The organism is Streptomyces sp. 4F14 (assembly GCF_048159485.1).
GTDB lineage: Bacteria > Actinomycetota > Actinomycetes > Streptomycetales > Streptomycetaceae > Streptomyces.
Genome location: NZ_JBLRVY010000007.1, coordinates 339,737 through 396,254, shown reverse-complemented (window position 1 = coordinate 396,254; position 56,518 = coordinate 339,737). Strand labels below are relative to the sequence as shown.

The 56,518-nt window shown below is 70.1% G+C and carries 55 protein-coding genes and 1 pseudogene (2 of these 56 cut by a window edge); 36 read left to right on the top strand and 20 right to left on the bottom strand.

The window, feature by feature from the left end; all coding sequences use genetic code 11:
• The 8 genes in view from ACLZOT_RS15230 to ACLZOT_RS15195 are tightly spaced (at most 31 nt apart) and all read right to left on the bottom strand, a layout consistent with a single transcriptional unit that may run on beyond the window.
• Positions 1-55: the beginning of a hypothetical protein gene (locus tag ACLZOT_RS15230; protein ID WP_416969398.1), read on the bottom strand. Its footprint begins 467 nt before the window's first position; the window shows 55 of its 522 coding nt (coding positions 1-55); its start codon is at positions 53-55; its stop codon lies beyond the left edge, outside the window.
• Between the two features lie 19 nt (positions 56-74).
• Positions 75-641, bottom strand: coding sequence for a hypothetical protein (locus ACLZOT_RS15225; RefSeq protein WP_416969397.1), 567 nt, complete (start codon positions 639-641; stop codon positions 75-77).
• Positions 634-2,451, bottom strand: a complete 1,818-nt coding sequence (locus ACLZOT_RS15220) for a type IV secretory system conjugative DNA transfer family protein (RefSeq protein ID WP_416969396.1) — start codon at positions 2,449-2,451, stop codon at positions 634-636. The genes ACLZOT_RS15225 and ACLZOT_RS15220 overlap by 8 nt, the downstream gene beginning before the upstream one ends.
• Positions 2,448-3,815, bottom strand: coding sequence for an ATP/GTP-binding protein (locus ACLZOT_RS15215; protein WP_416969395.1), 1,368 nt, complete (start codon positions 3,813-3,815; stop codon positions 2,448-2,450). The genes ACLZOT_RS15220 and ACLZOT_RS15215 overlap by 4 nt, the downstream gene beginning before the upstream one ends.
• Positions 3,815-5,317, bottom strand: coding sequence for an SCO6880 family protein (locus ACLZOT_RS15210; protein WP_416969394.1), 1,503 nt, complete (start codon positions 5,315-5,317; stop codon positions 3,815-3,817). Before ACLZOT_RS15210 ends, ACLZOT_RS15215 begins: the two co-directional genes overlap by 1 nt.
• 31 nt (positions 5,318-5,348) lie before the next feature.
• Positions 5,349-6,881: a hypothetical protein gene (locus ACLZOT_RS15205; RefSeq protein WP_416969393.1), complete on the bottom strand. Its 1,533-nt coding sequence runs from the start codon at positions 6,879-6,881 to the stop codon at positions 5,349-5,351.
• Positions 6,871-7,671 (bottom strand): hypothetical protein, encoded by an 801-nt coding sequence (locus ACLZOT_RS15200; RefSeq protein WP_416969392.1) that lies wholly within the window; start codon positions 7,669-7,671, stop codon positions 6,871-6,873. The genes ACLZOT_RS15205 and ACLZOT_RS15200 overlap by 11 nt, the downstream gene beginning before the upstream one ends.
• Complete coding sequence (locus ACLZOT_RS15195) at positions 7,671-7,877, bottom strand: hypothetical protein (protein WP_416969391.1); 207 nt, start codon at positions 7,875-7,877, stop codon at positions 7,671-7,673. The genes ACLZOT_RS15200 and ACLZOT_RS15195 overlap by 1 nt, the downstream gene beginning before the upstream one ends.
• Before the next feature lie 552 nt (positions 7,878-8,429).
• Between ACLZOT_RS15195 and ACLZOT_RS15190 the strand changes: the two genes are divergently transcribed.
• Genes ACLZOT_RS15190 through ACLZOT_RS15180 form a run of 3 tightly spaced genes read left to right on the top strand, consistent with a single transcriptional unit; the run spans position 8,430 to position 10,576 of the window.
• Entirely contained in the window at positions 8,430-9,602 is a 1,173-nt protein-coding gene (locus tag ACLZOT_RS15190) for a peptidase M23 (RefSeq protein ID WP_416969390.1), read from the top strand.
• The gene (locus tag ACLZOT_RS15185) at positions 9,599-10,363 is read left to right on the top strand and encodes a hypothetical protein (RefSeq protein WP_416969389.1); all 765 of its coding nucleotides are present in this window, start codon (positions 9,599-9,601) and stop codon (positions 10,361-10,363) included. Before ACLZOT_RS15190 ends, ACLZOT_RS15185 begins: the two co-directional genes overlap by 4 nt.
• Positions 10,364-10,387: 24 nt before the next feature.
• On the top strand, positions 10,388-10,576 hold the full coding sequence (locus ACLZOT_RS15180; RefSeq protein WP_416969388.1) for a hypothetical protein: 189 nt from the start codon (positions 10,388-10,390) through the stop codon (positions 10,574-10,576).
• Between the two features lie 46 nt (positions 10,577-10,622).
• On the opposite strand, the gene ACLZOT_RS15175 is transcribed toward ACLZOT_RS15180, so the two are convergent.
• From ACLZOT_RS15175 to ACLZOT_RS15160, 4 genes are all read right to left on the bottom strand, one after another.
• Positions 10,623-11,432: an RNA polymerase sigma factor gene (locus ACLZOT_RS15175; RefSeq protein ID WP_416969387.1), complete on the bottom strand. Its 810-nt coding sequence runs from the start codon at positions 11,430-11,432 to the stop codon at positions 10,623-10,625.
• Positions 11,429-11,629: a hypothetical protein gene (locus ACLZOT_RS15170; RefSeq protein WP_416969386.1), complete on the bottom strand. Its 201-nt coding sequence runs from the start codon at positions 11,627-11,629 to the stop codon at positions 11,429-11,431. Before ACLZOT_RS15170 ends, ACLZOT_RS15175 begins: the two co-directional genes overlap by 4 nt.
• Before the next feature lie 853 nt (positions 11,630-12,482).
• The gene (locus ACLZOT_RS15165; RefSeq protein WP_416969385.1) at positions 12,483-12,698 is read right to left on the bottom strand and encodes a DUF397 domain-containing protein; all 216 of its coding nucleotides are present in this window, start codon (positions 12,696-12,698) and stop codon (positions 12,483-12,485) included.
• Positions 12,698-13,567, bottom strand: coding sequence for a helix-turn-helix domain-containing protein (locus tag ACLZOT_RS15160; RefSeq protein WP_416969384.1), 870 nt, complete (start codon positions 13,565-13,567; stop codon positions 12,698-12,700). Before ACLZOT_RS15160 ends, ACLZOT_RS15165 begins: the two co-directional genes overlap by 1 nt.
• A gap of 448 nt (positions 13,568-14,015) precedes the next feature.
• Between ACLZOT_RS15160 and ACLZOT_RS15155 the strand changes: the two genes are divergently transcribed.
• The 15 genes from ACLZOT_RS15155 (at position 14,016) to ACLZOT_RS15085 (ending at position 27,127) form a co-directional block, all read left to right on the top strand.
• A complete protein-coding gene (locus ACLZOT_RS15155; protein ID WP_416969383.1) occupies positions 14,016-14,777 on the top strand; it encodes a recombinase family protein in 762 nt (253 codons plus the stop codon).
• Positions 14,778-14,779: 2 nt separating this feature from the next.
• Positions 14,780-16,267 carry an ATP-binding protein gene (locus ACLZOT_RS15150; RefSeq protein ID WP_416969382.1) on the top strand — a complete coding sequence of 496 codons (1,488 nt, stop codon included), beginning with the start codon at positions 14,780-14,782 and terminating at the stop codon, positions 16,265-16,267.
• Positions 16,268-16,327: 60 nt separating this feature from the next.
• On the top strand, positions 16,328-16,810 hold the full coding sequence (locus ACLZOT_RS15145) for a roadblock/LC7 domain-containing protein (RefSeq protein ID WP_416969381.1): 483 nt from the start codon (positions 16,328-16,330) through the stop codon (positions 16,808-16,810).
• Positions 16,807-17,244 carry a DUF742 domain-containing protein gene (locus ACLZOT_RS15140; protein ID WP_416969380.1) on the top strand — a complete coding sequence of 146 codons (438 nt, stop codon included), beginning with the start codon at positions 16,807-16,809 and terminating at the stop codon, positions 17,242-17,244. The genes ACLZOT_RS15145 and ACLZOT_RS15140 overlap by 4 nt, the downstream gene beginning before the upstream one ends.
• 5 nt (positions 17,245-17,249) lie before the next feature.
• Positions 17,250-17,864 carry a GTP-binding protein gene (locus ACLZOT_RS15135; RefSeq protein WP_416969379.1) on the top strand — a complete coding sequence of 205 codons (615 nt, stop codon included), beginning with the start codon at positions 17,250-17,252 and terminating at the stop codon, positions 17,862-17,864.
• Entirely contained in the window at positions 17,864-18,484 is a 621-nt protein-coding gene (locus ACLZOT_RS15130) for a GAF domain-containing protein (RefSeq protein ID WP_416969378.1), read from the top strand. Before ACLZOT_RS15135 ends, ACLZOT_RS15130 begins: the two co-directional genes overlap by 1 nt.
• Before the next feature lie 76 nt (positions 18,485-18,560).
• Positions 18,561-19,829: an acyl-CoA dehydrogenase family protein gene (locus ACLZOT_RS15125; protein WP_416969377.1), complete on the top strand. Its 1,269-nt coding sequence runs from the start codon at positions 18,561-18,563 to the stop codon at positions 19,827-19,829.
• A gap of 230 nt (positions 19,830-20,059) precedes the next feature.
• Complete coding sequence (locus ACLZOT_RS15120; protein ID WP_416969376.1) at positions 20,060-20,782, top strand: hypothetical protein; 723 nt, start codon at positions 20,060-20,062, stop codon at positions 20,780-20,782.
• Between the two features lie 195 nt (positions 20,783-20,977).
• On the top strand, positions 20,978-22,633 hold the full coding sequence (locus ACLZOT_RS15115) for an SAM-dependent methyltransferase (RefSeq protein WP_416969375.1): 1,656 nt from the start codon (positions 20,978-20,980) through the stop codon (positions 22,631-22,633).
• 50 nt (positions 22,634-22,683) lie between these two features.
• Positions 22,684-23,631 (top strand): endonuclease/exonuclease/phosphatase family protein, encoded by a 948-nt coding sequence (locus ACLZOT_RS15110; RefSeq protein WP_416969374.1) that lies wholly within the window; start codon positions 22,684-22,686, stop codon positions 23,629-23,631.
• Positions 23,632-23,708: 77 nt separating this feature from the next.
• Positions 23,709-24,668, top strand: coding sequence for an endonuclease/exonuclease/phosphatase family protein (locus ACLZOT_RS15105; RefSeq protein ID WP_416969373.1), 960 nt, complete (start codon positions 23,709-23,711; stop codon positions 24,666-24,668).
• Positions 24,669-24,805: 137 nt separating this feature from the next.
• Entirely contained in the window at positions 24,806-25,666 is an 861-nt protein-coding gene (locus ACLZOT_RS15100) for a zinc-dependent metalloprotease (protein ID WP_416969372.1), read from the top strand.
• A 29-nt stretch (positions 25,667-25,695) separates the two neighbouring features.
• Positions 25,696-25,941 carry a hypothetical protein gene (locus ACLZOT_RS15095; RefSeq protein ID WP_416969371.1) on the top strand — a complete coding sequence of 82 codons (246 nt, stop codon included), beginning with the start codon at positions 25,696-25,698 and terminating at the stop codon, positions 25,939-25,941.
• Positions 25,935-26,951 (top strand): MvdC/MvdD family ATP grasp protein, encoded by a 1,017-nt coding sequence (locus ACLZOT_RS15090; RefSeq protein WP_416969370.1) that lies wholly within the window; start codon positions 25,935-25,937, stop codon positions 26,949-26,951. Before ACLZOT_RS15095 ends, ACLZOT_RS15090 begins: the two co-directional genes overlap by 7 nt.
• A gap of 8 nt (positions 26,952-26,959) precedes the next feature.
• Positions 26,960-27,127 carry a hypothetical protein gene (locus ACLZOT_RS15085; RefSeq protein ID WP_416969369.1) on the top strand — a complete coding sequence of 56 codons (168 nt, stop codon included), beginning with the start codon at positions 26,960-26,962 and terminating at the stop codon, positions 27,125-27,127.
• 164 nt (positions 27,128-27,291) lie between these two features.
• Here the strand turns inward: ACLZOT_RS15085 and ACLZOT_RS15080 are convergent, their stop codons facing one another.
• Both ACLZOT_RS15080 and ACLZOT_RS15075 read right to left on the bottom strand, forming a co-directional pair.
• Positions 27,292-27,822, bottom strand: coding sequence for a hypothetical protein (locus tag ACLZOT_RS15080; RefSeq protein WP_416969368.1), 531 nt, complete (start codon positions 27,820-27,822; stop codon positions 27,292-27,294).
• Between the two features lie 48 nt (positions 27,823-27,870).
• Positions 27,871-29,343: a peptide deformylase gene (locus tag ACLZOT_RS15075; protein WP_416969367.1), complete on the bottom strand. Its 1,473-nt coding sequence runs from the start codon at positions 29,341-29,343 to the stop codon at positions 27,871-27,873.
• Between the two features lie 455 nt (positions 29,344-29,798).
• On the opposite strand from ACLZOT_RS15075, the gene ACLZOT_RS15070 reads away from it, so the two are divergent.
• The 15 genes from ACLZOT_RS15070 (at position 29,799) to ACLZOT_RS15000 (ending at position 45,800) form a co-directional block, all read left to right on the top strand.
• Positions 29,799-31,001, top strand: coding sequence for a hypothetical protein (locus ACLZOT_RS15070; protein ID WP_416969366.1), 1,203 nt, complete (start codon positions 29,799-29,801; stop codon positions 30,999-31,001).
• A 98-nt stretch (positions 31,002-31,099) separates the two neighbouring features.
• Complete coding sequence (locus ACLZOT_RS15065; RefSeq protein ID WP_416969365.1) at positions 31,100-31,795, top strand: HAD family hydrolase; 696 nt, start codon at positions 31,100-31,102, stop codon at positions 31,793-31,795.
• Between the two features lie 364 nt (positions 31,796-32,159).
• The gene (locus ACLZOT_RS15060; protein WP_416969364.1) at positions 32,160-32,744 is read left to right on the top strand and encodes an HAD-IA family hydrolase; all 585 of its coding nucleotides are present in this window, start codon (positions 32,160-32,162) and stop codon (positions 32,742-32,744) included.
• Entirely contained in the window at positions 32,741-33,730 is a 990-nt protein-coding gene (locus ACLZOT_RS15055; RefSeq protein WP_416969363.1) for a glycosyltransferase family 2 protein, read from the top strand. The genes ACLZOT_RS15060 and ACLZOT_RS15055 overlap by 4 nt, the downstream gene beginning before the upstream one ends.
• Positions 33,621-34,961, top strand: a complete 1,341-nt coding sequence (locus ACLZOT_RS15050) for a hypothetical protein (RefSeq protein WP_416969362.1) — start codon at positions 33,621-33,623, stop codon at positions 34,959-34,961. The genes ACLZOT_RS15055 and ACLZOT_RS15050 overlap by 110 nt, the downstream gene beginning before the upstream one ends.
• 23 nt (positions 34,962-34,984) lie before the next feature.
• Positions 34,985-35,977, top strand: coding sequence for a phosphotransferase enzyme family protein (locus ACLZOT_RS15045; protein WP_416969361.1), 993 nt, complete (start codon positions 34,985-34,987; stop codon positions 35,975-35,977).
• Between the two features lie 116 nt (positions 35,978-36,093).
• Complete coding sequence (locus ACLZOT_RS15040) at positions 36,094-37,083, top strand: Gfo/Idh/MocA family protein (RefSeq protein WP_416969360.1); 990 nt, start codon at positions 36,094-36,096, stop codon at positions 37,081-37,083.
• Positions 37,071-38,144, top strand: a complete 1,074-nt coding sequence (locus ACLZOT_RS15035) for a DegT/DnrJ/EryC1/StrS family aminotransferase (protein WP_416969359.1) — start codon at positions 37,071-37,073, stop codon at positions 38,142-38,144. The genes ACLZOT_RS15040 and ACLZOT_RS15035 overlap by 13 nt, the downstream gene beginning before the upstream one ends.
• 1 nt (position 38,145) lies before the next feature.
• Positions 38,146-38,925, top strand: coding sequence for a hypothetical protein (locus ACLZOT_RS15030; RefSeq protein ID WP_416969358.1), 780 nt, complete (start codon positions 38,146-38,148; stop codon positions 38,923-38,925).
• A 76-nt stretch (positions 38,926-39,001) separates the two neighbouring features.
• Positions 39,002-40,909: a polysaccharide deacetylase family protein gene (locus ACLZOT_RS15025; protein ID WP_416969357.1), complete on the top strand. Its 1,908-nt coding sequence runs from the start codon at positions 39,002-39,004 to the stop codon at positions 40,907-40,909.
• Between the two features lie 16 nt (positions 40,910-40,925).
• A complete protein-coding gene (locus ACLZOT_RS15020; protein ID WP_416969356.1) occupies positions 40,926-42,449 on the top strand; it encodes an AMP-binding protein in 1,524 nt (507 codons plus the stop codon).
• A complete protein-coding gene (locus ACLZOT_RS15015) occupies positions 42,446-43,600 on the top strand; it encodes an aminotransferase class I/II-fold pyridoxal phosphate-dependent enzyme (protein WP_416969355.1) in 1,155 nt (384 codons plus the stop codon). The genes ACLZOT_RS15020 and ACLZOT_RS15015 overlap by 4 nt, the downstream gene beginning before the upstream one ends.
• Positions 43,593-44,879 (top strand): asparagine synthase-related protein, encoded by a 1,287-nt coding sequence (locus ACLZOT_RS15010; protein ID WP_416969354.1) that lies wholly within the window; start codon positions 43,593-43,595, stop codon positions 44,877-44,879. Before ACLZOT_RS15015 ends, ACLZOT_RS15010 begins: the two co-directional genes overlap by 8 nt.
• Before the next feature lie 43 nt (positions 44,880-44,922).
• On the top strand, positions 44,923-45,147 hold the full coding sequence (locus ACLZOT_RS15005) for an acyl carrier protein (RefSeq protein WP_416969353.1): 225 nt from the start codon (positions 44,923-44,925) through the stop codon (positions 45,145-45,147).
• Positions 45,148-45,206: 59 nt separating this feature from the next.
• Positions 45,207-45,800, top strand: coding sequence for an NUDIX hydrolase (locus ACLZOT_RS15000; protein ID WP_416969352.1), 594 nt, complete (start codon positions 45,207-45,209; stop codon positions 45,798-45,800).
• Between the two features lie 334 nt (positions 45,801-46,134).
• Here the strand turns inward: ACLZOT_RS15000 and ACLZOT_RS14995 are convergent, their stop codons facing one another.
• Entirely contained in the window at positions 46,135-46,983 is an 849-nt protein-coding gene (locus ACLZOT_RS14995; RefSeq protein ID WP_416969351.1) for a hypothetical protein, read from the bottom strand.
• A 308-nt stretch (positions 46,984-47,291) separates the two neighbouring features.
• On the opposite strand from ACLZOT_RS14995, the gene ACLZOT_RS14990 reads away from it, so the two are divergent.
• Entirely contained in the window at positions 47,292-48,269 is a 978-nt protein-coding gene (locus tag ACLZOT_RS14990) for a tyrosine-type recombinase/integrase (protein WP_416969350.1), read from the top strand.
• A 171-nt stretch (positions 48,270-48,440) separates the two neighbouring features.
• Here ACLZOT_RS14990 and ACLZOT_RS14985 read toward each other — a convergent pair whose 3' ends face one another.
• Positions 48,441-49,217 carry an SDR family oxidoreductase gene (locus tag ACLZOT_RS14985; RefSeq protein WP_416969349.1) on the bottom strand — a complete coding sequence of 259 codons (777 nt, stop codon included), beginning with the start codon at positions 49,215-49,217 and terminating at the stop codon, positions 48,441-48,443.
• 197 nt (positions 49,218-49,414) lie between these two features.
• Here ACLZOT_RS14985 and ACLZOT_RS14980 point away from each other — a divergent pair, with 197 nt between their 5' ends.
• Positions 49,415-50,257: a helix-turn-helix transcriptional regulator gene (locus tag ACLZOT_RS14980; RefSeq protein WP_416969348.1), complete on the top strand. Its 843-nt coding sequence runs from the start codon at positions 49,415-49,417 to the stop codon at positions 50,255-50,257.
• Between the two features lie 214 nt (positions 50,258-50,471).
• Here ACLZOT_RS14980 and ACLZOT_RS14975 read toward each other — a convergent pair whose 3' ends face one another.
• The gene (locus ACLZOT_RS14975) at positions 50,472-51,194 is read right to left on the bottom strand and encodes an SDR family NAD(P)-dependent oxidoreductase (RefSeq protein ID WP_416969347.1); all 723 of its coding nucleotides are present in this window, start codon (positions 51,192-51,194) and stop codon (positions 50,472-50,474) included.
• A gap of 77 nt (positions 51,195-51,271) precedes the next feature.
• On the opposite strand from ACLZOT_RS14975, the gene ACLZOT_RS14970 reads away from it, so the two are divergent.
• Positions 51,272-51,889, top strand: coding sequence for a TetR/AcrR family transcriptional regulator (locus tag ACLZOT_RS14970; RefSeq protein ID WP_416969437.1), 618 nt, complete (start codon positions 51,272-51,274; stop codon positions 51,887-51,889).
• A 338-nt stretch (positions 51,890-52,227) separates the two neighbouring features.
• Here the strand turns inward: ACLZOT_RS14970 and ACLZOT_RS14965 are convergent, their stop codons facing one another.
• From ACLZOT_RS14965 to ACLZOT_RS14955, 3 genes and pseudogenes are all read right to left on the bottom strand, one after another.
• Complete coding sequence (locus ACLZOT_RS14965) at positions 52,228-55,284, bottom strand: Tn3 family transposase (RefSeq protein ID WP_416969346.1); 3,057 nt, start codon at positions 55,282-55,284, stop codon at positions 52,228-52,230.
• 94 nt (positions 55,285-55,378) lie between these two features.
• Positions 55,379-55,549, bottom strand: coding sequence for a hypothetical protein (locus tag ACLZOT_RS14960; protein ID WP_416969345.1), 171 nt, complete (start codon positions 55,547-55,549; stop codon positions 55,379-55,381).
• 290 nt (positions 55,550-55,839) lie between these two features.
• Positions 55,840-56,518, bottom strand: a pseudogene (locus ACLZOT_RS14955) (IS701 family transposase); its annotated part runs 374 nt beyond the window's last position; the annotation flags it as partial.

Genomic DNA, 56,518 nt, shown 5'->3' with positions numbered 1-56,518 from the left:
GCAGCCACCGCCTCCAGTAGGTGCGGGCTTCCACGCCGTACCGGTTCATGGCCATCGTTGTCTCCTCAGTCTGATCACTCGTCATCGCAAGGGCGTCCGTCGGGGTCGGGTCCTTCGGCCGCCAGGAGCAGGGCGAGATAGTCCGCGTCGCCGCCCCAGTGGGCGTCGCGGTGCCGTTGCTTGTGCTGGCCGTTGCGGCAGGCGCCGAGCCAGAACCGGCCCATGCGTTCCAGGGCGCGGGCCACGGCGTCCTGCCACAGGTAGGGGGCTGATCCGCCGTCCTCCCCGCTCGCGTACGCCGACTCGTGCGAGGTCCACAGGGCGGTGAGTTCCTCGACGACCGCGCCGTGTTTCCACCAGCACTGGCGCGGCAGCTGATCGGTGGTCAACTCGTAGCGGTCGGCCGCCCAGATCACCCAGGCCACGAACTGCGGCCAGAGCTCTGCGTGTTGCCCGGGGTCGAGTTCGTGCCACCGCACCGGCTCGCCGGCGGGACGCTGTTTCTCTGCATCCGCGTCCCCGCCGCCGGGGCCGCCGTCGGAGAACTGCTCCTCCAGGAGTTTGACGCGCTCGCTGAGCAGCACCTGTTCGGCGTTGATGTTGGTGAGTTCGGCGAAGATGTCCTCGAAACCGCTAGCCATCGCCGCCTCCCGGTTTCCCCAGGGGGACGCGGGCGTCGACCATCTCGTGCGCCCTGCGGGCGGCGTCCTTGATCTCCTGCGCGCGCGGTCCTTCATGTGCGCGAACGAACTTCACGAGGGTGGCGGGGGTCCGGCGATGGAACACCATCCCGCCGCGTTCCGGGATCATCCTGATCGCGGCCGGCTCCACGACGGCCCGGCGGCGGACGGACGTCGACACCGACACCCGGTCCCCGTCGTCGGAGACGGTCGCCACGTCCTCGTCGAATTCGCCCGCGAGCGCGCTGTACGCCTTCAGTTCCTCGGGATCGCTGATCCCGCCCAGGAAGATCTTCACGGTGCCGCTCGCCATCATCTTCCGTACGCCCAGGGCGCCCCAGCGTTCCTCGGCCTGGGCATAGCTCTGGAGGACGGCCATGATGAAGATGTTCTGCGAGCCGCTGACGCTCATCAGGCTCGGTATCTCCGGCAGAGGCGCCACATTCGCGATCTCGTCCATGAAACAGCCGAGCGGAACCGGAAGGCGCCCGTTGGGACTGCGGGCGGCGATCCTCTTGGCCGTGTCGAACATGGCTTTGGCGAAGGCCGCGTTCAACGGGGCCAGCGCTGAGCCTTCTTCTTCCTCACCGATCAGGTACAGCGTTCCGGACTGCCGGAGATACGTTTCGATGTCGAAGACCTCCGCGTCCGCCTCGGGGGCGAAGATCGCGGCGACGTTCTCGTCGTAGAGCGCGATGAAACTCTGCTCCGCGGTTCTCCAGGTGGCGGACCGTTCCTCCACGGCCGCCGCGTGCTGGCCGGCGAGCGCGGCGGCGAGCAGGTGCTTGCCCTTCGCCGCCAGAAGGTCGACAGCCTCGCGGTTGTCCGGGTCCGTCGCCCAGGCGAGCACGTCGAGAACCGGGCGCCCGTGCAGGGCCGCGGCGTGCAGCCAGCAGGTGATGAGGGTTTTCGCGTTGAGCACGAAATAGCCCCCGTTCTTCGTCCCCTCTTCGCTCTTGGTGGTGGCCGCGAGGGTCTCGGCGCGCTTGCGCGCGACCTGGTACTCCTCGCATCCCGCGGTCAGCGGCCAGCGCAGTTGGTTGGGCCAGCCGGACAGCCCCGTAGGGTCCAGGACCCAGACCGGGCCGTGTTCCTCCCGCAGAAGCGCGGTGTCGTAGAGGACGTCCGTCTTGCTGCTGGTGGCGAGGACCGTTCCACGGAATTCGAGGATCTCCGGGAGGATGATCTGCGACGTCTTTCCCTCGCGGGGCGGCGCCACCATGATCACCGACTCCTCGATGACGATCCACAGACGGATCTCCGAGGGGTCGGCGCTGCCGATGTGGACAGCGACATCCCGGATGGTGACCGCCTTGTCGCCTCCGGCGAGCGCGGGGCGCAGGGACCCGGCACGGGACAGGGCCTGCTTCTCGCCCATGGCCTTCTCCAGCTGCGCCCGGGTGGCCATCCCGTCGGCGCCGTCGGCGCCCCGGTGCTTCCACCACCGGTACGTCCTCCATGTCCCCCAGACCGCCGCTGCGAGCACGAGGAGGAAGGTGGGCCAGAACACGAACGGGCCGCCCACACCCGCGCCCGGCGGCCAGGCCGCTGCGGGATCCTGGGGATGGTGCAGGACGGCGACGGTGGTGCGGCCCTCAAAGTCCCAGCCGACGGACGCCGGACGCCCGCGGGCCGGGATGCCGGACAGGAACGCGGTCAGCCACACCAGCACGGTGAGGACGAACCCCGCGGCCAGCGGGACGATCCACAGGACATCGCGGCCCACACGCAGGCGGGCCGCCGTCCTCGGAGCGGCGGCTCTCGGCATCATGTCGCCGCCCCCTTGTGGAGACGTATCATCGGTGCAGCCGCCGCGTCCCGCCGACCCACAGAGACTTCCGCCATCCGGAGGTTGGTGTCCGTCAGGCGGATCTCCAGCGGGGTGCGGATATGTTCGACCAGGTTGATCCGTGAGCCCACCTGCCAGATGGCCCGTCCCGGCGCGCACACGTTGGAGCCGTCCGCGAGGGCCTTGCGCGCCCAGTCGGTCAGGCCCAGGTAGTCGGCGGTGGCCTCGGCCTCGTCCCGATCCATGTGGTATAGGACCCGGGTCGCGGTGAGTTTCAGGATGGCCGCCGCCTCCGGGGCCTCTTCCAGGAGCAGGTCTCCGAGGTGGTGCAGCACCGCCCAGAAGGACAGGCCCAGGCGTCTGCCGTAGCGGACCAGTTCCTCGAACAGGCGTGCCACCGGGCGGTGGGAGAGGACGTGCCAGGCTTCCTCGACGATGAGGGTCCGTTTGATGCGGTCGTCGGGCTTGATCCATCCGAACCGCAGCCAGGGTCCGATGACCGCCATCAGCAGCGGCATGGCCTCGCCCTCGCGCGGTAGTTTCGTCAGGTCGAAGACGATCAGCCGGGCGTCCAGGTCGATCCCCTGGGTCGTCGGGCCGTCGAACATGCCCGCCAGGTCACGGCTGGGGTTGCACAGCGAGTCCAGGGCCAGCGCGGCCGGCTGGCCCCACTCCATCAGTTCCTGCGGGGTGACCGGCTGCTGTCCGAGCAGGGCCGGCCCCGGGGCAGTGAGCGCGTCCAGGACGTCAGAGAGGACCGCCGCACGCTGCTGTCCGCGGGCTGCGGCGGCGGCCGTCCGGTGGGCCTCAGCCAGGGCGAACTTGGTCTGCGAGGTGAGGGCGCCGGCGAGGATCTCCATCATCGACACGAGCACTTTGAACTGGTGCTCGGCGGGGATCCGCTCGTCGAGCGGGTTGATCCGTACGCCGTGGCCGGCTGCGCCCGCACCGTAGACGAGCCGGACCGGTGTGATGCCCACCTGCCGTGCGATGCCGTCCCATTCGCCGGTGCCGTCCTCGCCCTGCGCGTCGAGAACCGCGAAATGGCGGTCGCGGAAGCGCAGTTGGCGCAGGACGTAGGTCTTCTCCAGCGCGGATTTGCCGTAGCCGGATTTGCCGAGGATCAGCGCGTGCCCGCTGGCGAGGCGGATGCGGGCCTGCGGGTTGTAGAGGATGAAGGGGTCGTAGATGTACGCCTTGCCGCTGTACGCCTCCCGGCCGATGATCACGCCGCGGGGGTCCATGCCGGCCCCGCCGATCGCGGGGTAGAGGCCACAGGCATGGCTGGTGGTCGAGCGGACGGCCCGTCGCCGGGTCTGTGTCTGGCGCCGCAGCATCTCCAGCATCAGCGCCGCCCTTCCTTCAGCAGTCCGGCGGTGAAGGGCAGGGTGTTGGCGAAGGCACGGTGGTGCTCGGTGTCGCACCACTCCAGGCGCAGTCCGGCGCGGGTGGCGCCGGCCCGGACGGTGTCGGCGTCACGGCGCAGGGCGTCGGGGGTGGGTGACGTGACGGTGATCCAGGCGGCGAGCCGTACGCCCGCCGCCCCGTCGGCGATGTCACGCATGGTGCCGATCGAGGCGCTCTGGGCTTTCTGTTCCCGCGGGTCCTCGATCCGTCCGGCCTTCCTGTCGGCCTGGCCCAGTTCGTTCGTGGCGTCCGCCATGGCGTCGGTGATCGCCTGGTCCGTGCTGACGAGGTCCATGACCACGGACACCGACAGGATAATGTCCTGGAGGTAGAGCAGGACGGGTGCGAGGAAGTTGATGCCGGCCGGGAGGACGGGAAGTTCCTTGATCCAGGCCGTCTTCGAGTACCAGGCGTCCTCAGTGGTCTCCCAGCTGCGGGAGGCCATGTACTGCTTGTTGCGGGCGTCGAGGACGGCGGGCCAGCAGGTGGCCCGGTCCATGCCGGTGGTGTCGTCGATCCAGTGGCCGGGGTCGTAGGCGTGGTGCAGGTAGGAGGCGAGCCCGGATTCGTCGAGGTTGCGGACGTGGCGCAGTTGTCCGCGTCCCAGGCTCCGGATGAAGCTCTCGATCTCCTGTCCGAGCGTGACCGCGTAGCCCTCGTGGAGGGTGTTGTAGCGGCGGGCCTCGGCGACCAGATCGGGGGTGTAGGGGATGCCCACCACGAGGAGCAGCCGCCTGTCCTCCGCGGTGACCGCGACACGGCGGATCAGGTCGTCGTAGGACTGGTGCAGCCACGCCGGGCTGCTGTCGTCGCGGCGTTCGGCCGCGTCCCGGGCATGGGCGTTGGGGTCGGTGGGGATGACTCTGCTGATCCACTGGAGGCGGCGGATCCTCCCGCCACCGTCGGCGGTGATCTTCAGCAGGTGCTCGTAGGCCCGGATCAGCGCTTCCTTGTCGTCGAGGTCGAGGCTGCCGAAATCGCGCTGTCCCTCGACCTCGACGGCTGCCGTGAACGTCTGCTCGTCCGGCTGGAGGACGATCGCGATCTCGCCGAACGCGGTCCGCGCACTGATCCACTGCATGTTCCGGGGAACGCCGGCCGGGACATCGACCGGCACGCGGCGGCCGTCGGCGTACCGGCCCGCGTGCGGCGTCCGTGACCTGTACAGCAGCGAGCCGTCCCGCAGCAGTTTCCTGTAGGTACGGCTGATCTCGAACCAGCGGACGTAGGTGCGCCCCCTGTACGGCGCCAGAGTGGCCCAGGCGCAGGTGCCCGCGATCAGCAGGAAACCGATGATCTTCAGCAGGATGCCGCCGAGTATCCAGGCGGTGACGAGTCCGCCGACAAGGCCGGCCCCCAGGACCAGCTGTTCATCGGCTTCGAGCCTGCGTCCGAGCAGGCCGCGCGGCCTCGGCCGCGGGTAGGTGAAGGTACGGGCCACAACTGCTCCTGGGCGTGCGTCGGGACAGGTATCAGCGCATTTCGTCGGCCGGTGGGGGCGGTGGCGGGAGATCCGGGGGCTCCCTCGGCGGCCAGGACGTCGGGACGTCCGGATCCGGCGGCTGCGGGCCGGCCGTCGCCTCGCCCGCCGGCGGGGCGTCAGGGGAACTCCGGACGCCCGGCAGGTCTACGCCCGGAGGGTGGCCGCCGCCGTCGGGTGCTTCGCCCGGCGGCGAGGCAGCCGGAGAGCCGTCGGCGTCCATCCCTGCGCTCGCCCCGTCGACGCCGCGTTCGACCGCGGCCCCGGCTTCGTCCTTGGCCTTGTCGACCCCCTTCTTCACCGCCACGGCCGCCGCCCCCACTCCGGTCGCAGCAGCAGCCCCTTCGGCCGCTCCCGACTCGGCCGCTCCACCGCTCAAGGCGTCGCCGTCGGCGGCATCGGCCTCTCCCCCGCCGCCGGACCCACCGCGGCTGCCCCCGTCGCCGCCCATACGTGACTTCAGTTCGCCGTAGGAGTCGCCCACCTGGCTCCCGGCGTTCTTCGCCCGGCCCTTGAGATCGTCGCGAGCGGCGTACATGTCACGCAGTTCGTCACCGAACGCGGGGAGGAACTTCGAGAGCTGGAAGGGCATGTAGGTGGCGAGGAACAGCAGCGCCATCGCGGTGAACACGGTCGCGAAGGACTGCGCCAGGCTCGGCTCGGGGCTGTCGGATGCCAGCATGCCCGTCGCCAGCGCCAGGACGGTGAACGTCACGTACTTCGAGGCGATCACCGCCAGCATCACCCCGCACCAGCGTTTGGTGTGCCCCCACAGATCACGGTCCACCAGGCCGGAATAAACGGTCGGGCCGAACACCAGCCCGCACAGGATCAGGGCGTTGCGGACGACGAGCTCCAGCCACACACCGGCCACCGCGCCCAGCAGCGCCAGGCTGAAGAAGATCACGATCACGGCACCGCCGGGGATCGCCATCAGCCCGAGCATCGCGGTCGTCACCGTCACCACCATGTCGGCGGCATCCCCGGCCACCGGCTTGAACATCGCCTCCGCCGCCTCGTCGAAGAGCCGCACGGTGTAGGCGACCGCCAGCGGCGCGAAGGCCGAGACCATCACCGCCATGAGCAGGAAACCGACCGCCTCCCCGAGGGCCTGCACCGGGTGCACGCCCTGGATCGCTCTCTTGGCCACGCCGATCAGCCACAGGATCACCGTCAGCACCGTGGAGGCGGCGAAACTCATCGTGTACGTCCGCAGGAAGCCGGGATCCTGCCAGTCGACCCGCGTGGTGGACCCGAGAGCCTTCATCATCTGGGTGAAAAGGCTCGTCACGGCGTTGTTGAAGAACTGAGCGATGTACCCCAGCGGGTCGACCCCGAACGCGATGGCCTGGTTCGTCTTCTCGACGACCTTGCAGACCCGGTCCGCGAACGGGATGTTGGCGCATGACCAGTCGGAGAAGTCGTTCGCCCGGGCCTGGGGGGCGAGCATGAGGGTGAGCGTGGCGGTCAGACCCGCCATCCAGACGAGCCGGGTACGCACCCGGTACTGGGTCTCAGCCGACATACGGGGGCGCATTGAACTCCCGATCTGCCGTGCGGAACTCGTCGACGCCGGTGGGGCTGTCGCTGCCCGTGTCCAGAGGAGTCGGGCCGTCGACCGACGTGACCGCGGACAGCTTCCAGTCACGGGACTGCCACTGCAGGGTCAGCGTGTAGGTCGTCCACGACGCGGACACGGGCAGCGGTGCATTGGTGTCCGTGACACCGATCAGGCCGGTCATCCACACATCGACGGTGGCCACCTGGTCGGTGTATGTGGTGACCCGGGTGCCCATCGCCGCACCGCGCGCGACCAGTTGATCCCTGTTGCCGCTCGTGACGCCCAGCGCGGCGAGGACCTGGCGCATCGCGTTGTCGTCGTTGCGCGTCTGGCGCTCCAGAGCTTCACGGGTCATCATCGCGGCGAGCGTCGCGTGCCGGGCCGTTGTGTCGGTGAAGTACACGGCGGCGGACCGGGCCACCTGGTAGTTCACCGCGGCCTGGACGGCGCCCGCCTGATTGCGGACATAGCCGACCGGGACACCGTCGACCAGTTTCTTCACGGTGCTCCCGGCGTCCCCGCCCGCAGTGACCCTCTCCTGCGGTGCGGTCCGTTCCCGGCCGCCTGACGAGCCGTTCCCCCCGGAGCGTCCGTTTCCGGAGATGCCCAGGACCAGCGCGAGGAAGACCAGCACGAGGAAGACCACACCGGTGACGGCCATCCCCCGCCACCAGGGCCTGCCGCGCTGAGGTTCGGCCGGCGTCTCACCGACCAGCACTCGGGTGCCCTTACTGCGGGGCTCCGGGCGGGCCATCAGATGCCCATCCCGTACACGATCGTGAAAATCGTCCCGATCGAGGCGACGATGAACACACCGACGATGCTGCCCGCGAGTTCTTTCTTGCCCTTGCTCACCTGGGCGTAGTCCTGCTGCCCCTCGCCGATCTTCATGTTCACGGCGCCGAGGAGCGCGCGCCCCAGCAGGACCAGGACGACGCCCGCCATGAGGATCTGGATCACCGTCCGTCCGGTCGCTCCCAGTTTCCCGAACGGGCCCCAGTCCGGAGACAAGCCGTTGACGAGAGAGCCGATGTCACCACTCGCCGCAAGTAGCACAAAGTGTTGCGCAACAGGCATCCCCGACCCCCTCCCGCTCTCGACATGAAGCTCAATCCGGACCTGAGCCATAATGTCGAAAGGTACATACACGTAAACTTGACAACAAGCGTTTATGTTTTGACAGACACGGAAGCACCCACCCTCCGACACCACACGCAGGTCCCGTAGCGGGGAACGAGTGACCCGGCGGGTGAAAGTCGAGGGGTCGAGCCAGCCCGCCCGCACTTCACATATCCACAGTTCAAATAGCCTGTAGAGCATTCAGTCGACCGCCGCCGGCGAGGCGGGAGCACCTCCGGACACCACCGTTCGGGCGACACCCGACGGGCACTTCCGACGCGCCGCGAGGGATCCGGAGCCCCGACGGAACACCGAGAACCACTGGCTCTTCCGCCGGACATGAGGTTCACTGACCTTTAGTCATTAACATATGTTTATGATTGTGGGGCGGGGATGAAAGGGCTCGGCAAGGCCGCCGTCGGCGTCACGGCTGCCGGTGTCTCAGTGCTCTCGCTCTGCGTCCTCATGATCGGCGGGGCCACCGTCCAGGCCAACGTCAACACCTGCCAGAACGGCCTTCAGCCGGTCGGGAACGGGGAGAGCGGGGCCGGTCCGGAGGGGAAGAAACCCCTGTTCGACGGCATACAAGAAACCGAACGCCCGCAGGTGACGGTTCCTCTGCGCCCGGAGGGCGAGCAGAACAATGCCACCTGGACGACCCGTCAGGTACGCAACGCCGCCACCATCACTGACGTCGCCCGCACCAGGAACCTGGCGCCGCGCGCCGCGGTAATCGCCGTGGCCGTCGCCATGCAGGAGAGCACCCTCGACAACCTGCGGCACGGCGACGCCGACAGCGTGGGCCTCTTCCAGCAGAGACCCTCACAGGGCTGGGGCACGGTCAGAGAACTCACCGACCCCGTCCACGCGGCCGGCACGTTCTACGACCGGCTCGTCAAGGTCGGCAACTGGCAGCAGAAGTCCCTCACCAAAGTCGCCGCCACGGTCCAGCGCCCCGCCGAGCAGCATCGCGACGAGTACGCCAAGTGGGAGTCCGCAGCCGGTACGCTCGTCGCCAAGACCTGGGGAACCCACGCCGTCACCTCGATCGGTGCAGGCTGCGACGACCCCGCCGCGTCCGGCGGCGAAGACCCCAGGGCCACCTTTAAATCCAAGAACCCGCGCACCGCCGCCCAGGCCATCGCGAGCGCCCGCAACGAAGTCGGCGAAACCGGCTGGTACCACCTCTGTGACAACTTCGTGGCCCAGGCGTACGGCTGGGGCTCCTCCGGGTCGGCCACAGCCAATGTGCACTGGAACCGGCTCGTGGACGCCGGCCTCGCGCACCCTGGCGACATGTCACCGCCCGCAGGGGCACTGCTGTTCTACGACACGGGCAGCGACGCGGGACACGTCGCCCTCTACCTGGGCCGCGACCAGGTGGCCAGCAACGACATCAAGGACGACTACCGCCGCCAGGGCAAGATCGCCATCGTCTCACGCAAAGAACTCACCGACGGCACCTGGCGCCTGCGCTATCGCGGTTGGGCCGAGCCGAGTTTCCCGAGCGCCGGCGGCATCAGCACCCTCCCTCTCCTCCCGGACAAGAAGGTGAACCAGCAGTGAGTGAAGGCACGTCTCCGGACACGGTGCAGGTCCGGATCACACCCGACGGGATCTGCTTCATCGGCGAGGAGTATTTCGCTCCGCCGCCCGGCGCGTCACTCAACGAAGCGGTCCTGGCGCACCTCCACCTGGAGGCCGCCGCGCTGGAAACACCGGTCCACGCCGTCATCCACGACGAGCAGGCCCAGTACACAACCTCCGTCCAAGTCAACACCGACGGCACCAGCCACCCGGCTCCCCACTCACCGGGCCCACCGCGAGCCGCCCCCACGGCACCTCCGCAGCACTTCGTGGACCCCGTACCACCCGCGCGACCGTACGAACCGCTCCCCGAGCCCTACCGCACCCGGCTGATGGCCATCTGCACAACCGCCAACAAGAACCTCTTCACCCAGGCCGCCCTCGACGCCGACAAGCTGCTCGCCGAACTGTCCTCGGAATTCGACCCCAGCCACCTCTACACCCTGGCCACCGGCCTCGTACGCGGCGACATCGCATGGCTCGACCACGACGTCCGACGCTGCCTTCAGATCTGGATCTTCATGGCCCGAGCATGGCACCTCCACCTCGGCCCCAGGCACAGCACCACCGTTCGCGCCGTCGGCAACGCACTGGGCTGCTGGATACAGCTTCCACCCGCCGAAGCGGAGGAATCCGCCCCATACATGATCGCGTTCCTCGGGGAGATCTCGTTCCCCGAGCGTGAATCAGCAGTACGGGCAATCAGCCGACGAGCACAGGCCATCATGCTGGCCAACTAGCCGACAAAAACGGATACTTGACTCATGAACCCCATTCGTCTCGGCCGCACCGTCCTCTTCCTCCTGCCATACCTCCTCATCACCTCCGGACTCCTCGCCGCGTCAAAGATCTCCAGCGCCCCGGGCGGCACGAACGCCGCGTTCGAAGCCCTCGGGATCGCCGCTATCGGAGTGCTCTGGGTATGGCGGCGTGGTCGGCGCAACAGCTACTGACGGCCCGTCAGGGTATGGCGACGTTGTCTAGTGGATAACGTCACCACTACCCACGGGCTGCCGGTGGGCCCACGGGAGCTACTGGTTGAGGCTGGCGGAGGCGGGCTGGCACCCGTTGGCGGCTACGCACGCGAACAGCCACGACCAGCCAGCTCACACCGTAGAGGATCAGGAGGAACGCCGGGAGCACCTCCAACCTCGGCCATGTTGGCCACATCAGCCACTCCGGCATCGACGGCAGTGCCGGGCGTCTGTGCGGGTCGCCTGCGGGCGCCGTGCGCTGGAGCACGCCGCCGACCGCGAGGCTGATAGAGGTCAGAATGCCCGCGATGACGGTGGCAATCGCAGCACGCAGCAGGATCAGGGCGCGCGAGCAATGCCGCGCAACCGTGCCAGGATGCTTGTCCATCAGGACGGCTGCCTCGGCCCGGGTGTAGCCCAGGGCATGGGTAGCCCACACCGCGGTGCGCTGCGGGTTCGACAGGCCCTGAGCCGCCCGGTATACCGCGTCCCGGTTGTCAACCAGCGCGCTGAAGTCAGCGACATCCGGGGCCAGTCGGCACAGCGGATCAGCATCTCGCTTCTCGTCCAGGCGGCGGTGCTCCCCAAGGCGCGTAGCCAGGTGCACGACCTCAGTGCGGATCAACTTGTGCAGGTAGGCGCGCGGCTGCCGCACAGCGCCCGGGTTCCGCAGTGCCGTGGCGAAAGCGCTGCTGACGATGTCGTCGGCATCCGCCACCGAATTCGGCACACCAGCGGCACCGAGAAGTGTGCCAGCCTTACGCGTCAACTCGCCCTGGTACTGCGCAAACACGTGCGCCAGCGAATCGGCGGTCACCGCCTCCGGCTGAGTCACCGCGTTCTGCCCTTCTCGCGCTTTGCTCGCTTCTCCTCGCCGGACGGCGCGCCCGCCAGGGACTCGCTGTCACGCTCGGCGCGGATGATTTCGGCCTTGCCTCGCGCCCGGATCCGGTACGCCACGCTGTCCAAGAGCTTGCTCAAACTCGGGACCAGCAGTAGGAGTACCAACGCCACGATGCCAGCGACCTCCACGGCCCACCTCCCTTTCACTGTGCGGCCGTTGAGGGCTCAGGTACACGAGCGGCGACCGTTCATGCTGAAGGGCCACGAGGGCAGCGTTCTGATGACATCGGCCCCAAGATTCCTTTCGGAGTGGCCGGTGCCGCCTGTGCTGGGACGGACCCCAGCGAGGCTGGGGCCGTCCCAGCACCCAATGCGGCGGGTGATGCGCTCCTCCAAGACAGCAAGATCGTGAGCATGCTCAGGATGAGCGTCATCGATTCTAAGAATGTGCCAGCGCCCCAGTCCACGGCCTTGAGCCCGCGCCCGCCTGTGGCGTACGCAATGAGCGAGAGAAGAACCACGACCACTACGAGCCTGACGTACCTCGGCACCCATCAGGTCCCGGCCGCCGCAATCGCTGGTCTCACGGCCTTCAGGGCAGCATCCCTGTTCTCCCGCCGGGAGATCGGTTCCTGACACTCCTGGACAGGCCCCCGGGTATGCCAGGGGCTCACTCGCAACTTGGGAGTCGATCGTGTAAGGCGCGGAGGAGGGCCTGACTGCTGCTTGGGTCCGTGCCCCCTCGTGGGCCCCTTGCGCCTGTCGGCGGGGATGATCGGATCGATGTACTCGCCGCCTGCGCGACGCCGCAGCGTAGTGGGCGGCATGTCAAAAGTGATGGTCGATGACCTGCCACAACTCGCATCACGAGTCCCAAAGGCGTCCAGTCGCGCGTTACTCCTGCGGGGTTGCCGTCTTCCAGCCGTCGATCACGAAGGGTACGCTCCGCCTACCTCATGGGTACGGCTGTACGAGACGGCCCGCTTCCCCACACGTCGGATGTGAGGGGAAGCGGGCCTGTTCTTGTTCCTGGCGAGTGGAATCAGGCGTCGACCCCTGAGACGTAGCGCGTGAACGCGGCAAAGCTGGTCGGGGCAAAAGTCAGCGACGTCCCGCCAGAGACCTTGGAGTCCCGGACATGGACGGCGGGGGCAGCGGTCTCGGCGACCTCCACACACTGCGCTTGGTCCCCACCGCTGTAGGACGACTTGCGCCAGATCATGCCGGCCTCGTCGGCGGTGTGAGCGTAAGCGGTCATCAGAACCTTTCCTCAAGATGGCTGTTGATGAGATCCCGCGACTGATCCGCGGGAAGTGCGAGGTCAGCGATGGCGTCGAACATGACCGACAGGGCGTTCACTCGGATTGAGTCGTCCAACAGGCTGCCGCCGAGGGAGTCGTCGATGGAAACGGTCGTGGGCCATGGGTGGCGGAAGCTCATGATGGTCATGGCCTGGTTGTTCGCTGCCGTGTAGGCAGGAACGTCCGACGGGACGATCTGGATGGTGATGTTCGGCCGTTGCGTGTCCTCAGCCAGTTTGCGCAACTGATCTTTCATCACGGTTGGGTTGTTCGGGAAGCGGTGCAGGAGAGCCGCCTCGGAGATCAGCGCGTGCAGTTGGACCGGAGCTCCGGGGCGGTAGAGGACTTCCTGCCGAGCCATGCGGACGGCGCTCAGCATGCCTGACAGTTCTCGGTTGTCCGGGTGGAGTGGGTTGTTGAAGATCTCCCGGACGTATCCCGGCGCTTGGAGCAGGCCAGGAATGATCGCGGGGTGCTGTACCTGAATCTTCGTCGACCTCGACTCCAGGACGATGAAGTCGAGGAGTGCGTCTGAGATGCGACCCATGTAGGAAGCCCACCAGCCAGATCGCGGTGGCTCGTTGGAGGCTGCGGACATCTCATGGACCGCTTCCTCGTCCTCGATGCCGTAAGCCTTCAGCATCTTGCGGATGTCCTCGGCGGAGACCCGATAGGTGCCTCGCTCGATACGGCCCTGCCGCGTGGAGTCCCAGCCGATTCGCTTGGCGGCCACGCCCGGCTCCAGACCGGCCCGTTCGCGGTAGTCGCGCAGCAAGCTGCCCACAAGGCGCCGCATCAGAGGCGGAGGGAGCTTCTTCTGAGTCATGGGGAGCATTGTGTCATCCACAGGGAGAGGTCGACGATCGGGCATACGTTCAATCCTTTCGAGAGAACAGTGCTCGATATTGCGCACTGAGGTTCGTTAGGAGCATGCTAGGGGCTATCGGGCGACATGCTGTGAGCTTGCGAGCACAACGGTGACTGATCGCTCGTTGAGTTGCCGTCCCCTGCCGTCCTGAGGGCGCGTAGCCCTTGCGGCGTGACGTGCTCCCCCGACTAAGCCGAGGCCCGCATTGCGTCACATCGCCACCCCATACGCCGGAAACCGGGTAGCCCGAGAGCAAGGGAGCGTTTTCGAGCGAGCGCTAACAACTGCTCCTGATTGCTTCGAAGTTCTTCCTGTTCGGCGCTTGGCTGCTGCCCACCAAGGTTTACGGAGCTCGGTCTCCGCGCAGATCAGGGAACTCGGGCATGTGCCGCAGGTGTGCCTGTACATGCCGACGGTGTGTGCGCGGAACCCGGAGCGGTTGGAGGAGGCTCGCCTCTTCGTCGAGGAGCGGGACTGGCGGCTCGGACGGGTGTTCGCGGACGACTACGGCTGGAGCACCTGTGCGGCCCGCCCGGCGTGGGGTGCGGTGCGGCGGGAGATCGGTTCCGGTCGTGCTGACGGCGTCGTGGTACCGACGCTCTCCGTGATCAGTTCCCACCTTGGTGAGGTCGCGGAGCAACTGGGCTGGTTCGAGGCGCATTCAGCGTTCATCGCGGTGACCGAGGCGGGTGGGGTGGTGTCGCCGGGCGAGTACCTCACTGAGCAGGACCTGCTTTCTCTGAGACGTCTCCAGTACCGGGCGACGCCGTCGCCCAGGGACGCGGCGGAGTGGTTGGACGCATGTCAGGGCCTGGCCAGCGTGGAGTGGGCTCGGTATCCGCTAGCCGGGGTCCTGGCTGTCCTAGAGCTGGCGAGCAGGGCCGGGGAGCGGGGTGAGCGAGGACCGGTCGCGCCGGTTGTATCGGTGGATACCGACGGGGCTTTGACCGTATCGATGTCGGGCTCCCGGCTCGGAACTCCCCCGCCCAGGGAGGCGTGTGTCCCGGAAGCCGCAGCCGTGTGGCTGCGGGAGTTGGGCGGCGAGATCGTCTGCCACCCGCAGCCCGACGGAGCGGGTGACACGGTCTCGGTCCGCCTTCCCCGCCTCCCCGCCGACCACCCGTCCCTCGCTGTCACGTCCGTATCCGTCTCCGCCGAGGAAGCCTGATCATGTTCACCCACACGTCTTCCCGTCCGGCCGCCCACGCCCGTCGGCGGCCCGAGCCGGACCGGTTCGTGCTCGGCCGTTTCCGTGCGGCGGTGCTGCTGGCGCAGTCAACGGCCGTGCTGATGCCGGGAGTTGCTTTCGCCGGCGGGTGGCTGGCGTCGCCGTCGGCTGCGGGGCTGGCCGGTGCGGCGGGCGGGCTGGTGGCCGCCGTCGTGGCCGGGGAGTGGCTGGCGCGTGCGGGGGCCGGTGCGGTCAGGGGCCGGTGGGAGAAGGCGCATGAGGTGGAGGGGGAGCGGGTGGTGGCTGCCGCGCAGGCTGTGGAGAAGGCGGTGCGGTGGTCGGCGGAGGAGCTGCTGCGGGGGGTGCGTCCGCCGGTTCCCGAGGAGACGGTGCCGGTGGCGGCGGAGGGTGCGCTGGCGGAGGTGCTGGAGGTGCTGGCGGACTTGAAGTTGCAGTGCGTCGTGGCGCTGCTCGATGTGGAGGAGTCGTCGCGGTCCTCGGTGGTCGTGGAACTCCTGCGGGGGCTTCCGCAGCGCCAGCACCCGTTGATGGACCGGATGCTGCGGGCTTTGAGCGATCTGGAGAAGGAGACGGACGACCCGGAACTCCTGGACCGCATCTACCGGATCGACCACCTGGCGACGCGGCTGCGGCGGCGGGTGGAGAGCAGCGCGATCCTGGGCGGTGCATCGTTGCGGCGGGCGACCGAGGCGGTGCGGGTGGCGACCGTTCTGCACGGTGCGGTCTGCGAGGTGGAGCACTACCGGCGGGTTTCGGTGGAGGCGGGCGAGGCCGGGATCGGGTTCGCGCTGCCCAAGCAGGCCGGGCCGGATGTGATGCACCTGCTGGCGGAGCTGATCGAGAACGGCCTGGAGTGCTCGGACCCGGCGACGCGGGTGCGAGTGTCGGTGATGGAGGCGGCGGGCGGGCTGACGATCCGGGTGACGGACCAGGGCCTGCCGATGCCGTCGGCGCGGCGGGCCCAGTTGAACCGGCTGCTGGCCTTCCCGTACGAGGCGGATCTGGCACGGTTGGTGCGGGACGGCCGGTTCGGGCTCGTGACGGTGGCGACGATCGCCCGGCAGCATCATCTGACGGTCCGGCTGGTGGAGAACACCGGCGGCGGGACCATGGCGCTGGTGGGTGTTCCCGCGCACCTGCTCCTGCGGGTCGCCCCTCTCACCTCCCCGAACGTTCCGGCCCCCGCCCCTGTCCAGGCCCCGGCCGTACCCAGGGCGGTGTCCGGTCCGGGACCGCGCAGGAGCCCGGGGACCGCGCAACAGGCGGCCGGTGGCGCCCGGAAGGACGGCGGGGTGCCGGAGCTTCCGCGCCGGATACCGGCTCCGCCGCCGGTCCGCCCCACGCTGGCGCCGCCGAGGCGCCCTTCCGATCCGGGACGGTTCGCCGATTTCCGTGCCGGGCAGCGGGCCGGGCGCGACAGCACCCGCGCCGGACCGCCCGTCCCGGGGCCCTCCGTTCCGCCTGCCTGACTCCCGCTCATCCCCCCTCTCCTTCTTTCTTCCTGACACCCCGTACGGAGTGATTCCACGATGACCACCTCTGACATGCCTACGACGAACACGTTCGCCGGGAAGCCCGACGCCGGCACCCCGGCCGGGGAGATGGCGTGGCTGCTGGACACGTTCGTCGATCAGACGCCCGGCGTGACGCACGCGATCCTGCTGTCCCGCGACGGCCTCTCCCTCCTGCACAGCGACCTGAAGGGAGACTGGCCCGACCGCCTCGCCGCCGCCGTGTCCGCGCTCGCCTCCACGGCCACCGCCATCCCCGGTCCCGGGGGCGGTGCGCACCCCGACCAGGTCCTGATCGAACGCTCCGACGCCTGCTTCCTCATCCAGTCCACCGGCCGCACGGAGGCGTTCAACGGCCGCACGGTGGACACGGTGCTGTGCGTGCTCACCGAACCGGCCGCGATCCTGCGCACGGTCGGCCTGGAGATGGGACGGCTCGTCGACCGGTTCTCCTCCTACATGACGGTCGAGGTCCGCACCGCCGACGGAGGCGGCCGGTGAACGCCGTCTCCCGGCGGCACCCCGTACCCGGGGCGGTGGTGCTGTCCGGCGAGGAGGACACCGTCTTCGTGCGCACCTACGAGGTCACCGGAGGCCGGACCCGGCCAGGCCGCCCGCTCGCCCTGGACACCGTGCTGGGCCCCGGCCCGGCCGCCCAGGCGGCCGGTCTGCCCCCGGTCCACGAGCGGATCGTGGCGCTGTGCCGCTACGGCCCCCGCTCCGTCGCCGAGCTGGCCGGCACACTGCGGCGCCCGGCCACCTCCGTGAAGGTGGTCGTCTCGGACCTGATCGACCACCACGTCCTGGCCCTGCACGCCGCACGCCCCTACGGCGATGACGACGAGAGGCCGGACGCCGAGATGCTGGCCGCGCTCCTGGCCGGTCTGAAGCGGAAGTTCCCCGATGCCCGCTCCCTGCTGCGCCAGGCCGGGTGACCGCCATGGCCGTCAACGCCCCGCACACCCCGGCCGCCTCAGCGGTGGCGGACGGTGTCCGGCGGCTGAAGATCGTGATCGGCGGCGGGTTCGGCGTCGGCAAGACGACCGCCGTCGGGGCGGTCAGCGAGATCGAGCCGCTGCTCACCGAGGAGACGATGACCGTGGCGAGCACGCACGCCGACAGCCTGCACGGCGTCCCCCAGAAGACGACCACCACGGTCGGTCTCGACTTCGGCCGCCTCACCCTCGACGCGCGCCTGCAACTGTTCCTGTTCGGGATGACCGGCCAGGACCGGTTCAAGGAACTGTGGGACGAACTGGCGCGCGGCGCGGTCGGCGCGGTCGTCCTGGCCGACACCCGCCGCCTGGCCGACAGCTTCGACGTCATCACCTTCGCCGAGTACAACCGGCTGCCCTTCGTCGTCGCCGTCAACATGTTCCCCGACGCCCACCCCCACGACCTCGACGACGTCAAAGACGCCCTCGGCGTCGGCGCCGACGTCCCCGTCGTGGCCTGCGACGCCCGCGAGCGTGGCTCCGTCGCCTCGGTCCTGCTCACCCTCGTCGACCACGCCACCCGCCGGCGCCCCGGCCCCCTCTCCCCTCTGGACACCTGATGAACCACCACCCCCAGCACCACCCGCCGTCGCCACAGGGCCCCGAGCCCGGAGTCCTCCAACTGCCCCGCCAGCCCCTCGCCCCCGACGGCATCGTCCTGGGCAGCGAAGCCCGCCGGGCCGCCCTGCGGGAACGCACCGCCCTCGTCGAGCAGCTCGGCCTGCCCCTCGACGGTCACCCCTTCTTCGACGACTTCGCGACCGTCCTGGCCCACCGGACCGGCATGGCGTACGGGTTCGTCAACATCGTCCTGGAGAAGCAGAACTTCATCGGGCTGCACCAGCCCCCGCCCGGCAGCGGTTACCCGGTGGTCGGACGGACCATGAGCACCGACCACGGCTGGTGCCCCTACGTCATGGACCGCAAGAAGGCGCTGCCGCTCCCGAACGTCCACGCCCGCCCCAGCTTCAGCGCCAACTACGTCGCGGAGTCCGTCGGGATCTCCTCGTACTTCGGCACGCAGTTGCAGCACGCGGCGAGCGGCATCGTCCTGGGCACGGTCTGCGTCATCGACCCCGAGGAACGGCCGATGAGCGACGCCGTACGCCTGCGCGACATCGTCATCGCCATCGGCGCGGAGGTCCTGGAAGCGATCACCTCCCGCGCATCTGTCGACTGACCGCCACCCCCGCCCGCGTTTCGCGCCACCGCCTCGTACGCCTCCGGCCGCCGCCCAGGAGAGGGAGATCCCCGCCGTGCCCGACAGCCCGCCCACCGCGCTCGACCCGTTCCTCACCAACACCCACCGCCGCCTGTGGGAGCACGCCGACGCGTTCGCCGCCGCCGAAATCGCCCCCCGGGCCGCCCGCGCGGACACCGACCCCACCATGGTCGAGCGGGAGATCCCCCGGCTCCTGGCCGACCAGGGCTGGTTCGGGGTCACGCTGCCCGAGGACATCGGCGGTATGCAGGCCGGGCACGTCGCCCGGGTCATCCTCGTCCACCGCCTCGCACGGGTCAGCGCCGCCGCTGCCGCGATCCTCCAGGCGAGCCTCATCCCCATCGGCGCCCTCCACCACTACTACAGCGGCAGGCGGCGCACCACACAGCTCCTGCTGGCCGTGTCCGAGATGCGGGCGCTGCCGTCGATCGCGGTCACCGAACCCGACCACGGCGGCCACCTCGGCGGCATCCAGACCACCGCCGAACGCACGAAAAGCGGCTGGATGCTGACCGGCGTCAAGACAGCCGTCGGCAACTCCCACATCGCCGACCTCCACATCGTCGTCGCCCGCACCGCCGACCCCGGCGTACGGACCTCGCAGGCGCTGACCGCGTTCGTCGTCCCCGCCACCACGCGCGGCGTGACCCTGGCGGCGCACCGGCCCGCGCTGGGTCTGCACGGCTTCTCCTTCGGCGAGATCCGCCTCGACAGCGTCCGCGTCCCCGACGACCAGCGCCTCGGCAAGGTCGGTGAGGGCTACGCCGTCGCCCAGTCGAGCAGCATCCTCTACGGCCGCCCCAACCTGGCCGCGCTCGACCTCGGCCTGCACGAAACAGCGGTCTCCCTCGCCGTGCGCCACACCGCGGCCCGCCCCCGCCACGGCGCCACTCTCGCCGATCTCGGCGTCGTCCAGGACCGCCTCGGCCGCATCACCGCCAACGCAGGCGTCGCCCGCCTGCTCCTGTATCACGCCGCCCACCTCCTCGACCGCGGGCTGCCCTGCGACCAGCAGCTCATCACCGCCAAGTTCGTCGGCCACGAACTCGCCGCCGAATCCGGGCGCACCGCCCTCGAACTCCACGGCGCCCACGCCCTGCACGCCGGCCACCCGCTGGCCCGGATCTGGCAGGACATCCAGACCACCTACGCCCCCGCCGGCACCGGCGAGATCCAGCGCCTGCGCCTCGCCCAAGCCGCCGTCGAAGACGAAACCACCCCACCCGACCAGCGTCGGCCGCAGTGGTCGCAGCTCTTCGCCGACCGTCTCCGTCACCACCCGCCCCTGACCACCGCCGCCTGAACTCCCGCGCACGGCACCCCGTGGACCCCCATCGCCGTGCGCGGGCCCCCAGCCCCGCCGCCGGGCCGTTCAACCGGTCCCCCCGGGCGCGGCGGCGGGGCCACCCCAACTCCCTTTATGTCTCTGGGCAGTCGGCGGTCTGGAGACATAAAGGGGCTTCACGCCTCCCCGGAGTCCACCGCCGAACCGGCGGTGCCCTCTCTCCTGACACACCTCAACGAAGGATGTTCATGTCCCCCGTTCCCGACCTCCGATCCGGGACGAAGTCCGTTCCCGTCCTCGTGCGGCGTGAGGCCGACGCGATGGCCCGGCGCACCGGGAGCGCCCCTCTCGTCGAGTACGAGTCGCCGGCCGTCATCCGCGTCAGCCATGTGTCCGGCACCTTGCGGGTCGAGGCCGTCTATCAGCACGGCAGCCGAGGATGGCAGCAGTCCGGCCGTCGTCTGCTGCTCGACGGGACACGCCAGAAGTGCCCAGATGTCTGGGGCAAGTACAACGCATTGCGCGAGAGGCTGAACAGCGACGGAACGTTCGCACTCCCCGACATCGTCCCGTGCGGTGAGGAGGCTCTGCCCGCCGTCATGCGGGAAACCCTGGTCCTCGCCCGCCGACGGCTGGTCAGCAGACCCGGCGTCGTCCTCTCCACCGGCCGGGACCGCCAGAACAGATACGTTCTGGTTCTCACCTCCGTGAAGGCCACGGTGCACCTGCTGTTCGAGCCGCTTCGGCGCAACGGGCGCGAGAGCGCGCGACCGGCGGCCATCGATCCGGTCCGCATGGTCACCGCAGACGGCGAAGACCTCACCGAGGAAGTCAACGGCAAACTCCACAAGGCCCTCGCCCATCTGCACGCCGAACCCGCACCCGGCGCGGACGACAGCGGGACGGGCGGCACCCAGGACTCCCCGGCAGGAGGCCCTTCCTCCCGCAAGGGAACCGTCCTGCGCCTGTGACAACGCTCGGTCGGCCCGCTCGGCATGGCCCCCCGGCGCGCTGCCTACGCACGTGCCGGTCCGGGCAGCGCCCTGCCCCTGGGCACATCCCGTGAGGCGTTCCGCAGCCCGCATCCGGCCCGCCGCCTGACGCGTCACGCAAGACCCACCACCATCGCGTCCACCCCACCGCCAACCCTTCACCGGCGAGAGAAGATGACCACCACAACGACAACCGCCAGCCTCGCAGCCCCGGCTCCGCCGCCGTCCCAGCCTGCGTGGCACCGGCATCTGGAGAACCTGCCGGCGGTCCGCCCCGCGGGCACCGCCGCCCAGGTGGCCGATCGCCGGGTGAGGACCGCAATCGCGAACGCCTACCGCGACGGCGGCACGATCGACCGCATCCGCGCCCGCAGCGGCTACTCCCGGCGCGTCGTCCAGCTCGTCCTCACCCTGGAGAACATCCCGCGCCCCCACGGCGGACTACGCCGGGCACCGGACGTCCCCAACGGCTACGACAACTGGACCGACTACACCCTGGCCGCCCTGCGCGGGCGGATCGCTGCCGGCGTCTATCCCGCCGGCAGCCCCCTGCCGCTGCCGGAGAAACTCGCCACCGAGCTGGGCACCCGCCTGTGGGCCGTCCACCACGTGGTTCCCCGGCTCGCGGCTGACCGCCTGCTGTTGTCCATACCGCCCCGCGGCACCGTCGTCCTCGGCCCCGACACCGTGCAGGGCCTGGTCGCCGAGGTCACCGTCGACGGGCGCATCGAGCACTGGCCCCTGCCCGGCACCCACCGGGCCCGCGCCGAAGCCGTCCGCTGGACACTCATCGCCCGGATCGCCGACGACGCCTACGTCGCCGGGCGCCTGCCCTCGCAGAAGACCCTTGCCCGCCAGCTCCCCGAGTCCGTCCACGTCGTCCGCACGGCCGTCGGCCTGCTGACCGACGAGGGCCTGCTCACCACCAAAGGCCCCTACGGCACCTGGACCGCCCCCGGCAGCCGCGAAACCGCCCGCCACCTCCTCGCCGCCCGCACCACACCCACCGACCCACCCGGCGAACCCCCGCCCACCCCGCCGTCCCCGACCGGAACACCCATGCTCATCGACAGCACCACACCGTCCTCCGCCCGCGTCTGGAACCACTGGGCCGACGGCAAGGACAACTACGAGATCGACCGCGCCGCCGGCGACGCCTACAAGCTCGCCGCGCCGCAGATCACGGCGATGGTCCACGACGCGCGCGCCTTCCACGTCCGCGCGGTCACCCACCTCACCGCCGAGCTGGGAGTGCGCCAGTTCCTCGACATCGGCCCCGGCCTGCCCACCCACAGCAGCACCCACGCCATCGCCCAGCACATCACCCCGCACGCCCGGATCATGTACGCCGACCACGACCCCCACGTCACCACCCACCTCCGCGCCCTGTGCCCCGGCACCCCCGACGGCGCCGTCGGTTGCATCGACGCCGACCTCCGCGCCCCGGAGGCGATCCTCGACGCCGCCCACGCCCTCCTCGACTTCGGCCAGCCGGTTGCCCTGCTGCTCCTGGCCGTCCTCGGCCACCTCCCCGACGACACCCAGGCCCTCGCCATCGTCCGCCACCTGCTCGACGCCCTGCCGGACGGCAGCTTCCTCGTGCACTACGACGCCGTCGACACCAGCCCCGACCTCGCCCGCGCCCAGCACGACCACAACGCCACCGGCACCACCCCCTACACCCTCCGCACCCCCGACCAACTCAGCTTGTTCTACGAGGACTTGCACCCTCTGGACCCCGGCATCGGCCCCGTGTCCCTGTGGCGCCCCGCCCCCGGCACCCGTCCGAAGCCCACAGACATCCACGGCGGCATCGCCCGCCTCCTCTGACACCCCCTCTCGCCCGCGCACTGTCGTCACCCGAACTCCGAGGAGAACCCGTGAGTAACCCGTACGGCGAACCCGTGATCAAAGTGGTCACCTTCAACCTGGAACACGACGGCGGCCGTGCCGAGAACGGCCGGCTCCCGAAGCGCTGGCACGACGCCCACGACTTCCTCGCCGAACGCCGGTCGGACGTCCTCCTGCGCCAGGAGCTGACCTACAGCCGTGACGACGGCCACCGCCGCTTGCACGCCGCCGAGACCGCCCTCGGCATGCGCGGCTTCCTCGGCATGCCTGGCTTCGGCCGCAACCCCACCGGCCTGTTCGTCAACACCTCGGTCTTCGAGGTCGTCCGCCAGTACGACCACCCCGCCGGGGTCTGGCGCACCCCGCCCACCAACGTGATCGTCCGCCTCCCCGAGGTCCCCCGCGACATCGTCCTCCTCAGCTGGCACGCTGCTTTCAACTCGCCCCGGGGACGCGAGCGGGAGGCCGACGAGATCACCGCCTTCGCCGACAAGATGAAGACCGGCAGCGCGTTCATCGGCGGCGGGGACGCGAACGAGTACCCGCTGGCCGACGGGGAGACCGTCGCGCACATCGACTGGTCCAGCCCCGGCGTCACCGACCGGCCCCACAGGGTCCACCGCAGCAACGCGAGCCCGGACGGCTCCCGCACCAGCTGCACCTACCTCGACGAGACCCTCCTGGCCTGCGGCCTGCACGACCCCGCCCGCTACGCCGCCCACACCCTCGGCCTCCCCCACGCCCTCGACCCCACCGCCGGCCACGCCGCCTCGTCCCAGGAACAGGGAGGACCACGCCGCATCGACCGTCACTACAACGACCCCTGGACGGTCACCGCGGTCATCGACGTCATCGTCCACGACGTCGACTTCTCCGACCACAAGGCCGTCGAAGTCGTCTACAGCCGAAGCAAGTTCATCGAGGCCCAGCGCCGCACCGTCGGGCCCCTGGCTCCCTACGGCCTCAGCAGCCGCTGACCCGCCGTCTCCCGCGAGAGGCACTCCCCGCCCCTCGCGGGAGACGTCCGCTCCCCGCTTCCCTTCCAGGACAGGGCATGAACACCAAGACCACCGCGCCCGGCAGCACTCTCTCCTCGCCCACCGCGCCCACCGCTTCCGCCTCGTTGTCCCCGGCCGGCCTCCCGTTCCGTGCGGTCAGCTGGAACCTGCTCAACGGCGGGCTCGACGGAGCCGGCGAGGTACGGCTCGACGCCCAGGTCGGGTACCTCGCCGACCTCGGGCCTGACATCCTCGCGCTCCAGGAATGCACCCGCTGGGACGAGAAGGACCGCGCCGAGATGGTCGCGGCCGAACTCGGCCTGGCCATTACCGCGATGACGCTCTCCCGGGTCGGCGACGGCCGCAACCACACGATGCTCCTGCACAACCCCGCCCGGTTCTCCCTGGTCGAGGTCCGGCTGCGCGGCGCCGAGATCTTCCACCACGCCCTGATCAAGGCCCGGTTACGCCCTCACGGCGCCCCGTCCGACGGCAGCGGTGACCTCAACGTCCTGGCCACCCATCTGAGCTGGACGGACGGCACAACCCGCCTCGCCGAAGCCGGATGGATGACCGACTACGCCGGCCCTTTCCCCGGCGAACCCGACCGGGCCCTGCTCCTGGGCGACCTCAACTGCCCCCACCCCGACGACGTCATCGACTGGAGCGACGTCCCCCGGAATCTCCAGTCCCGCTACCGCCTCGTACTACCCGACGGCACCTTCGGGGACGCCGACACCCGCGCCTGCCAGGTCCTGCTGAACTCCGGCTGGCAGGACCCGGAAACCCTCACCGGTCAGCCCCGGGCCGCAACGGTGGGCCACTACTACGAGAACGAGCCCACCCCCATGCGCCTCGACCACGTCCTCGTCCACAACCTCGCCGTCCGCTCCTACCGCACCCACGAGACCGGCCGGGCCTCCGACCACAAGCCGGTCGTCCTCGACGCCGTCCTCACCGACCGCATCCGCCGCCCGCGCACAACGGAGGCCACGACCGGCGCCCCCGCCCCCTGACCCGTCCTTCACCGCCTGCCTCTTCTGACCGCCTGGCACGGCTGCGCCCTCAACCTGCCGAAGCCGCCTCCATCCCGCTTGTCACCGAGCCTCACTCCCACTCCAAGACCACCCACCCGACAGGAACACCAGGAAACGTGATCCGCTTCACCGTGCTCGACGAGACCCGCCGCCACCCCGACCTCGCCGAGCAGATCTCCGCCGTCCTGCATACCGCCGCGCCTGTCGTGACCCAGACGACGGGCCTCGCCGTCCCGCCGGACGTCCGCTTCCGCCTGATCACGCCGAAGGAATGGCGTACTGCCTTCCGGCACAACGTCGAGCGCATCATGACCCGGGACATCGCCGACGCCGATCTGGAGTTGACGCCCAAGGAGATCACCCAGATACGCCGCGCGCTGAAGATCGGCGGCATCGTCCCCGTCCTTCTCTGGCCGCTGATGGCCGGGGTGACCAGGGAGGCCGCCGACGGCCAGGCCGAGACCGTGATCGCGCCCCGTACCCTCCAGCACGCCGGAATGGACACCAGCCCGCAGTGCCTGACCCAGATCGTCGCGCACGAGCTCGTCCACCACGCCCAGCTCGCAGCCCGCGCCGGCGTGTGGGCGGAGACCCTGTTCGCCGAACGCCGGGGACGCGCTCCCCACGCCGGACCGGCCGTCGTGGAAGGACACGCCTACTGGGCCGACCGGGAAATCACCACCCGCCTCTACGGCGCACCGGTCGACGCCGCCGAGCACGCCAGGCCGTCCCGGCGCTTCCGGCTCCACAAGGCGATCACCGACATCACCGGGCTCAGCCGTGCCGGCACCCACTGCGTCCAAGGGCTCCGGCTCATCACACAGGCTGTCGAGGCGACCGGCACCGACGTGGTCAACCAGGTCTGGACCGACGCCTCCCTGCCGCCCACCGCCGAGGAGATCACCGCCCCTGACACCTGGGCGGCCCGGCTCACCGCCGCCTCGGACACCCGCAACCACACGCCCCAGCACAGCTGACCGGCCCACCACACCGCAAAGGGACACTCATGAAACAGCACACCGTGTTCGCTCTCCGCCTGTTCACCGAACCCGCCGAAGCACCCGCCCCGGCACCGGCACCCGGAGAGCACTTCAGCACCGATCGGCAGGTGACCGTCCTGGCCGACGGCACCCCCCGCGCCGCTACCGCCTACAGCCAGAGCAGGACCAGCGGAGGCATATCGACGGCCTCCGAGGCCGAGCTGATGGACGTGATCCCCGCTCCCGCCGGCATCAGGTCCCTGCTGTGGTAACAGCGGCCTTCGCGCAGACCGGGTGTGCGCGCCCGGTCTGCGTGGTCACCGAGCCCACGAACGTCACGGCCGACCGGATCGTGCTGGCGCTCGCCGAACTGGACACGCCCGTGGTCAGGTTCGACCTGGCCGATTTCCCCGAGCGGGTGGACCTGGACGCGGTCCTGCACGAGCGCGGATGGAGCGGCACGCTGCGCGCGCACGGACGGACAGTGGCACTGGAAGACATCGGAGCGGTCCTGTGGTGGCATCCGGGAAAGCCCCGCATTGTCGCGGACGGCCTGTCGGACGCCCAGGCACAGTGGGTGCAGAAGGAGACGACCGCCGGGATGGTCGGGGTGCTCGCCTCCCTCGACTGTCTCCACGTCAACCACCCTGCGGCCACCCTGGCCGCCCAGCTCAAGGCCCATGCCCTCGTACAGGCCGCACGGTGCGGACTGCACGTGCCCGCCACCTGGATCGGCAACACGCCCCGACAAGCTGCGGGCTTCGTCTCCGACAGCCCGTCCGGAGCCGTCTGCAAATCACTGGTGACCCCCGAGATCCTCCACGGCAGCCACCACAGCTCCTTCTACACCAGCCCCGTCCAGGCCACCCAGATCGACAGCTCGATCGCAGCAGGAGCCCACCAGCTCCAGCACACCGTCGAGAAAGCCCACGAGATCCGTCTGATCGTCGTCGGAACCGAGATGTACGCCGCGCGGATCGACGCACACAGCGATGCGGCGCGCAGAGATTTCCGGGCCGACTACGGGGCACTGGCCTACTCCCACGCCGAGATCCCGGACCCCGTACGCACCGGCATGGGCGAACTCATGAATGCCTGCCGCCTCGTCTACGCCGCGGTGGACCTGATCGTGGACCCCGACGGCCGCTGGTGGCTGGTCGACCTCAACCCGGCCGGGAACTACGACTGGCTCCAGAAAGAACTCCCCGGCCTGCCGATATCCGCCGCCATCGCCCGCCTTCTCACCCATCCGCACACCGCAGCACAAGTGTCCGCCACATGACCACTCCCATGCCCCACACATCCTTCGACCGCATCCTCACCATCACGGAGAACCTGCTGTTCTCCCTCACCCGGCAAGCCCACCGCTTTGGCTCCTGCACCGACCCCCGGCAACAACTCGCCGCCTACGACACCGATTTCATCCCCCTCCTCACAGAAGCGGGGGAACCAGCGTGACGACCCACCCCGTACAGCCAGTGATCATCCCGCCGTCGCCCCTGCCCTCGCTGGAGACCTGGATCGAGAGCATCCTGGGCCCCGTCGAGCTGCATCTCGTGCTCGACCACTACGGCACGCACAGTCTCCTCTCAGGCGTTGAGCGTCCCGATGCGCCGCAGCAGCTAGGCGACGGTGCCGTCGGTGCGGATCGGTGCGGGAAGGGCACGCAGGCGCTGGGCGAGTTCGGTCGCCGCAGGAGCGGCCGAGTCGTCGAGGAGGCGTTCGAGGCGGGCCAGGCGGGTGCGGGCGGTGGCGCGCAGCCGGGCCGGGGGGATGAGGTCGAGGACGCCGAGGGCCCGGGTGGCTGCCTGTTCAGGGGCGTCACGGGCTTCAGCGAGGACGAGGGTGGCCGCCGCCCATCCGGGGGTCTCGGGCGGGGCGGCGGCGCAGTCGAAGCATTCGAGGGTGAGGTGGGCTTCGGCGACGTGCAGGCGATGTTCGGCACGGTCGTATCCGAAACGGCCGGGCAGCTCTGTAGCGGTTCGCATGATCTCGTAGCTCTCGGCGACGACGACGTCGGCTTCCGCACCGCCTCCTCCACGACACCCCGCGTCGGCCGCCTCCCCACTGCCGGGGATCTTCCGCCCGGCCTCGCGCCCCAGGCCGGCCGATACCGATGGCTCACCACCGGTGAGGGCCTCACCGGTGGTCAACCTGTCGTCGGCCGCCGTACCGCACCCCGTCGCGAGGGTTCCGTCGGGTCAGCTGTACGTCCACCGTGTGCCGGTTCCCCGGTACTCCTCCACAGGAATCGGAAGGACACCCGGCCGCATGCGCTCCCTATAGAGAATGCCGTCGAGGTGGTCGACCTCGTGGGCGACGAGACGGGCCGTCCCCCGGGAGAACCGGGACAGCCTAGTCGTCCCGTCGGGGTCGGTGTGGGCGACGACGATGCTCAACGGCCGGGGGACGACACCACGGACGTCGAAGAAGGACAGACAGCCCTCGAACTGCTCGTCCTCCTCGGCGGAGGACTCCTCGATCCTGGCGTTGAGCAGGACCAGGGGCTCGGCGCCGGGATCTGGAGGAAGTACGACGGCGGCGCGGCGGTCGATGCCGATCTGCGGGGCCGCGATCCCCATCCCCTTGCCGAACGTGTGCAGTTGACGTACCCGCTCGATGGCGGCGAGGAGTTCTCCGACGACGTGCTGGGCCTCGTCCGCCTCGGCGGGAAGGTCGAAGGACCGGGCGGGGCGGGCCAGGAGAGGGGCGCCGTCCTGGACGATGCCGGCGTTCGCCATGGCCTGGCTCGCGGAGAGGGTGCTCACGGGGACGTTCTCTTTCGTGTCGGGGCCGGTCTTCAGGCGCCATTCGAGGCGGAAACGGGCGTGCAGGGGCGGGTCCAGGGTGGTCCAGGTGAACACCGTCCGGTCGTCCTGTCCGGTACGCCGGGGCGGAGTACGCAGAGGGACGGCGTCGGCGCTGAGGGAGGTCTCGGTGCCCCAGACCTCCGGTTCACTCCCGGCCGGGAAGGCGAGCTGCACGGACAGGCGCTGGGTGGGGAGACGGACGGCGCGCTGGAACCACGACCCCCACTTGTCCGCGCCGACGGTGTAGGAGTAGGTGATCTCCGCGCTCTGGCCCGGGTAGAGGGGGAAGCGGCGGGTCGGGTTGTGGAACTGGAGCCAGACCTCTTTGAACGCGTCCCGGTCATGCTTGACCGTCCAGCCCATCGGTTCGTCACCGCACCGGGCTTCGAGAGCGAGTTCCTCCCACGTGAGCGGGGTGCGCCGGTACAGGGCGTTGGACCGCTCGGGATCGTCGGGGTGACGGTCCACGGCGATGCGGACGAGGTAGCGGGTGACGGGCTCGCTCGCATCGTTGCGCAGCAGGCGCCGCATCCGCAGGTGGTAGTGGCTGCCGTCGAAGGTGAGCGCGGCGTCGTCCTCCAGGACCACCAGCCCGGCCCCGGAGGAGGACTCGGACGGTTCGGCGGCCGACGACAGGGAGTCGCCGTTGCTCTGCCATGCCCGCCAGAGCGCCCCTCCGGCGTCGAGTTCGGCGTCGGCGCTGCGGGCGAGGGTGGCGCTGCCGCGTTCGCGGCCGGCTTCGAGGTGGCTGACGTACGAGGCGTCGATGCTGAGCCGGGCCGCGAGACCACGTTTGGACAGCCCGCGCACGGTGCGCCAGTGCGTGAGTTCCGCCGCGAACCTGCCACGCTCCCCGCTCTCCAAGACGCCGCTCCTTTCCGGGAGTTGGGTGAGGACGTGAGTGAGTGCCCCTCACCGTCGCCTCATCCTGCCCGCCGAGGGCCGAATGGTGCCAGGCAGCGGCCTCTGCTGTCGCCTGGGATGTGGTGCGGTAGAAGTCCACCTGCCGGATGGTTCGGCGCCCGTCCGTCCGAAGAATCCACGAATGGTGCCTGGACTGGCCATGCCGTCCCATCGGTGATCCATGGCGCTCGCTCACCGCTCTGCGATCAGGCGGTTGCCGACGGGCGTGAGAACACCAAAGGCGCATCCAGAAGCAGACAGTAACGGTTGAGATTCCGCCGACAGTCCGCGCGGCTTCTCCCTCTCCTCGAAGGATTCACGATGGCCCGATGCATGGTTGAGAAACACTCATGAGGGAAGAATCGGCCCCTGCTCGCCGGAACGAGCGATTGTGGCGGTGGGTTCATCGAACCGGATTGAGCTACGCCGCATTCACGCGTGAGTTGTGGGCGACCGCCGAGTCGAACGGCCGTTCCGATCTCCGGCCTGACCGGACCCGCATAGGGCACTGGATCAATGACGGGCAGATACCTAGGCATCCGATTCCGGACTTTCTTGCGCAGACGGTCTCGCGTCTGCTCGGGTGCACCGTAACTGTGGCCGACCTGGGGTTCTCGCTCGATCCTCTGTTTGGGGCCGAGTCTGTCGGAATCGTCGATGTGGCGGCAGATTTCTCTCGCCGTGTCGTTTCCACTGAGCTTTCGCCTTCGGAGATCGACGGTCTTCAATCGGGTGTCGCCGAGGTGTCCGCAGCCTATCCGACACACCGGCCGGAGGTGCTGTGGGAGGAGGTGATGCGGCAGAGGCAGCGGGCCCACGCGCTGCTCCATCACCGGCGGCACACCCTCCGCGAAGGCCGCGAGATCGCCCGGTGCGCGGGAATGCAGTCCGTCGTCCTCGCCTGGCTGTCACACGACAGAGGGGACCGTCGGGCCGTGGAGGCGTGGTCGGCGGACGCGACCGCGCACGGTCAGCAAGCCGATTCGCCGGAAGTGATCGCGTGGGCGGAGGATGTTCTCGCCACCGAGGCGCTGTACGACGGCCGTCCCCTGGATGCGCTGACGGCAGCGACGCGCGGCCTGGCCGCAGCTCCGCGTTCGGGCGACGCGGCCGTCCGTCTCACCGCGCAGGTCGCCCGTGCGCAAGCCCTCCTGGGAAACGCTGACGGTTTCACCGAGGCGGCGCGGCGCGCCGAGGCTCTCGGTTCGGGCCTGGCATCGTGCTGGAGCGGTCTGTTCAGACCCGACAAGGCCCAGATCAGCTCCTTCAACGCCTCGTCGTATCTCTGGCTGGACCGCCCCCGTGAAGCGCGGTCCGCAGCACGGGAATCGATCGCCCGCTACCGCTCGCTGAAGGCTCCGGCCGTCGCTCCCACCCGCCTGGCCGTGGCCGAACTTGATCTCGCGCTGTCGCAGGCCGCTCTGGGGGAGCCGGACGAGGCCGTGAGCGTCGGCTTCGCTGCGCTCGGCGGCGACCGTCTCGTCCACGCCATCGTCAGCCGGGCCGAGCACCTCGGCCGCACGTTAGGCCGCAGTTACCCGGGCCGGACCAGCGTCCTGGAGTTCCTGGACTTCGTGCACGATCTGCGGCAGGCACAGGAATCCGCCCGTATCCGATAACCCACAATCCGTCCGCCGGAATGCGGTGCGCGCCAGCACGGCGTCTTCACCGTCCTGCGCCGTATCCGGTTCGGCAGTCTGAGAGGGGGGCCGAGCTGATGAACCACCATGTTCAGGGCACCGTACCCGGGCCCGGTGCCGCCGTCGTTCTCGACTGCGACGGGCTTCTGGTCACCACGGAGAAGGCGTGGGATCTTGCGTACGACGCGGTCTTCGCCCAGTACGGTGTCGCCCTCACCCAGGCCGACAGGGACCGTCTCAGAGGGCGTGATCTCACTGCGGTCGGCCGGTTCCTGGCCGAGCGGTTGCGCCGTCCGGCCTGCGCCTCCGCGCTGGCCGCCCGAGCCCTCGGCCTGATGCGCAGCCACGTCGATGAGGTCATCGCCCCCATGCCCGGTGCCGTTGAGCTGGTTGCCGAGTTGACCGGCGCCCGACCGGTTGCCGTGGCCTCCAACGCGCCGGCCGACGTCGTCGAGGCACATCTGCGCCGCTTCTTCGACCTGTCGGACATCGTCGTCATCGGCGGGGACATGGTCGCCGCCCCCAAGCCACAGCCGGACGTCTACCTGGCCGCCTGCGCGGCGCTCGCCTCGGATCCGGCCGGTACCTGGGCTCTCGAAGACTCCGCCACGGGCGCTGCGGCAGCCGTCGCCGCGGGACTCTGCGTCATCGGCGTGCCGCACCGTGCCGCCTCGGGCTTCCCCTGCCACCTGTCGGTCGGTTCGCTCGACGACCCTCGCCTTCGTGAGGCCCTCCTGGGTGAAGGTGGCGCCGGGGTACCCGATGCGTGCTGATCCGGCCCTGGAGCGCTGCGGCGGCTGTCCGGTCGCCGGTCAGGTGACCACCGCGCCCCCGTGTCTCGCGGGCCGCCCGGCGTACGGTCCGCCTGCGCTCAGGGCGCCGGTGGCGCGGGGTGTCTGCGCTCCGCGCCACAGCGCGCCACAACGTGCCACTGGGCCTCGCCGAACCGCCACAGCACGCGCCCTATCCGGGCCACAGTGCCATGAGGTGTCCTGCTGGCAGCAGGCAGCTCATTCGAGACAGGCCGCCCGCAGGAAGGGCCGTTGGCCGTCCCGCAGGCGTTCTCCCGTACCGATGACCCGAGCGCGCCGGGCGGCTGCCCGGCCGGAGGGAGGGCTCTTCGTGAAACCGGATGCTTTGGACACCGTCGTCTGTGACGTGGGCGGCGTCATCATCAGATTCGGCACGGACGTCGCACGGCAGATCGAAGCGCGGCACGGTCTGGCGCGCGGATCGCTCCTGACCGCCGCCCTGAAGTCTTCCGCCGGCCGCCGGGCCATGGCTGGTGAGATCACCTACGCGGACTGGAAGCGGTCGGTGGCCGGCCTGGTGGGAGAGGCTGCGGTAGAGGACTGGCTCTCGTATCACGGTGAGCTGGAAGCGGAGGTGGTGGCGCTTCTGAAGAAGTCCAGGGGGAGCGGCGCCCGCGTCGTCCTCCTCTCCAACGCGACCGCCCGGCTCTTCGACGACCTGGCCTTCCACGGCGTGGCCGAGCTCGCGGACCGGGTTCTGTGCTCGGCCCGGATGGGGCTGGTCAAGCCGGACCCGCGGTGCTTCCGTGAGGCCGCCCGGGTGGCGGAGTTCGCTCTGGAGCGGGCACTGTATGTCGATGACACCGCCTCCTGGGTGGCGGCGGGGGTTCATCTAGGCATGACCGGCCACGTCTTCAGTACAGCGAAGGATCTGCGGGACCTCCTGGAGTCGACGGGCCTGGTGTCATGACGGCGCACCCGCCACAGACGCCGGACATCGCGGTCAGTGTCATCGTGGCCACCGCCCGCGACACCGGATGCGAGCGTCTGGTGCGGGCCCTGCGGGAGCAGTTCGCGGCGGCCGGATGCGTGTACGAGATCGTCCTCGTCCTCGACGGCTGCCCCCGCTACGGCTGGCTGACCGGCGATGATCCGGATCTCCGCGTCATCGTCCTGCCGCAGCGCCAGGGCATCGCCCGTGCCCGCAACAGGGGGATCGCCGCGAGCCGGGGCGATCTGCTGGCCTTCCTCGACGACGACTGCGTGCCCGCGTCGGCCTGGCTGGACGAGCTGTTGCGGATGAGCCGCGAATACCCCGGGAAGGACGCGTTCGGCGGACGGGTGATCGGAACCGCACCCTCGAACCTCTACAGCCGGCTGCGCGACCAGATCTACTACTTCGAGACCTTCGGCGCCTGGTACACCCAAACCCCGGCGTCCAGGGCTGGGGACGTGATCGGTGCCCCGTACGTGAACGGCGGGAACTGCGCATACCGGCGCGCGGTGTTCCTGGACGGCACGCGCTTCGACGTGCTGCTGCCCGCCTACAGCGACGTGGAACTCGGGCGTCGCCTTCTGCTGCGGCGGCGGGCGGTGCTCAGCCCGTACATGGCCATCCACCATGATCACCCCGGTGACTTCCGGCAGTACATGCTGCGCTGCTGGCGCAGCGGGCGGGCCCGTGCCCTGCTGTGGTGGCACCGCCGGTACCGGGAGGACTCCCCTTCGGCGGTCGGTGCCGCGGTCGCGGTGAATCTCATGTGGCACAACGCCGTCCACCGGCGGCGCCGGATCGCAGGCCCCCCCGTCCGGGTGGTGGCCGTACTGACCTGTCAGGAGATTGTCCATGGGATCGGATACGCGTGTGCGCTCCTCGCGAGTGTCGTCGGCGGCCGGCGTGCTGGCGGCCTGCCTGACCGTACGGCGGGTCCTGGAGTCGCGGCAGGTCCGCCGTAGCCTCCGCGCCGTCCCCAGCGAGGCTCCCGCAGCATCCGGGACCGGCGCCCCCGGCGGCGCGCGGGTGGTGTGTGTCGTGCCGATGTACGAGGAGACCGCGCTCGCCGAGGCGACGGTCCGGTTCTGGCGGGAGGTTCTGCGGGCGAAGGATGTCGATGCGGTGGTGCTCGTGACGACCGCCAAGGAGACGGCACCCGGCGGCGCGACCACGCACACGCTGCTCCGGGAGCTCCTGGCCCCGGGCGGCGCAGCTCACGAAAACCTGGTCCTCCTGCACTGTGAGGAGGTCTGCCCCTACCGTGCCGCGCAGCTGGACATGGCCGTCGGCTGGGCGCGGGAGCGGTTCGGGCCGGACGGGGACGAAAGGCTGTGGATCGGCGTCTACAACGCCGACTCCCGGCCGCACCCGGACACATTCGGGGAACTGCGGACGGCGATCGGCGCCGGGCCCCAGGTGCGTGTCTTCCAGCAGCTGGTCGACTACGTCGTGCCGGAGCGGGAGGGCACCGGGGCGGTGGCGGCAGGCAATGCGGTGCTGCAGACCTGGTGGACTCTGTCACACTACGTCGCCCGCAACGAGCGAGGGCTCGACGGCGGCTCCCTGTGGGCGCGGACCTCTCCGTTCTCGACGTTCGGACACGGAGAGTTCGTCCGCGCGGACTTCCTCCAGCGGATCGGGGGGTTCCCGCGGTACGCCTATGCCGACGGTCTCCTGCTGGGCTGGGTGGCCCGCCTGGCGGGCGAGCCCATCGGGCTGCTGGTCAACCGGGACGTGGCCGAGGTCCCCCGCACGGGTCGTGATCTCGTTGTGCAGCAGACCGCCTGGCTGCGGGGCCTCCTCAACTTCGGGGTCACCGTGGACTGGTGCCGCCGCCAGGGTCTCGTGCGGCTTCCGGACAACGACGTCCGTGTGCTGCGGGCCCGTCACCTCGCCATTCCCGTGACGTGGGGGCTGAGTACAGCGGTGGTGACTGCGGGAATTGTGGCCGAAGTGCGCCGGGTGATTCGCGGCCGAAGCTCTGCGGCCGGTCTCGCCGCGATGGCAGCATTGGCGGCCTATCCGGCGGTTCCCGCTCTGGCGGCCACGACGCGTCAGCAGAGCGCGATGGGCCGCGGCCGGCGGGTCGCCGGAGTGCTGGCATCCTGGCCCGTGGAAGGGCTGGCGTTCTGGCCGGCTCTGTACGGACACCTTCGGCACGGCCAGCAGGCGCCGGCCAAGACGCCCCGGTAAGGGGGCAGGAGGGATGAACGACTGTGTCGGCCGAGGAAAGCGAACGGCTGCTGGGCGACGCTCTGGCGTGCGCGAGGCGGACCTGGCAGCCGTCGGGCCACCGCTTCGAGCCAGTGGCCGGCGGCACGATGGCCGCGGTGTGGCGGGGTCTCTCGCCGTCGCCGTCGCTGCCGGACGTCGCCGTGCGGCTGACACCCAAACCGGAGCCCCTCATCCGGCGGATCGCCGCCCTGGTCGACGGCGTGACGGATGCCGAGTGTCCTCGGACCCTGGCCGTCGGCACGATCACCACCGCCGACGGGCCGCGGACCGTGCACGTGTGCACGTGGATCGGCAAGGGCGGCGCGGACCGGGGCAACCCCTACGGCCTCGGCCAGGACCTCGCCCGGCTCCACACCGGTCTGGCCCGGCCCGGCACCGGCGACTTCACCGACCGCCGGCTCTCCTTCGAACGCGGCCCGATCCCCGCCTCCGACCAGGACCTGCCGCCCTGGTATGTGGCCCGGCACCTGTGGCGGGACCGCATCCTGCCGCAACTGGCCCACAACCAGGCGTCCCTACGGCCCCAGCCCATCCACGGGGACATGCACTGGGACAACGTCGTGGCCGGCACCAGCGGCGGCGGGTTCGGCTTCATCGACTTCGACAAACTGATGTACGCCCCGCCGGTCTTCGATCTCGCCAAGCTCCTGGCGACCGGCTTCTTCGTCCACCGCGACAGCCGGGCCCACTACCGGCAGGCACGGGCCGCGGACCTCCTGGCCGGCTACCGCAGCATCAGGCCGCTGAGGCCCGCCGAGGTCACCGCCATCGAGGGCTTCGCCGTGATACTCAACGAGGAGATCGCCCGCCTCGGCCACGCCTACGGCGTGGACGCCTACCGCCGGCAGGCCGACGCCGTCGGAACCTGGTGGACCTCACGGCGGCGCCAACGCCCCTCGGACCCGCTCGGTCTTCGCGAACAGCCGCCCCGGCCCGCCGTGCAGCAGCTGATCCTCCCCGACACCGACAGCTGACCCCGGCACCTTCCCCGGCCGTCCCCGCACCCCCGCGCGCACCCCGTCACAGCACATGAACGGCCACCTCCACACCATCCTGTCATGCCCATGCACACCATCACTTACGGAGTGTCATGCGTTCACTACTCATAGGAGCGGGCAGTCACGGCGGCGACACCCTGCTGCCCGCCGCCTGCTCGGCCGGCATCCCGCTGTCCGGCCTCGTCGACCAGGACGCCGCGCGCGCCGGCCGGCTCGCCGCGCAATGGATGATCCCCCAGGTGTACGCGACGGCCGACCAGGTCGACAGCAGCACCTTCGACACCGCCCTCATCGCGCTTCCCGTCACCGAGCAGGCCGCGCACACCGCCTGGGCGCTCAAGGCCGGGCTCCAGACCTTCGTCGAGAAGCCGCCGGCCCCCGACCTCAGCGGCCTGCGCTCCCTGGTCGGTCTCGCGCAGGAGTCCGACGGCGTGTGCTGCGTCGGCATGAACTACCGATGGGCCGAAGGCGTCCTCAAACTCGTCGAAGCCCTCGGATCCGGCACCTACGGCACCGCCACCTGCGTGCGGGTCGAACACGTCGCCCGTAAACCCGTGACCAGCTTCAGCCCCGGGCTCTCCCTGGAAGCCAGTCTCTTCGCCGCCCAGGGCATCCACGCCATCGACCTGGCCCAGATGCTGATGCCCGGCACCAGCGGCACCACCGGACAGATGATCTCGGTGGACCGGGGGCGGCTGTGCTCCATGGTCTCCACCGACCGCCGGACGGGAACGCGGCAGGAGGTGCTGTTCGGCAGCTGTGCCGCCGCCTTCTACCACTCCGTCCACGTCACCACCTCGCGCGGGGACATGTTCCACCTGCGGGACCTGTCCGAACTCCAGCTGCGTCCCAGCGGCGGCGACCCGCAGGTCGCCGAGTACCCGGGCGTCCGCGTGCTCTGGCGCCGCTCCCCCGGCTCCGACGGTTACGCGCAGGCCGGATACGGTCCCGAACTGGCCGCCTTCCGCGACCTCCTGCACGGAGGGACGGCACACCGGCTGGCGCGCCTGGAGGACCTGCTGCCCGTCTACGAGGCGTTCGACACCCTGCTGGCCGTGGAGGGCCTGGCATGGACGGCATGACCGCCGCGTACCTCGACGACGCGATCGCCGCAGGCGGGACGGGCAACGCGGAAGCCGTCCGCGCTCTCGAAGAACGGCTGGGCGCCCTCGTCGGCGCCGCGTACACGCTGTGCGTCTCCAGCGGCACCACGGCCTTGATCAGCGCCCTGTACGCGGTGGGGGTCCGTCCGGGCGCCCGGGTCGGTGTCTCGGCTCTGGGGCCGTCGATGACCGGCTTGGCCGTGACGGCCCTCGGTGCGCGGCCGGTGTTCATCGACTGCAGCCCGGGGTCCTTCGGTCTGGCCGCGCAGTCCCTGGGCGAGGCGACCGGGGAAGGGCCGCTCGCCGCCGTGGTGCCGGTTCCGATGTGGGGGTACTGGGACGAGGATCCCCAGGTGCTGGCCGACCTCCGCCAGCGCGGCATCCCGGTGGTCGTCGACGCCGCTCAGGCACCGTTGCTGCGGCTGGAGCCTCAGGGTCTGGCGGACACGGCCGACGTGATCTGTCTGAGCCTGCACGGCCGCAAGCCGGTCAAGGCCGGGGAGGGCGGCGCCTGCCTCACCCGCAGCGAAGCACTCGCCGACAGGATCCTCGCGGTACGCAACTTCGGCCAGCTGGCCGCGTTCCACGGCACCCGGGTCGAGCCCACCGGCCCCTTCGGCAGCCGGTTCGGCTCCAACTTCAAGATCAACGGCGTGGGGGCGGCCTGGTGCCTGAGCCAGCTGGACGACCCCGGCATACTCCGTGCCCGCCACGCGCGGCTGCGCACGGCCGCGCGCCGCGCGTTCGACACCACCGGCATCACCTGGCACGAAGCCCCGCACAGCCCCGACGTCGTCGAGCACGGCGGGTACGGCCTGGTCGCCCTGTGCGGCACTCCCGAGGACGCGGCCCGCATGGCCCACCGCCTCACCGCCGACGGCGTGGAGGTCGACACCCTGCGGTACACATACGCGCCCATGCACACCAGCGCTTGCTTCAGCGCCGACGGCGCCCGCACCCCGGCCGCGGACGCCCTGACGGCGCTCGCGGTGGCCTGCCGTCTCGAAGCGTTCCCGCTCCCGTCCGCTGTCGGAGGTTGACATGAAGGTCGGCATCATCGGCATGGGCCACGTCGGGGCCTCCATGCGCACCCTCTTCGCACACCACGCCGACCTGGTCACCTACGACCAGAAGGACGGCACCCCCTACCCCCAGCAGGCACTGCACGCGTGCGACTTCGCCGTGGTGTGCGTGAACACCCCGGCCGGCCCGGGCGGGGAGTGCGACGCGTCCCACGTCGCCGACGCCGTCAAACGGCTTCCCGTACAGCGGGTCCTGCTGAAGTCCACGGTCCCGCCCGGCACCACGGCGCAGCTCGCGCATGCCACCGGCAAGGAGATCTGCTTCAGCCCCGAGTACGTCGGGGAGAGCACCTACTTCAACCCGGTCTGCGACGACCCGCTGGCCATGCCGTTCGTCGTCCTGGGCGGTGAGCGGACGATCCGCGGCTACTTCCTCGACGCGCTCCTGCCCATCCTCGGCCCGACGAAGACCTACTTCCAGTGCTCCGCGGCCGAGGCCGAGATCATCAAGTACATGGAGAACGCGTTCTTCGCCACCAAGGTCACCTTCGTCAACGAGTTCCGCGACATCGCCCAGGTCTTCGGCGCCGACTGGCACACCGTGCGGGAGGGATGGCTGCTGGACCCGCGCGTCGAGCCGTCCCACACCGCGGTCTTCGCGGCCGACCCCGGCTTCGGCGGCAAGTGCCTGCCCAAGGACTTGACCGCCATCATCGCCGCGGCCCGCGCGGCCGGCGCGCGGGCCGATCTCCTCGGCCAGGTCGTCCGCAGCAACGACCAGCGCCGCACCCACAACTAGCCGACCCCCAACTAGCCGACCCCACTGCCCGGCGCAGTCCGCCGGGCAGCCGTCTCCCCCTTCTTCTGGAGCGGCCATGCCCGCGCCCGTCATCATCGGCGTCAACTACCACCGGATCGGCGACGTGGAACCCGCCAACCCCTACCACCGGCTCCACACCGTGCCGCACCACGTCTTCACCCGCCAGCTCGACTGGATGCTCGCTCGCGGCGCGGTCATCTCCCCCGACCAGGCCCGTGCCGCCGACACGCCGGCCGACGTCAACTTCGTCCTGTGCTTCGACGACGTCCCCGTCTCCGCGCTCACCGCCATCGACCTGCTGCGCACGCGGAACCTGCCCGTAACCCTCTCCCCCGCGGGAGTCCTCGCCGACGACGGCCTCGGCACCCGCGACAAGGTCTACGCCATCGAGAAGTACGCCGACCCCGACCACATCGCCCGCCGCATCACCGGCCTCCTCCCGGCAGCGGCCCGGCGGGAGAACTCCTTCTACCACCTCACCAAGAGCCCCGCCCTCGATCCCCACCTCGTGCGCACCCAGCTGATCGACCCCCTGTACGAGACCGTCCGCGACCGGGCGGCGCCCTTCTTCGCCGAACGCGGATACCTCACCTGGACCCAGCTGCGCAGCCTCGCACGCGATCCCCGGGTCACAGTGGCCAATCACACCTACCGGCACGACAACCTCGCCGCCCTCGGCCCCGACGCCGTGCGCGCCGAGGTCGAACGCTCCCACACCCACTTCACCCGGCGGACGGGAACGGCGGCACGGTACTTCACCGTCCCTTTCGGCCGCCTCACCCAGGAACTCGCCCTGGACCTGCTGGATTCCCTCGTTCCCCTGGGCTACGAGGGAATCCTCTGGGTCGGCTCCGGCGGGGTGAACGTCCACGGCCGCTACCGGCACCAGGTCCTGCACCTGGTCCGGGTGCACGCGCACGAGAACGCCGACGGATTCGCCAAACAGGTCGACGCCGCCGTCCGCAACTCCACCCGGGCGGCCATCTGGCAGGTTCCCGCCCGGGCGCACCACCGGCCCGTACGGATCACCGAAGGCAGCAGCGCCCGCCGAGCGGGCGTCCTCGAAATGGTGCTGCGCCAGGGCAAGGACCACGCCAGCGATCCGGTCCACTTCGCCCACCAGTTCACGGCCAACCCCTACCGCGGCACACGCTGCGACTACTGCACGGTCGAGGCCGACGGCCGCCCCGAGGCCATCGCCTACCGCTTCCACACCCCCTTCGCCGTGGACGGGCAGCGGATACCGGGCATCTACCTGTCCGGCTGGCGCAAACTCCCCCACGCCCACGCCACAGCCGCCGGACTGTTGCTGCGCGCGCTCCTCGACCAGGAACCCGTCGTCGGCGTGTACCGGCCCAACCCCGAGATCCACACCGCGTTCCGGTCCTGGCACCGCGTCCGGGTCACCCAGCTCGTCCTCACCGCCCCGGCCCCGTTCCGCCCGGCCGGAGGGGCACGGTGGAGCACGACCGAGAGCAGCGGATTCCCGGCCGACTGCGAAGACCTGTGCGCGGCGTCCGTCCGGAGGGCGGGCTTCACCTTGGCCCGTGACGGCGCCTATCACCGCTGGCGGCACGCCGCCTATCCGGCCGCCCGGGCGACGTTCCTGTGCATACGCCGCCTGGGCCGGCCCGCGGGCCTCGCGGTCCTGCTCCACCTGCGCGACGTCACCCACGTCGTCGACTTCCACCTCGCAGACGGCCGACACGCCGACCGACTGCTCGGCGCGGTGCGCGCGCACGCCGCCAGCCACGGCTGCACCAGCGTCCGCTGGGAGACCACCGACACCCGCCTCATCCGCACCGCCGTCGAGCACCACGGGGCACACACCGGCTCCTACGACAACTTCTACCGCTTCAACACGGCACGCTTCGCCGCGCTCGGCCTCATACCGCCCGGCGAACGCTGGCGTGACCTGCGGCTGCACGAGACCGCCACCACCAGCGACGTCCTACCCCGGTGACCTCAGGAGGCCCTCCATGTACACCGTCGGGGATCTCGTCCTGGCCAACGCCCGCACCCGGCCGGACGAGACGGCCGTCATCGACGGCACCCACACGGTCAGTCACGGCGAACTCGCCGCACGTGCGTCCCACCTGGCGCGCCACCTGCACGCCCTGCTCCCCGCGGGTTCCCGGGTCGTGCTGCTCATGCCGCGCTCGGCCGACACGATCGCCGCGTACTTCGCCGCGCACCTGGCCGGGCTCGTCCCGGTGATCGCCCACGACCAGCTCCGAACCCGCCAGATCGCGCACATCGTCGGCCACGCCGAGGCGGGACTGGCCCTCACCACCGGCCGCCTGGCCGGACGGCTGAGCACCTGCCTGCCGCCGCAGCACGTCCTGACGATCCCGTCCCTCGCGGACGCGCCGAAGACCGGACAGACCGTACGGCCGCGCGTCATCGGCCGGGATCTCGCCGGCCTGATCTACACCTCCGGCTCCACCGGAACGGCCAAAGGCGTGATGCTCAGCCACGACAACCTTCTCGCCGGCGCCTCGATCGTCGCCGACTACCTGGGACTGACGCCGAAGGACCGCACCCTCGCCCTGATGCCGTTCTCCTTCGACTACGGCCTGAACCAGGTCCTTGCCACCTTCCACGCGGGCGGCACCGTCGTAATCCAACGCTCCCCCTTCGCCCCGGACATCTGCCGCACCCTTCGCACGCACGGCGTGACCGGCCTGGCCGCCGTACCCACCCTCTGGAACGACCTGCTGCACCCAGGGTCCCCCTTCGTCACCGCCCGGTACCCGTCGCTGCGCTATCTCACCAACACCGGCGGCGCCCTGACGGCGACCGCCGTCGACGCGATCCGCTCCGCCCAGCCCCACCTGGCGGTGTTCGCGATGTACGGGCTCACCGAGGCGTTCCGCTCCACCTACCTCCCCCCGGACCTGCTGCCGCACAAGCCGACAGCCGTGGGCCGCGCGGTCCCCGGCTGCCAGGTCGATGTCCTCGACGAGGACGGACACCCGTGTCCCCCCGGCGAGATCGGCGAGGTCGTACACCGCGGCCCGACGGTCGCGCTGGGGTACTGGCGCGACCCCGAGGCCACCGCCCGCGTCTTCCGGCCCCGTCCCGGACTGCGCCCTCCGCTCCACGAGACCGTCGTGCACTCCGGCGATCTCGGCTACACCGACGCCGACGGCGACCTGTACATCACGGGACGCCGCGACGAACTCACCAAGATCCACGGAATCCGTGTCACCCCCACCGAAGTGGAGACGGAGGTGTCGGCCTCAGGGATGACCGCAGCCGCCATCGCCGTGTTCGTCCCCGATCCCGGCAACGCCTCGCAGCCGTGTCTCCTCCTCGCCGTCCAGCCCCAAGACACCACCTTCAGCCTCGACGCCCTACGGGCGTACTGCAGCGCCGAAATGCCGCCGCACATGCGCCCCCGCCGCATCTCCGTCCTCGACCACCTCCCGCGCACACCTCACGGAAAGCCCGACCGCCCCCGCATCCGTGCCCTACTCACCCACGAGGGAGACAGCCGGTGAACCCGTCCTTCGGTGAACTCCTCGTCCCCCTGGAGGAGTTCACCCGGCTCCACGCGAACACCCTGCGCCGGTTCGGCCGTCACGCCGTCGACCTGGCCTTCCCCAACCCGCAGTTCCTCGCCGACCCCCGCCCCTACGAGGTGCTCGCCTCCCTCGCCGCCCAGGCGGGACCCCCCGACCTGCGCTACAGCCCCTTCGGCGGGTTCACTCCCGTACGCCGCCGGCTGGCCGGCGCCCTCGCCAAGCAGCACTCCCTGCCCTACACCTTCAACGACATCGTCATGACGCCGGGAGCCACCGCCGCCCTCCACACCGTCCTTCGCGCGCTGTTCACCCCCGGCGACCACATCATCCTCTTCAGCCCGTGCTGGATGGACTACCCCCTGTACCTGGCAGATCTCGGCCTGCCCTACACCCTGGTCCCCAGCAAGGCGGACAAACACCTCGACCCCGGCGCCGTCGCCGCGGCGTGGACACCCAGCACCCGCGGTGTGATCATCTCCCAGCCGTCCAGCCCCACCGGGGTGACCCACAACCCCACCGAACTCCGGCAACTGGCCGCCGTTCTCGAACGCCACACGCAGCCGGGGCCGCCCCTGCTGATCGCCGACGAGGCCCACGCCCACCAGAGCTGGGACTGCACACCCTGCCCTGCCCCGGCCGCGTACTACACCCACACCCTCACGGTGCGGTCGTTCGGCAAAGCATGGGAGATGCAGGGGCAGCGCACCGGCTGCCTCGCCGTCTCTCCCCGCCTCACCCCCCGCCACGAGACCGCCACAGCGCTCCTGCGGCAGATGCGGATCAGCGGGCACTGCGCCCCGACCGCCCTGACCCAGCAGCTCGCGGCGGCCCTGTGCGAGACCGTCCCCGACCTCAGTGGCCTCGCCGACCTGCAGCGTCACACACGCCGGCAACTGCGCGCGGCCGGCGTCACCGTCCTCGACACCCACGCCACGCGGTTCCTCTACGCGCGCTGTCCCTGCGCCGACGACCAGAAGTTCGTCGCACGTCTAGCCGACCGCGGGGTCCTGGTGATGCCCTCGTCGCTCTTCCACGAGCACGGCTGGTTCCGCATCGCCCTCAACCTCGGCGCGCCCGGCCTCGACCAGGCCATCGCCATCATCTGCGAGGAGTACGCCCGTGCTTGAAACACACCTGCCCCTCACGAATGTCTGCTGGAACCCGGCCCAGGGCGCACACTCCACAGCCGTGACGCCGGACACGGCAAACAGCCTCCTCGGGCGCTTCTGCGACGTCCGCCACGACGGAGAACGGGTGATCGCCCTGCGTGACCCTCTCGGCCTCAACAAGCTGTACGCGGCCTTCCGCCCCGACACCGGCGTCATCGTCGCGAACTACCTCATCGACCTCATCAGATCGGGGGCCGCCTTCACCGGCATCTACGCCATTCCCCCGGGCAGCATCGTCACACTGGCCCCACGGGAGCGCACAGGCACGGTGCACCGCTACGCCGAGTTGCCCACACGTGCCGGCTCCGGCCGCGCGGCGGGCGAACTCGCCGCCGAGACCGCATCCCTCCTCGACCAGGGCATGCGGCACCTCGCCGCAGCCCGCCCCCGACTTCCCGTCGCCGTCTGCCTCTCCGGAGGGGCCGACAGTTCCGTCATCGCCTCCTACACACGCCAGTACTTTCCCCACGCCACCGCGTACACCTACAGCCCCGACGGCCAGCCGCTGAGCGAGGACGCCACCGCCGCCCAGGCCGTCGCCGACCACCTCGGCCTCCCCTTCCGGCTGGTGCGTGCCGACCGCCAGGACCTGCTCGACGCGATTCCCGCCGCCCTGGTCCATGGGCAGGACTGGCGCGACTTCAATGTCCACGCCGCCCTCGTCAACGAAATCCTGGCCGCCGCCATCGCCAACGACCACCCCGCAGGCGCGCTCGTTCTCACCGGCGACCTGATGAACGAGTTCCTCGCCGACTACACCCCCGTGACCCACCGGGGCACCGACCACTACCGGCTTCCGCGCCTTCCCCCGGACCGGCTGCGCGTCCACCTCACCCGGGGCCTGCAGACGGGCGACCGCGAAGTCGGAGTGTTCACCGCCCACGGTCTGACCGTCGTCCAGCCCTACAGCTGGGCCGCCAGCCAGCTCCTCGCCCTTCCGCACCCCGTCAGCAAACCCCGGCTCATGACAGCACTCGCACGTGGCACCCTGCCGGAACACATCCTTCAACGGCCCAAACTCCGCGCACAAATCGGGGACCGGAACACCGACACGGGCGTCCTGCCCCAACTACTGGACGCCGGCATCGACCAGCAGCACCTCGAAGACAGCTTCCGCCGAGCCCTCCTTATCCGATCGCCCCAGGAACTGCACTCCATCGTCCGCGGAGGCGTCCACCAGCCCGTCCCCACACCCCTCATCCCGGCGGAAGGCCACCATGCCCCCCTCACCAGCTGACGCCGCAGCCAGCATCGAAGCCTTCATCCGGCGCGAAGCAGCAGTGACCGCGGACGACCCCTCCTTCAGCCGGCAGGTGAACCTGTTCGACACCGGATACCTCGACTCCCTCACCGTGGTCGCCCTGAGCGTCCACATCGAAGAGAACCTCGGGACCCCGATCAGCGACACCGACCTCTTCGATCCCCGATTCGCCACAATCGACGGCATTGCCGAACTCGTCGCCGAACACGCCGACCCCACGCCGGACACCACCGCCGACCCATGACCCCCACTGCCCCCTCTTGACCCGTACCGGTCCAGCCCAGCCCGCCGAAAGGTCCCGCCATGCCACTCGCCCGATCAGACATCCGCGCTCTCGTCCAGCAGTACCTGTCGCGTCACCCCGCCGAACACGCCTCCGTAGCACCGTTGCTGACACTGCTCGAAGAAGCGGTGGAAGACCCGACAAGCCGCACGACGATGCCAGCGCACATCACGTGCAGTGCCGTGGTCATCGACCAGGACCGACGCGTACTGCACATCCACCACAAGGCGAGCGGTCTCCTGCTCGTCCCAGGCGGCCATCCCGAACCACACGACCACACGCTGCTCGCCGCGGCCGTACGCGAGGTCGGCGAGGAAACCGGCATCAAGGCCGACGCCCTGTCCCTCACCCCTCGGTTACTCAACGTTCCGATCGACATCGCCTTCCACAACATCGACGCCCGACCGGACAAGGACGAGCCACCGCACCAGCACTACGACGTCCGGTTCGCTCTCCACCTGGCCGTGGAACGTCCCGAACTCGTTCTCCAGACCGCAGAGGTCACCGGAGCCGAATGGCGCGGATTCGGCTCCGTCAGCTCCCCGACACTGCGCATCAAGCTCCTGGCGTCGGACCTCGACGGCCCGCCGTCCAGTGGTGCAGGGCCGCGATGACCGTGGCGGAGGCGTCGACTCGACCTTGCAGCTGGGTCCGCTCTCCTTTTATCGCCCTCAACTCGGCGCGCAGTTCCTTGAGTTCGCCATCGCGCCGCGCTTCCCCGGTGTGCGCCGGTGGCGGCTGTGTGGCGGTCCCATTCGGCCAGGATGCCGTGGGCCCGGTTCATGGTGGCTCGGCTGACGTCGGCTACCCGGTAGAGGTTCTCCTTGGTCAGCCGCCCGTCGGTGCGGGAGGGCCGGCCTGCGAGGAGTCGCTCTACCGCGGCTCGCAGGGACCTCGACGTCTCGGCCGAGACGTGGTCGGTGGATGTCCAGCCGGTGGGTGTCACGGTCACTTCTGGGCCCTCCGGATCACTGAACGGACGTCGTGTAGCTGACGGTCGAGCTGTTCGTGGCGGCAGGGGGCGATCTTGGGGGTGTCCAGCAAGGTCAAGAGACTGGTCTCCTCACTCCGCCAGATCATGAGGTGGCCGGGGGTGATGACGCTGTTGTGACAACGTCCGGGCTGACAACGGTCGATCAGCGGCCCGCTGTGTCCGGCGGGAAGGATCGCCTCCTCAATGCACTTCGCGCCGTCGGGGTTGTTCTGGTCGAAGGCGCAGTGGTTGAGCTTGCCGAATCGGAGGATGACCCGGGTTTTGTGCAGGAGGTCGTATTCGATTCGCTTGCCGCCGGTCTTCGCGGTGCGGGTCACCTCCGTAGCTGCCTCCCTGACCGCGTCGAAGGTGCCCACAGCTTCTCGACACCGGGGCCGTAGCCGATCGTTTCGCCTGCGTGGTGCTGGTCGTAGAGGTCCCGCAGCCGCATGCACCGGGCGTCCTCGATCGCGGTGTCCAGCAGGCTGGCCCAGGAGGAGTCGGACGCGGCATAGCCCTGGGTGTCGGGTGGCCAGGGCCCGGGTGGCCGCGTGCTTCGGCTGTAGTCCCAGGGCGATCTCGGCGCCGGGCTCGGTGCCGACCGACATGGACATCGTCTTGCGGAACATGTGCGGGGCGATCTTCTGAGACGGGATTGGATCCAGGCCGGTGCGGCCGTGGTGGTCGTTGACGTGCTCGATGAACCGCTCGATGAGCTTGCGGCTGACACTGAACTCGTAGGTCTTGGTGCCGTCGATGTCGCCGGGCAACCCGGGGTCGGCGAAGACTAGATCGCGATGGCGGGAGAGTTCCTCGGCGACCACGATCGCCTGTGCGACGGGCTCGGTGATCCACCAATGTTCCAGAGGTCGGCCGGGGTCCTGCTTGCGTTTGCGGGAGACGACGGCGGGGGCTCCGTAGAACTCGGGGGTTGAGGAACATCGGAACGAAAACCGGCGCTAAGCCTCGATCGGCCCTGGTGGGCGGCTGACGGGGCGCCGATGGCCCGACCCGTCTGAAGTCGTTCCGCAGATAACGCCCTATTATCCGTGGCATCGCTGATCACGACCTGCGCTGACGTCCGCGCGGTCGTGCGCGAAGCGACCCTGTTATCTGCGGTAAGGAGGGGACCGTGCCCGCCGTCGTACGACTGCCCGCTGGGAAGGCGTTGACCGTCCGCGCGGCGGCCGACGTTTTCCTCGACTCGCTCGGAAACGCCAACACCCTCCGCTCGTACGGCATCGGGGTGGGCAAGACCGCCGAGCGCCTCGGCGAGGCCCGGCCGCTCGCCACCGTGGCGGACGACGAAGTCGGCGGCACCCTTGAACAGCTGTGGGGCGAGGCGGCGGTCAACACCTGGAACGCCCGCCGGGCGGCGGTGCTGTCCTGGCTGGGCTGGTGCGCCGAGCGCGGCTACGACGGCCCGCAGGTGCCGGCGTGGGCGAAGCGGCTGCCTCCGCCGGACTCGCAGACCCCGGCCCGCTCGAAGATGGCGATCGACCGGCTGATCGCCCGCCGCGACGTCCATCTGCGGGAGAAGACGCTGTGGCGGATGCTGTACGAGACCGTCGCACGGTCGGAGGAGATCCTCGGCGTCAACATCGAGGAGCTGGACCTGGCCGGGCGCCGGGCCCCGGTGAAGGCCAAAGGCGCCCAGCCTCGTACCCGGCGCCGGGGCGCCCCGCGCGAGGACTTCGTGCTGGAAACCGTGTACTGGGACGCGGGTACCGCGCGCCTGCTGCCCCGGCTGATCAAGCGCCGTACCCGCGGGCCTGTGTTCGTCACCCACCGCCGTCCAGGGCCCGGGAAGGTCGTCAGCCCGCGCGACGTCTGTCCGGACACCGGGCTGGTCCGCCTGTCGTACGGGCAGGCCCGCGCCCTCCTTGATGCGCATACGGCCGTTGGCGGGGTGCCGGGAGCGGGTTGGGACCTGCACGAATACCGGCACTCCGGCCTCACCCACCTCGGCGAGGCCGGGGCCAGCCTGCCCATGCTCATGGCGAAGTCCCGGCACAGGAAGCCGGAGAACGTCCGTCGCTACTTCCATCCCTCGGCGGAGGCGATTGCCGAGGTCACCAGCCTGCTCGGGCCCGGCGACGGCAGGCGCTGACGCCACGGGGAAGGTGCCGCCGCCCGGCCCGTCGTCCGGCCCGGTCGCACCGTGTCCTGCAGTGCTTTGCCGCACATCACCGCCGTGCCGCCGGCGCGTCATCGGGGCCGATTGATCCGACTCGGGGGCCGTGCCCCGTCGGCGTGAGCGGCGGCCTGCGACAACGCCCGGTCAGGCGGGCTGGCCCGTCGGCATGACGGTGATGTGCGGAAGATTCACCCGCGGCGGGAGGCTCGCGAGGAACCCGACGGTCTGGGCGATGTCCTGGGGTTCGAGACACGGCACCATCTCCTTGAAGCCCTCCGGGAACGAGGGCCCGCCGCTGCCGGCGACGTGGTTCTTCAGCTCGGTGTCGACGAGACCCGGCTCGATCACCGAGACTCGCACCTTCTTCGCGCCCAGTTCGGCCCTGAGGTTGTGGGAGAGGTGGGTGACGTACGCCTTGGTGCCGGCATAGACGGCGAAGGCGGGCAGGAGGGAGTGCGCCGCGATGGACGAGGTGTTGATCAGGTCAGCCACTCCGCGCTCGGCGGCGGCGTTCACCAGCTGCGGCGTGAACGCGGCGATGACGTTCGTCAGGCCCGTGACGTTGAGGGCGATCTCGCTCTGCCACGAGCCTTCCGTCAGCGCCTCGGCCGGGTTGAAGAGCATGACGCCCGCATTGTTGAAGAGCAGGTCGGCACCGCCCAGCTCAGCGGCCACCCGGTCGGCGGCCGAGTGCACCGCCACCGTGTCGGTGACGTCGGCGGCCAGTGCCCGGGCCTGACCGCCGTTCTTCTCGATCCGGGCGACCAGGTCGCTCAGCCGCTCCGCACGCCGCGCCAGCACGACGACATGGGCGCCCAGCTCGGCCAGGTGCTCGGCCGATGCCTCGCCCATGCCGCTGGAGGCTCCGGTAACGACCGCGACGCGGCCGGTGAGGGGACGGGCAGAAGTCTGCGTGGTCATGGTGCACACCTTCCGAAGGCGGGTGAAGTGACAGGTGGCCGCGGCCGGTCGCCGCAAGCTCCTGAACCACGACACCACCCGCCAGGCCCCCATGGGCCGCCAAAACGGGCCCTCATCAGGCAGGTCCTGGCGAGGCTGGTACTGGCAGGGCCACCCAGCCGAAGCCCGGGCGCGCCCGGCCTGGCCACACTGGAGACATGGACCGAAGCAGCGAGATCGCCGCCTTCCTGCGCTCACGGCGCGCCGGGATCACCCCCGACCGGGCCGGGCTGCCCGCCGACGGACGCACCCGCCGGGTGCCCGGGCTGCGCCGCGACGAGGTGGCCCGCCTGGCCGGCGTCAGCACCGAGTACTACACCCGCCTCGAACAGGGCCGCGCAGGCTCCCCGTCGCCCGAAGTCGTCGAGGGCCTCGCCCGGGCCCTTCAGCTCAACCCCTCCGAGCGCGAGCACCTCACCAACCTGCTGATCCGCCCCGCCACCACACGCCGCACTCCGACCAGCCCGCAGCGGGTCAGGCCCGGCCTGCACCTGATGCTGCAGACGCTCGACCACGTGCCCGCCTTCGTCCTCGGCCGCCGCGCCGACGTCCTGGCCTCCAATCGCCTCGCCCGCGAGGTGCTGACGGACTTCGACGCCCTGCCCGCGCCCCGACGGAACCTGGCCCGCTACTACCTGCTGGACCCCGAGGCCCGCGAACGGGTAGCCGACTGGGAGCAGGTGGCGGCCGAGACCGTCGCCATTCTCCGCCTGGAGGCCGGCCGCCATCCCCGGGACCGCCGGCTCGCCGACCTCGTCGGCGAACTCACCCTGAAATCACCCGAGTTCTCCACCTGGTGGAACGACCACCGGGTGCTGAGCCGCACGCACGGCACCAAGTCCTACCATCACCCCCTCGTAGGCGACCTCCACTTCTCCTACGAGTCCTTCCAGCCCCTTGGCGATATCGACCAGACGCTGTGCGTGTACAACGTCGAACCGGGCTCCTCCACTGCCGAGGCCCTTCAACTCCTCACCAGCTGGACGGCATCGAAGCTGTAGGTCCAGCCCCCGTCCGAGCCCCACGCTCCACCTGCGGGAGCGTCACAGCCGCCGAGCACGGAGACGAGCACGCCGGTGCACAGCTCTGTGTGTGACTGGTGGCGCTGGGCCATGGCCGTCGCCGCGGGGCCCACGGACTGCCCGGTCTGCGGGCAGAATTGCGTGCCCGGCAGCGGGCAGGTCATGCGGACCGCGAAGCAAGGTGACGGGAACGTCAGGATACGGCGGGCGCTGGGACGATCTGCTCCAAGCGATCGCGCTTGGTGAACATGTCCCAGTACTGGTCAGCCAGCTCGGCGGGCGGGATGAGGGGCATTCCGCCGAGGGTGGGGTCCGCCTCGTACGCCGCTTGGTGGCCAGCCGTGCCTTCGACCAACCCGGCAACGGTGACGGCGCCGACATACACGCCCTTGTCGGCGAGTTCGCCGTGAAGGGACTGGAACCAGTTGCGGGTGGCCGCGAGGACAGCTCCGAGGCCGCTCATGCCGGGGTAGCCCGAGAGGGCGGACATGCCCTGGCCGAACAGGAGGCCGCCCTCGCCCCGCTCGACCATCTGGGGAACCACTGCTCGGGCGATCTCGATGGGCGTGTGAAGGTAGAGGTCGGCGATCGGACGCAGGAAGTCGGCGGCGACCTGGGCAGCGGGCAGGAACAGGTCCTTCGCCGCGCCGATCGGGGCGTACTCGATGACGTCGATGCGACCGAAATGCCCGGAGACCCGGTCCACCAGCGCGGGCACCCCGGCCGAGTCGGAGAGGTCCGCGGGGAAGGCGGCGGCTTCGATCCCCTCCTTGTCGAGCGCCGCCACCAGCTCGTCGAGCGGCTCCTTGCGGCGGGCGACGAGTGCGGCGGCGTATCCCTCGCGGCCGAAGCGGCGAGCGGTGGCCGCGCCGAGTCCCGTACCTGCTCCGAAGATCGCGATGGTCTTCTCGGGCATGACATGCTCCCTGTCCGATTACTTGATGGTGCCCTCAAATTTGCTTTCGCCGTACCATAGGGGCCAACTTGACGGAGGTGTCAAATTTGGAGGCGGGAGTGGCGGTGGCGAACGACGGGACAGGGCGCCCGGTCCTGCGGCGTGATGCGCAGCGCAGTATCGAGAAGATCACCGCCGCCGCCCTGGAACTGTTCACCGAACGCGGTCTGGACTGCCCGCTGGAGGAGATCGCCCGCCGAGCAGGTGTGAGCCCGGGGACGATCTACCACCGCTTCGGGAGCCGCGAGGCACTCATCGACGCCGTAGCCCCCGACCTGGCGGCTGCGAAACTCTCCAGGGCGATCGACGAGGCCGGTGCGCGGGAAGGCGCATGGGAACGGTTCTACGGCTATGTCGAGGCGATCAGTTTCCTGATGACCACGGACGCCGCGCTCAGCGATGCGTTCGCGCGGCGCTACGACGACACGCCCCGCCTCGGCGCCGTCTGCGAGGAAGCCCTCGCGCATGGGGCGGTGCTCGTGAAGGAGGCCCATGAGTCCGGCGAGTTGCGGGATGACTTCCTCGTCGAGGACCTGATGTCCATCTTCCTGTCCGTCGCCGCCGTCTCGCGCTCCGTACCCGGTGCCTGGCGCAGGGCCCTGGCCTTCACCCTCGACGGACTGCGCGCTTCTGCGGCCCCTCCTCCGGGGCCTTGACGAGAACGGCATGGGCGAATCCGTTCAGTGGGTCCCGCGACTCAACGCTGGCAGCCTGCGCCGCCGCCGAGGAGCCTGCGAAGGCCGGCTGACTTCTGCCGCTACCTGCCTCGACGGCCAGCCGTCCCGCTTTCACGACCACGCCAGTGCCGTCGTTGCTCCTCGGTATCCCAAACTCGGGTGATCACCTGACTCCGGATGCAGTCGACACACGCCGTCCCGAGACATCAACGAAGCCACCATGACGTCCCGGCTCGTGAGACGGCTTCGGGAACCCTGCCCCCGCAGCTCTGGCCAGCGCGGACAGGGTCAAGGAAGCGGCGGCCCCGCCAAGGTCTTCACTCTTCGCCGGTGGCGTCCTTGTCGCGCAGGGGCCGCAGGCCCCCAGACAGGTCGGGGAGCTGGAACGAGTAGCGGCCGAACATGTTGATGTGGTGCCGCACGAACGGCGAGAGCCGGGCCACGTCCTCGTCACGCACATCGAAGCCGTTCACGCGCAGCTGTGTCACTGCGGCGTCCATGTACCGCGTGTTGAACAGCACCAGGGCGTTGAGGACCAGGCCCAGGGCGCCGATCTGGTCTTCCATACCGTCCTGGTAGCGCTGGTAGAGCTGCCCGGACCGGCCGTGGAAGATCTTCCGGGCGAGGGAATGACGGCCCTCCTGGAGGTTGGCCTGGCTCTTGATCTGCCGCCGGTAGCCGGGCTCGTCGGCCAAACGCAGGATGTGCAGGGTCTTGGAGATCCGCCCGTAGTGGGCGATCGCGTCACCGAGCGGGGTGGGGCGGCCGTCGCGGGACAGCATCCGGATCACGTCGTACGCGCGCACGGCGCCGGTGTGGATGGAGCCGATGATCCGCAGGATGTCCTCCCAGTGCCGTTCGATCCTGGCGAGGTCGACCCGGCCGCGGGCCGCGTCCTGGAAGGCGCCGTAGTCGGCCGTGCGGTTGATACGCCACATCTTCTGATCCGGCAGGTCAGCGAGCTGCGGCGCATACGCGAACCCCGCCAAGGTGAGCAGCCCGAAGACAATGTCGCTGTATGAGGCGGTGTCCGTGACGATCATCTCCGGGCGCCTGCCGCCGTCGCGGTCGTAGAGGACGTCCAGCACGTACAGCGAGTCGCGCGGGGTGCCGGCCACCACCTTCCCGCCCAGCCCCGCGGCCTGGTCGTTGATCATGTTCAGCCAGGTCGCCCCGCCCCGGCGCCCGAAGTACTTCGGGTTCGGCCGCGCGTACACCGACGGCACGGGGACGACGAACCGCATACCGTCCACGGAGGCGACCAGGCCGCCGCCCCACGCCTGCGCGAGCGGGATGGCTGCCTGGTAGTCGATCAGCGTGGCGTTCGCGGCCCGGTACGTCGCCAGTCGCAGATACGTCTGGTCGACATGGGACAGGCGCCCGTACTTCAGCGCGTCCGCGGCCCCGATGACCGGGGTGTAGCCGACGTTGCAACTGTGCGCGACCAGCAGCGCGGCGATCGTCACGTGCAGGTCCTTCAGCCGAGCCTCGCCGCCGGTGACCGAGGTGAACGCCTGGTCGGCGCCGGTCCAGGAGAACACCTCCAGCAGGGCCTCCGGCAGGTCGACCCGGGGCAGCATCGCCTCCACCGCCTCCCGCAGCTGGCGCAGTGAGGCGGGTTCAGGCTCCGGCTCCAGCGCGGCGAAGTGCAGCCGTCCGTCGTCATCGAACACGATCTGGGAGTTCGCCGGCACCCGCGCGGCGACCTCGCGATAGGTGCCGTCCAGCAGCACGGCCCGCGCCGCCAGGTGCTCACCCGCCCCGGCGGGCAGGTTGAGCGAGGCGAGCACGGTCGGCTTGGCCTGCTCCCACGCTTCCCCGTCCAGCAGCTTCGCCCTCGGGTCACCCCACTTGGAGGAGTTCTTCGCGAACACCTGCTTGCTCCGCAGCATCCGGTGGACCTGTTCCAACACGCAGAAGGCGTACGCCTTCCAGTCCACCGTGCCCGGCTCCAGGTGCGGCGCGGACAGCACCAACCGCCGCCACGAGCCGGTGACCAGGCCGGTGTCGATCTCGGCGGGTCCCACCTTCTTGCGGCCCATCAGGTCGGGCAGCGTCTTCAGCGCCTTGAGGACCGGCAGGCCCTCCGGGGTGGCGTCGAAGTCGACCACCGTCACCAGCAGCTTCAGGAACGGCCGTACGGTGCCGAAGCGGGTGACGAGCTGGGCCCGCCATGCCTCGTCCGCGTCCGAGTCGAGCGGCGGAGTCAGCTCGAACAGCGCGGCGATCGCCGCCGCCAGCTCATGCCGGGGCACCACCTGCTCGATCCGCTCCCACATCGCCTCCAGCGTCTCCACCTCCGGCGGGCTGATCTCCCCGGTATCGGTGTCGACTTGCTCGCTCGTGGTGTCGAACACGATCTGGAACGCGGCGGCCAGCTTCGCCGACGCCCGCTCCACCCGCGGCAGGGCCTTCAGCTTCTCCTTCACCGTCTCCCGCTCCGCCCTGGCCAACAGCTTCGTCGCGATCAGCACCTCCAGCAGGTCCAAGGCGTCATCGACCGCCCGGGACGTCAGATAGACCGCGGTGGCCAGCAGCGTGGCCAGGCGCCGGGAATCCCCGTGCCGCCTGAGCAGCGACGCCTTGCCGTCAACCCCGTACCGCGACAACTCCGCCAGCCGCCGTGGCGGTATCGCGGACACATCCACCTCGCCCATCCCGAAGGCCGCGATCTCCTCGGCTCGCTCCAGCGCCCACTTCATCTGAGGCCCGGAAATCCGCACCGGACCCCGGCGCAGCCGGTCCAGCTCCGACACCCGGGCGCCCGGCGGCACCGTCAGCAGGGAGTCGAGCACCGCCCGCTGACCGGTGCTCAGCAGCCCGTAGAGGGTGTCCCACAACCGCTGGTTCGCCGCCTCCCTCACCGCGGCCACCAGCCGGGCCAGCGTCGTCACCCCGGGCAGCAGCACGCGCCGCTCACGCAGCCACCCCGCCGCCGCGTCGAACAGCGCCTTCGGGCCCTCCCCGGTCGTCCAGGCCCGCGCATCCACCCACGCCCGAAGCTCCGCCTCCGACTCGGCGAACTCCGTGTACTCCAGGACCCGCCGCAGCTCACGGACGTGATCGAGCCGGGTGTTCTCCCGCTCGCCGTACGCCTTCAACGCCGACGCGTCCGCGACACCCAACTGCCCAGCGAGGTAGTCGACCACCTCCGCCGGCACGTCCGTCGGATCGTCCAGGAACACCCCGAGGAACCGCACCGTGGTCATCTGCACCGCGAACCCGAGCCGGTTGTGGGCCCGCCGCTTCGGCTCGATCAACGCCCGGTCCGCGTCGTCCAGGAAGAAGAACCGCTCCAACTCCGTACGGGACGGCGCCCCGTCGTACACCGCGTACTTCGCGGCTTGCTCATCCGTCAGAAACTCGACCGGCACCCCGGACCTCCAGACAGTCAGTGATCAACACGACTGCCGAAGGCTCCGCCCCCGCCGAACCCCAGGTCAAAGCGCCCTCAAGCCCTCCAGAGGCTTAGCGCCGGTTTTCGTTCCGATGTTCCTCAACCCCCAACTCCGCGACGACGCTGCCGCGTACGATCTCGCGGATTACTGGCGGCATCATGTTCAGCCCGGCCACGAAGATGTAGGTGTAGGCGGAGTCTCGCTGAAGCGCAAGATCAGGATAGGCAGCCTCGACGATCACCCGACGCAGGTACTACAGCCGTGACTCGCGATCTCGTCTGTCGCGGGTGGCGTAGTGGCAGCGTTTCGCGCGGGTCTGGTGGGTGCGTCGCCAGTGTGACTGGGCGAGCACGATCGTCGGTGGCAGGGGTGCGGTGGCCCAGACGAGCCGGTTGAGCAGGCGGCGGATCTCCTCCGCGGTGTAGCGGATCAGCTTTTCAACGCGGCCTGACGATCCCCCTTTTCGGCTTCGTCCGGCGGAGCTGTCGGGGTGGGCAGCTGGTCGGGTTCTCCGGGGCGTTGGAGGTCGCGGCTGCGGGTGTCGGTGATGGTCAGGAAGGCCAGGGCAGCCATGGACAGGGTGATGTGGCGGTGCCAGGCGTCCCAGGTACGGACCTCGTAGTGGTCCAGTCCGCAGTCGGACTTCGCGGTCTCAAAACAGTCCTCGACGGACCAGCGCAGGCCCATCACCCGGACGATCTCGCCGATCGGGGTGCCGGCCCTGGCGTGGACGGCGAAGTACGCGATCTGGGTCGGATCGGCGATCGAGCGCCGCACCAGCAGCAGATGAAGGCAGCCGCGGCGGGGACCGCCCTCGGCGCCGCCGGGCCAGGTCACCTCGGCCAGTGCCCAGTCGTAGGAACGCAGGCCCTTGGCCCCTGCCCCGCACGAGCGGCGCTCGAAAAGGAGCGGGACGGCGGCGGCGAACGCGTCCACCCACAGGTTTCCGGTGCCGTGCGTGTGCACCGTCTCGTCCACGGGAACGGCCATGACATACGGGATGCGGCGGCGCTCCAGGGCGGCGCGGAGGTTACGGTCCCGGCCATAGGCGCTGTCGGCGGCCACCCAGCCGAAGGGTACCTTCGCGCGCGCTCGGGGAATGTGCTGGGCGCGGCAGCGGCCGACATCGTCGCACCAGGCGGCGGGCAGATACAACTCCCGGTCGATCAACGCCCGCCCGGTGTCGGTGGCGTAGGCGCAGAACACCGCG

Excerpts from the sequence above, each read along its gene's own strand:
- ACLZOT_RS15050 (WP_416969362.1), top strand. The coding sequence starts at position 33,621 with ATGGGATCGGATACGCGTGTGCGCTCCTCGCGAGTGTCGTCGGCGGCC.
- ACLZOT_RS15165 (WP_416969385.1), bottom strand. The coding sequence starts at position 12,698 with ATGACCGCTTACGCTCACACCGCCGACGAGGCCGGCATGATCTGGCGC.
- ACLZOT_RS15220 (WP_416969396.1), bottom strand. The coding sequence starts at position 2,451 with ATGATGCCGAGAGCCGCCGCTCCGAGGACGGCGGCCCGCCTGCGTGTG.
- ACLZOT_RS15115 (WP_416969375.1), top strand. The coding sequence starts at position 20,978 with ATGACCACCACAACGACAACCGCCAGCCTCGCAGCCCCGGCTCCGCCG.
- ACLZOT_RS15200 (WP_416969392.1), bottom strand. The coding sequence starts at position 7,671 with ATGGCCCGCCCGGAGCCCCGCAGTAAGGGCACCCGAGTGCTGGTCGGT.
- ACLZOT_RS15085 (WP_416969369.1), top strand. The coding sequence starts at position 26,960 with ATGCCCCACACATCCTTCGACCGCATCCTCACCATCACGGAGAACCTG.
- ACLZOT_RS14975 (WP_416969347.1), bottom strand. The coding sequence starts at position 51,194 with ATGCCCGAGAAGACCATCGCGATCTTCGGAGCAGGTACGGGACTCGGC.
- ACLZOT_RS15150 (WP_416969382.1), top strand. The coding sequence starts at position 14,780 with ATGTTCACCCACACGTCTTCCCGTCCGGCCGCCCACGCCCGTCGGCGG.
- ACLZOT_RS15025 (WP_416969357.1), top strand. The coding sequence starts at position 39,002 with ATGCCCGCGCCCGTCATCATCGGCGTCAACTACCACCGGATCGGCGAC.
- ACLZOT_RS14980 (WP_416969348.1), top strand. The coding sequence starts at position 49,415 with ATGGACCGAAGCAGCGAGATCGCCGCCTTCCTGCGCTCACGGCGCGCC.
- ACLZOT_RS15190 (WP_416969390.1), top strand. The coding sequence starts at position 8,430 with ATGAAAGGGCTCGGCAAGGCCGCCGTCGGCGTCACGGCTGCCGGTGTC.
- ACLZOT_RS15105 (WP_416969373.1), top strand. The coding sequence starts at position 23,709 with ATGAACACCAAGACCACCGCGCCCGGCAGCACTCTCTCCTCGCCCACC.
- ACLZOT_RS15130 (WP_416969378.1), top strand. The coding sequence starts at position 17,864 with ATGAACCACCACCCCCAGCACCACCCGCCGTCGCCACAGGGCCCCGAG.
- ACLZOT_RS15030 (WP_416969358.1), top strand. The coding sequence starts at position 38,146 with ATGAAGGTCGGCATCATCGGCATGGGCCACGTCGGGGCCTCCATGCGC.
- ACLZOT_RS15145 (WP_416969381.1), top strand. The coding sequence starts at position 16,328 with ATGACCACCTCTGACATGCCTACGACGAACACGTTCGCCGGGAAGCCC.
- ACLZOT_RS15180 (WP_416969388.1), top strand. The coding sequence starts at position 10,388 with ATGAACCCCATTCGTCTCGGCCGCACCGTCCTCTTCCTCCTGCCATAC.
- ACLZOT_RS15215 (WP_416969395.1), bottom strand. The coding sequence starts at position 3,815 with ATGCTGGAGATGCTGCGGCGCCAGACACAGACCCGGCGACGGGCCGTC.
- ACLZOT_RS15035 (WP_416969359.1), top strand. The coding sequence starts at position 37,071 with ATGGACGGCATGACCGCCGCGTACCTCGACGACGCGATCGCCGCAGGC.
- ACLZOT_RS15055 (WP_416969363.1), top strand. The coding sequence starts at position 32,741 with ATGACGGCGCACCCGCCACAGACGCCGGACATCGCGGTCAGTGTCATC.
- ACLZOT_RS15225 (WP_416969397.1), bottom strand. The coding sequence starts at position 641 with ATGGCTAGCGGTTTCGAGGACATCTTCGCCGAACTCACCAACATCAAC.
- ACLZOT_RS15135 (WP_416969379.1), top strand. The coding sequence starts at position 17,250 with ATGGCCGTCAACGCCCCGCACACCCCGGCCGCCTCAGCGGTGGCGGAC.
- ACLZOT_RS15095 (WP_416969371.1), top strand. The coding sequence starts at position 25,696 with ATGAAACAGCACACCGTGTTCGCTCTCCGCCTGTTCACCGAACCCGCC.
- ACLZOT_RS15205 (WP_416969393.1), bottom strand. The coding sequence starts at position 6,881 with ATGTCGGCTGAGACCCAGTACCGGGTGCGTACCCGGCTCGTCTGGATG.
- ACLZOT_RS15020 (WP_416969356.1), top strand. The coding sequence starts at position 40,926 with ATGTACACCGTCGGGGATCTCGTCCTGGCCAACGCCCGCACCCGGCCG.
- ACLZOT_RS15065 (WP_416969365.1), top strand. The coding sequence starts at position 31,100 with ATGAACCACCATGTTCAGGGCACCGTACCCGGGCCCGGTGCCGCCGTC.
- ACLZOT_RS15155 (WP_416969383.1), top strand. The coding sequence starts at position 14,016 with ATGCCGACGGTGTGTGCGCGGAACCCGGAGCGGTTGGAGGAGGCTCGC.
- ACLZOT_RS15000 (WP_416969352.1), top strand. The coding sequence starts at position 45,207 with ATGCCACTCGCCCGATCAGACATCCGCGCTCTCGTCCAGCAGTACCTG.
- ACLZOT_RS14985 (WP_416969349.1), bottom strand. The coding sequence starts at position 49,217 with ATGACCACGCAGACTTCTGCCCGTCCCCTCACCGGCCGCGTCGCGGTC.
- ACLZOT_RS15120 (WP_416969376.1), top strand. The coding sequence starts at position 20,060 with ATGTCCCCCGTTCCCGACCTCCGATCCGGGACGAAGTCCGTTCCCGTC.
- ACLZOT_RS15040 (WP_416969360.1), top strand. The coding sequence starts at position 36,094 with ATGCGTTCACTACTCATAGGAGCGGGCAGTCACGGCGGCGACACCCTG.
- ACLZOT_RS15160 (WP_416969384.1), bottom strand. The coding sequence starts at position 13,567 with ATGACTCAGAAGAAGCTCCCTCCGCCTCTGATGCGGCGCCTTGTGGGC.